Source organism: Rhizobium sp. BK176 (assembly GCF_024808055.1).
Window position 1 is genome coordinate 1 of the sequence record NZ_JANUBV010000009.1, and the last position, 55,446, is coordinate 55,446.

General features: G+C 59.3%; 55 protein-coding genes, 1 tRNA gene and 2 pseudogenes. 32 read left to right on the forward strand and 26 right to left on the reverse strand.

The features are described from left to right. A pseudogene (locus tag FHT76_RS23925) lies at window positions 1-359 on the reverse strand (IS5 family transposase); the annotation flags it as partial. Between the two features lie 173 nt (window positions 360-532). Here FHT76_RS23925 and FHT76_RS23930 point away from each other — a divergent pair. Beyond that, window positions 533-1,696, forward strand: coding sequence for an alpha-D-ribose 1-methylphosphonate 5-triphosphate diphosphatase (locus tag FHT76_RS23930; RefSeq protein ID WP_183859356.1), 1,164 nt, complete (start codon window positions 533-535; stop codon window positions 1,694-1,696). 100 nt (window positions 1,697-1,796) lie between these two features. Here FHT76_RS23930 and purN read toward each other — a convergent pair whose 3' ends face one another. Together purN and purM are read right to left on the reverse strand one after the other, a co-directional pair. Continuing rightward, the gene (gene purN / locus FHT76_RS23935) at window positions 1,797-2,471 is read right to left on the reverse strand and encodes a phosphoribosylglycinamide formyltransferase (protein ID WP_183859354.1); all 675 of its coding nucleotides are present in this window, start codon (window positions 2,469-2,471) and stop codon (window positions 1,797-1,799) included. Continuing rightward, window positions 2,468-3,541: a phosphoribosylformylglycinamidine cyclo-ligase gene (gene purM / locus FHT76_RS23940; RefSeq protein ID WP_183859352.1), complete on the reverse strand. Its 1,074-nt coding sequence runs from the start codon at window positions 3,539-3,541 to the stop codon at window positions 2,468-2,470. The genes purN and purM overlap by 4 nt, the downstream gene beginning before the upstream one ends. A gap of 246 nt (window positions 3,542-3,787) precedes the next feature. On the opposite strand from purM, the gene FHT76_RS23945 reads away from it, so the two are divergent. The 4 genes from FHT76_RS23945 (at window position 3,788) to ppx (ending at window position 9,425) form a co-directional block, all read left to right on the forward strand. Then, complete coding sequence (locus FHT76_RS23945; RefSeq protein ID WP_183751507.1) at window positions 3,788-4,909, forward strand: AI-2E family transporter; 1,122 nt, start codon at window positions 3,788-3,790, stop codon at window positions 4,907-4,909. After that, complete coding sequence (hdaA, locus tag FHT76_RS23950; RefSeq protein ID WP_259129342.1) at window positions 4,906-5,619, forward strand: DnaA regulatory inactivator HdaA; 714 nt, start codon at window positions 4,906-4,908, stop codon at window positions 5,617-5,619. Before FHT76_RS23945 ends, hdaA begins: the two co-directional genes overlap by 4 nt. 65 nt (window positions 5,620-5,684) lie before the next feature. Next, complete coding sequence (locus FHT76_RS23955; RefSeq protein WP_183859348.1) at window positions 5,685-7,889, forward strand: RNA degradosome polyphosphate kinase; 2,205 nt, start codon at window positions 5,685-5,687, stop codon at window positions 7,887-7,889. A 12-nt stretch (window positions 7,890-7,901) separates the two neighbouring features. Then, a complete protein-coding gene (gene ppx, locus FHT76_RS23960) occupies window positions 7,902-9,425 on the forward strand; it encodes an exopolyphosphatase (protein ID WP_183859346.1) in 1,524 nt (507 codons plus the stop codon). Between the two features lie 118 nt (window positions 9,426-9,543). Here ppx and FHT76_RS23965 read toward each other — a convergent pair whose 3' ends face one another. Further along, the gene (locus FHT76_RS23965) at window positions 9,544-9,711 is read right to left on the reverse strand and encodes a hypothetical protein (RefSeq protein WP_259129344.1); all 168 of its coding nucleotides are present in this window, start codon (window positions 9,709-9,711) and stop codon (window positions 9,544-9,546) included. Between the two features lie 176 nt (window positions 9,712-9,887). Between FHT76_RS23965 and FHT76_RS23970 the strand changes: the two genes are divergently transcribed. Then, window positions 9,888-10,853, forward strand: a complete 966-nt coding sequence (locus FHT76_RS23970) for a DMT family transporter (protein ID WP_259129346.1) — start codon at window positions 9,888-9,890, stop codon at window positions 10,851-10,853. Between the two features lie 186 nt (window positions 10,854-11,039). Beyond that, complete coding sequence (locus FHT76_RS23975) at window positions 11,040-11,660, forward strand: YdeI family protein (RefSeq protein ID WP_183859340.1); 621 nt, start codon at window positions 11,040-11,042, stop codon at window positions 11,658-11,660. A gap of 92 nt (window positions 11,661-11,752) precedes the next feature. On the opposite strand, the gene FHT76_RS23980 is transcribed toward FHT76_RS23975, so the two are convergent. From FHT76_RS23980 to FHT76_RS23995, 4 genes are all read right to left on the reverse strand, one after another. Beyond that, the gene (locus FHT76_RS23980) at window positions 11,753-13,111 is read right to left on the reverse strand and encodes an esterase-like activity of phytase family protein (protein WP_259129348.1); all 1,359 of its coding nucleotides are present in this window, start codon (window positions 13,109-13,111) and stop codon (window positions 11,753-11,755) included. A 45-nt stretch (window positions 13,112-13,156) separates the two neighbouring features. Beyond that, a complete protein-coding gene (locus FHT76_RS23985) occupies window positions 13,157-14,224 on the reverse strand; it encodes an adenylate/guanylate cyclase domain-containing protein (protein ID WP_259129350.1) in 1,068 nt (355 codons plus the stop codon). Window positions 14,225-14,368: 144 nt separating this feature from the next. Further along, window positions 14,369-15,514, reverse strand: coding sequence for a ribonuclease D (gene rnd / locus FHT76_RS23990; RefSeq protein ID WP_183859335.1), 1,146 nt, complete (start codon window positions 15,512-15,514; stop codon window positions 14,369-14,371). An 83-nt stretch (window positions 15,515-15,597) separates the two neighbouring features. Next, window positions 15,598-16,989: a multicopper oxidase family protein gene (locus FHT76_RS23995; RefSeq protein WP_259129352.1), complete on the reverse strand. Its 1,392-nt coding sequence runs from the start codon at window positions 16,987-16,989 to the stop codon at window positions 15,598-15,600. A 269-nt stretch (window positions 16,990-17,258) separates the two neighbouring features. Here FHT76_RS23995 and aspS point away from each other — a divergent pair, with 269 nt between their 5' ends. Continuing rightward, entirely contained in the window at window positions 17,259-19,049 is a 1,791-nt protein-coding gene (aspS, locus tag FHT76_RS24000) for an aspartate--tRNA ligase (protein ID WP_259129354.1), read from the forward strand. A 48-nt stretch (window positions 19,050-19,097) separates the two neighbouring features. Here aspS and FHT76_RS24005 read toward each other — a convergent pair whose 3' ends face one another. Continuing rightward, window positions 19,098-20,264, reverse strand: a complete 1,167-nt coding sequence (locus FHT76_RS24005) for a serine hydrolase (protein ID WP_259129356.1) — start codon at window positions 20,262-20,264, stop codon at window positions 19,098-19,100. 66 nt (window positions 20,265-20,330) lie between these two features. On the opposite strand from FHT76_RS24005, the gene FHT76_RS24010 reads away from it, so the two are divergent. Continuing rightward, window positions 20,331-20,975, forward strand: a complete 645-nt coding sequence (locus FHT76_RS24010; RefSeq protein WP_183859327.1) for a TetR/AcrR family transcriptional regulator — start codon at window positions 20,331-20,333, stop codon at window positions 20,973-20,975. 62 nt (window positions 20,976-21,037) lie between these two features. On the opposite strand, the gene FHT76_RS24015 is transcribed toward FHT76_RS24010, so the two are convergent. Beyond that, entirely contained in the window at window positions 21,038-22,225 is a 1,188-nt protein-coding gene (locus tag FHT76_RS24015) for a hypothetical protein (RefSeq protein ID WP_183859325.1), read from the reverse strand. A gap of 236 nt (window positions 22,226-22,461) precedes the next feature. On the opposite strand from FHT76_RS24015, the gene parC reads away from it, so the two are divergent. Together parC and FHT76_RS24025 are read left to right on the forward strand one after the other, a co-directional pair. Next, window positions 22,462-24,717, forward strand: coding sequence for a DNA topoisomerase IV subunit A (gene parC, locus FHT76_RS24020; RefSeq protein WP_183751480.1), 2,256 nt, complete (start codon window positions 22,462-22,464; stop codon window positions 24,715-24,717). 155 nt (window positions 24,718-24,872) lie between these two features. Then, complete coding sequence (locus tag FHT76_RS24025) at window positions 24,873-25,382, forward strand: SRPBCC domain-containing protein (protein WP_183751478.1); 510 nt, start codon at window positions 24,873-24,875, stop codon at window positions 25,380-25,382. Here the strand turns inward: FHT76_RS24025 and FHT76_RS24030 are convergent. The 4 genes from FHT76_RS24030 to hemB all read right to left on the reverse strand — a co-directional run bounded on the left by FHT76_RS24030 (window position 25,321) and on the right by hemB (window position 28,711). Continuing rightward, window positions 25,321-26,208, reverse strand: coding sequence for a DMT family transporter (locus tag FHT76_RS24030; protein ID WP_183751476.1), 888 nt, complete (start codon window positions 26,206-26,208; stop codon window positions 25,321-25,323). The two genes, FHT76_RS24025 and FHT76_RS24030, sit on opposite strands and share 62 nt — an antisense overlap. After that, complete coding sequence (locus FHT76_RS24035; RefSeq protein ID WP_183751474.1) at window positions 26,209-26,985, reverse strand: arginyltransferase; 777 nt, start codon at window positions 26,983-26,985, stop codon at window positions 26,209-26,211. 178 nt (window positions 26,986-27,163) lie between these two features. Continuing rightward, the gene (locus FHT76_RS24040; protein ID WP_183859323.1) at window positions 27,164-27,622 is read right to left on the reverse strand and encodes an RDD family protein; all 459 of its coding nucleotides are present in this window, start codon (window positions 27,620-27,622) and stop codon (window positions 27,164-27,166) included. Between the two features lie 75 nt (window positions 27,623-27,697). Beyond that, window positions 27,698-28,711 carry a porphobilinogen synthase gene (gene hemB, locus FHT76_RS24045; RefSeq protein ID WP_183859321.1) on the reverse strand — a complete coding sequence of 338 codons (1,014 nt, stop codon included), beginning with the start codon at window positions 28,709-28,711 and terminating at the stop codon, window positions 27,698-27,700. 134 nt (window positions 28,712-28,845) lie between these two features. Between hemB and FHT76_RS24050 the strand changes: the two genes are divergently transcribed. The 8 genes from FHT76_RS24050 to FHT76_RS24085 all read left to right on the forward strand — a co-directional run bounded on the left by FHT76_RS24050 (window position 28,846) and on the right by FHT76_RS24085 (window position 36,346). Then, window positions 28,846-29,283, forward strand: a complete 438-nt coding sequence (locus FHT76_RS24050; RefSeq protein ID WP_183751454.1) for a DUF6163 family protein — start codon at window positions 28,846-28,848, stop codon at window positions 29,281-29,283. A gap of 129 nt (window positions 29,284-29,412) precedes the next feature. Then, complete coding sequence (gene ldtR / locus FHT76_RS24055; protein ID WP_183751452.1) at window positions 29,413-29,928, forward strand: transcriptional regulator LdtR; 516 nt, start codon at window positions 29,413-29,415, stop codon at window positions 29,926-29,928. A 186-nt stretch (window positions 29,929-30,114) separates the two neighbouring features. Continuing rightward, window positions 30,115-30,960: a glycosyl transferase gene (locus FHT76_RS24060; RefSeq protein ID WP_183859319.1), complete on the forward strand. Its 846-nt coding sequence runs from the start codon at window positions 30,115-30,117 to the stop codon at window positions 30,958-30,960. Between the two features lie 386 nt (window positions 30,961-31,346). After that, window positions 31,347-32,651: a murein L,D-transpeptidase gene (locus FHT76_RS24065; RefSeq protein WP_114712245.1), complete on the forward strand. Its 1,305-nt coding sequence runs from the start codon at window positions 31,347-31,349 to the stop codon at window positions 32,649-32,651. 177 nt (window positions 32,652-32,828) lie between these two features. Continuing rightward, a complete protein-coding gene (gene glyA / locus FHT76_RS24070) occupies window positions 32,829-34,127 on the forward strand; it encodes a serine hydroxymethyltransferase (RefSeq protein ID WP_183751450.1) in 1,299 nt (432 codons plus the stop codon). Window positions 34,128-34,136: 9 nt separating this feature from the next. Further along, window positions 34,137-34,613 (forward strand): transcriptional regulator NrdR, encoded by a 477-nt coding sequence (gene nrdR, locus FHT76_RS24075; protein WP_007531462.1) that lies wholly within the window; start codon window positions 34,137-34,139, stop codon window positions 34,611-34,613. A 3-nt stretch (window positions 34,614-34,616) separates the two neighbouring features. Then, on the forward strand, window positions 34,617-35,726 hold the full coding sequence (gene ribD, locus FHT76_RS24080) for a bifunctional diaminohydroxyphosphoribosylaminopyrimidine deaminase/5-amino-6-(5-phosphoribosylamino)uracil reductase RibD (protein WP_183859317.1): 1,110 nt from the start codon (window positions 34,617-34,619) through the stop codon (window positions 35,724-35,726). Beyond that, entirely contained in the window at window positions 35,726-36,346 is a 621-nt protein-coding gene (locus tag FHT76_RS24085) for a riboflavin synthase (RefSeq protein ID WP_183751446.1), read from the forward strand. The genes ribD and FHT76_RS24085 overlap by 1 nt, the downstream gene beginning before the upstream one ends. On the opposite strand, the pseudogene FHT76_RS24090 reads toward FHT76_RS24085, so the two are convergent. The 3 genes and pseudogenes from FHT76_RS24090 to FHT76_RS24100 all read right to left on the reverse strand — a co-directional run. Continuing rightward, a pseudogene (locus FHT76_RS24090) lies at window positions 36,335-36,844 on the reverse strand (GNAT family N-acetyltransferase); the annotation flags it as partial. The gene FHT76_RS24085 and the pseudogene FHT76_RS24090 overlap by 12 nt on opposite strands. Window positions 36,845-36,870: 26 nt before the next feature. Next, entirely contained in the window at window positions 36,871-37,368 is a 498-nt protein-coding gene (locus tag FHT76_RS24095; RefSeq protein ID WP_259129361.1) for a cupin domain-containing protein, read from the reverse strand. Between the two features lie 98 nt (window positions 37,369-37,466). Continuing rightward, window positions 37,467-37,817 carry a hypothetical protein gene (locus tag FHT76_RS24100; protein WP_259129364.1) on the reverse strand — a complete coding sequence of 117 codons (351 nt, stop codon included), beginning with the start codon at window positions 37,815-37,817 and terminating at the stop codon, window positions 37,467-37,469. Window positions 37,818-38,150: 333 nt separating this feature from the next. On the opposite strand from FHT76_RS24100, the gene FHT76_RS24105 reads away from it, so the two are divergent. The 3 genes from FHT76_RS24105 to FHT76_RS24115 all read left to right on the forward strand — a co-directional run bounded on the left by FHT76_RS24105 (window position 38,151) and on the right by FHT76_RS24115 (window position 41,436). Then, window positions 38,151-38,606 (forward strand): 6,7-dimethyl-8-ribityllumazine synthase, encoded by a 456-nt coding sequence (locus FHT76_RS24105; protein WP_016553506.1) that lies wholly within the window; start codon window positions 38,151-38,153, stop codon window positions 38,604-38,606. Between the two features lie 3 nt (window positions 38,607-38,609). Further along, window positions 38,610-39,092 (forward strand): transcription antitermination factor NusB, encoded by a 483-nt coding sequence (nusB, locus tag FHT76_RS24110; RefSeq protein WP_183751440.1) that lies wholly within the window; start codon window positions 38,610-38,612, stop codon window positions 39,090-39,092. A 208-nt stretch (window positions 39,093-39,300) separates the two neighbouring features. Then, complete coding sequence (locus FHT76_RS24115; RefSeq protein WP_183859309.1) at window positions 39,301-41,436, forward strand: sodium-translocating pyrophosphatase; 2,136 nt, start codon at window positions 39,301-39,303, stop codon at window positions 41,434-41,436. 69 nt (window positions 41,437-41,505) lie between these two features. Here FHT76_RS24115 and FHT76_RS24120 read toward each other — a convergent pair whose 3' ends face one another. After that, complete coding sequence (locus FHT76_RS24120; protein ID WP_114712253.1) at window positions 41,506-42,042, reverse strand: outer membrane protein assembly factor BamE; 537 nt, start codon at window positions 42,040-42,042, stop codon at window positions 41,506-41,508. Between the two features lie 178 nt (window positions 42,043-42,220). On the opposite strand from FHT76_RS24120, the gene FHT76_RS24125 reads away from it, so the two are divergent. The 7 genes from FHT76_RS24125 to FHT76_RS24155 all read left to right on the forward strand — a co-directional run bounded on the left by FHT76_RS24125 (window position 42,221) and on the right by FHT76_RS24155 (window position 47,510). Continuing rightward, window positions 42,221-42,811 (forward strand): ubiquinol-cytochrome C chaperone family protein, encoded by a 591-nt coding sequence (locus FHT76_RS24125; RefSeq protein WP_183751433.1) that lies wholly within the window; start codon window positions 42,221-42,223, stop codon window positions 42,809-42,811. A gap of 11 nt (window positions 42,812-42,822) precedes the next feature. Further along, on the forward strand, window positions 42,823-43,377 hold the full coding sequence (locus FHT76_RS24130) for a DUF177 domain-containing protein (protein ID WP_114712255.1): 555 nt from the start codon (window positions 42,823-42,825) through the stop codon (window positions 43,375-43,377). Between the two features lie 103 nt (window positions 43,378-43,480). Continuing rightward, window positions 43,481-44,527, forward strand: a complete 1,047-nt coding sequence (gene plsX, locus FHT76_RS24135; protein WP_259129367.1) for a phosphate acyltransferase PlsX — start codon at window positions 43,481-43,483, stop codon at window positions 44,525-44,527. A 19-nt stretch (window positions 44,528-44,546) separates the two neighbouring features. Further along, window positions 44,547-45,518: a beta-ketoacyl-ACP synthase III gene (locus FHT76_RS24140; protein WP_016553512.1), complete on the forward strand. Its 972-nt coding sequence runs from the start codon at window positions 44,547-44,549 to the stop codon at window positions 45,516-45,518. Window positions 45,519-45,625: 107 nt separating this feature from the next. Next, window positions 45,626-45,964: an integration host factor subunit alpha gene (locus FHT76_RS24145; protein ID WP_007531489.1), complete on the forward strand. Its 339-nt coding sequence runs from the start codon at window positions 45,626-45,628 to the stop codon at window positions 45,962-45,964. A 215-nt stretch (window positions 45,965-46,179) separates the two neighbouring features. Beyond that, window positions 46,180-46,722, forward strand: coding sequence for a MerR family transcriptional regulator (locus FHT76_RS24150; protein WP_183859305.1), 543 nt, complete (start codon window positions 46,180-46,182; stop codon window positions 46,720-46,722). 122 nt (window positions 46,723-46,844) lie between these two features. Beyond that, window positions 46,845-47,510: an HAD family hydrolase gene (locus FHT76_RS24155; protein WP_405049511.1), complete on the forward strand. Its 666-nt coding sequence runs from the start codon at window positions 46,845-46,847 to the stop codon at window positions 47,508-47,510. Between the two features lie 6 nt (window positions 47,511-47,516). Here FHT76_RS24155 and FHT76_RS24160 read toward each other — a convergent pair whose 3' ends face one another. From FHT76_RS24160 to FHT76_RS24170, 3 genes are all read right to left on the reverse strand, one after another. Beyond that, window positions 47,517-47,666, reverse strand: coding sequence for a hypothetical protein (locus FHT76_RS24160; RefSeq protein WP_183751429.1), 150 nt, complete (start codon window positions 47,664-47,666; stop codon window positions 47,517-47,519). 170 nt (window positions 47,667-47,836) lie between these two features. Beyond that, the gene (locus tag FHT76_RS24165) at window positions 47,837-48,271 is read right to left on the reverse strand and encodes a CAP domain-containing protein (protein ID WP_183859304.1); all 435 of its coding nucleotides are present in this window, start codon (window positions 48,269-48,271) and stop codon (window positions 47,837-47,839) included. 178 nt (window positions 48,272-48,449) lie between these two features. Next, a complete protein-coding gene (locus FHT76_RS24170) occupies window positions 48,450-48,833 on the reverse strand; it encodes a hypothetical protein (protein WP_246712543.1) in 384 nt (127 codons plus the stop codon). 616 nt (window positions 48,834-49,449) lie between these two features. On the opposite strand from FHT76_RS24170, the gene FHT76_RS24175 reads away from it, so the two are divergent. The 3 genes from FHT76_RS24175 (at window position 49,450) to FHT76_RS24185 (ending at window position 50,349) form a co-directional block, all read left to right on the forward strand. Next, a tRNA-Pro gene (locus FHT76_RS24175) sits at window positions 49,450-49,526 on the forward strand. Between the two features lie 217 nt (window positions 49,527-49,743). Then, a complete protein-coding gene (locus tag FHT76_RS24180; protein WP_183751425.1) occupies window positions 49,744-49,959 on the forward strand; it encodes a hypothetical protein in 216 nt (71 codons plus the stop codon). A gap of 177 nt (window positions 49,960-50,136) precedes the next feature. Beyond that, window positions 50,137-50,349, forward strand: coding sequence for a hypothetical protein (locus FHT76_RS24185; RefSeq protein ID WP_183751423.1), 213 nt, complete (start codon window positions 50,137-50,139; stop codon window positions 50,347-50,349). Between the two features lie 25 nt (window positions 50,350-50,374). Here FHT76_RS24185 and FHT76_RS24190 read toward each other — a convergent pair whose 3' ends face one another. From FHT76_RS24190 to FHT76_RS24210, 5 genes are read right to left on the reverse strand one after another with little or no spacing between them, the layout of a single operon-like run. Beyond that, window positions 50,375-50,668: a helix-turn-helix transcriptional regulator gene (locus FHT76_RS24190; RefSeq protein WP_183859302.1), complete on the reverse strand. Its 294-nt coding sequence runs from the start codon at window positions 50,666-50,668 to the stop codon at window positions 50,375-50,377. After that, complete coding sequence (locus tag FHT76_RS24195) at window positions 50,665-51,951, reverse strand: O-antigen ligase (RefSeq protein ID WP_183859300.1); 1,287 nt, start codon at window positions 51,949-51,951, stop codon at window positions 50,665-50,667. The genes FHT76_RS24190 and FHT76_RS24195 overlap by 4 nt, the downstream gene beginning before the upstream one ends. Beyond that, a complete protein-coding gene (locus FHT76_RS24200; protein WP_259129368.1) occupies window positions 51,948-53,507 on the reverse strand; it encodes an undecaprenyl-phosphate glucose phosphotransferase in 1,560 nt (519 codons plus the stop codon). The genes FHT76_RS24195 and FHT76_RS24200 overlap by 4 nt, the downstream gene beginning before the upstream one ends. A gap of 56 nt (window positions 53,508-53,563) precedes the next feature. After that, complete coding sequence (locus FHT76_RS24205) at window positions 53,564-54,733, reverse strand: glycosyltransferase family 4 protein (RefSeq protein WP_183859296.1); 1,170 nt, start codon at window positions 54,731-54,733, stop codon at window positions 53,564-53,566. 6 nt (window positions 54,734-54,739) lie between these two features. After that, window positions 54,740-55,315, reverse strand: coding sequence for a polysaccharide biosynthesis/export family protein (locus tag FHT76_RS24210; RefSeq protein ID WP_183859295.1), 576 nt, complete (start codon window positions 55,313-55,315; stop codon window positions 54,740-54,742). Window positions 55,316-55,446: the final 131 nt, after the last annotated feature.

A 55,446-nucleotide genomic window follows, 5' to 3' on the forward strand; every position in this document is an offset into this window, starting at 1 on the left:
GGAACGTCCCATGCAACCATCGTCTCGATCCCCTTTTTTCCCGTGGCCGCGTGTTGATGAACGCGAACACAGGTCGAGTCGATCATGACGATGTCGCCGTCATAAGCCTCTGAAACGGCTTTAAGAAGACGATCCCAGACACCGGCCTTACGCCAACGGACGAAGCGGTTATAGCAGGTGGTTGGCGGCCCATAACGTTCTGGAACTTCCGCCCACGGCGAGCCGGTTCGGAAGCGCCAAAGGATGCCGTTCAGGACCCGTCGGTCATCGACACGAGGAACGCCGCGAGGCTTGTTCGGCAGTAGGGACGAAATGATTGACCACTCGTGGTCGGTGAGTTCGTAGCGGCGGCGTGTCATCATAGCTCCTAATTCGGAAGCCTTGAATCACGCCGAACGCAATACGCCAAGAGAATTTATGAGTTTACGGCCTAGGGCATGGGCCAATTTGCGAGGCTTATCCTTCACACCGATGTCATGAATCAGCGCTAAGCGCTCCGCCTTGTCATAAATCCCTGCCTGGAGAAAAACCGATGTGGCTCAGCAATTTTACTCTTGTCCTTCCAGATGAGATCGTGAGCCACGGCTCGGTCCGCGTCGAGGATGGCGTCATTGCCGAAATCAGGCCCGAACCGGTCGCCAACGGTGCGATCGATGGCGGTGGGCGCCTATTGATGCCGGGCTTCGTGGACCTTCATGGCGACATGGTCGAACGGGAGATCGCGCCGCGCCCGAATGCACCGATGCCGATCGATTTCAGCATCCACGAACTGGACAAGAAGCTCGCAGCCGCAGGCGTCACGACCGCATTCGCGGCCGTCTCCTTCGCAACGGAAAGCGTCTACGGCCACGTCCGCTCGCTTGAGACAACATCGGCCGTGATCGAAAGCATCAGCCGATTGAAGAACAACCTGCTCATCGATCATCGTGTCCATGCGCGCTACGAGATCACCAATCTCGGCGCCGCGCCGACGCTCGAAAAGCTGCTCGATGCCGGCCATGTCGACATGGTCTCGCTGACGGATCACACGCCGGGGCAGGGGCAGTATAACAACATCGAGAGCTACATCCTGAGCATCGCCGAGCGCCGTGCCATTTCCGAGGAGATGGCCGCCGAGATGGTCGCCAAGCGTATCGAGATGCGCAACAATCCCGACATCGAGATCAAGCTGAAGCAGGTTGTCGATCTCGCGCTGAAGCACAACCTGTCGCTCGCCTCCCACGATGACGATAGCGCCGAGAAGGTCGCGCAGATGCACGATCTCGGCGTAACGATCAGCGAATTTCCGGTGACGCTCCCGGCAGCGGAAGAAGCGCGGCGTCGCGGCCTCTGGACGCTGATGGGCGCACCGAACGCGCTGCGTGGCCAATCGATGTCCGGCAATCTCAGCGCATTGGATGCCGCTGCCGCCGGCCTTCTGACGGTCATTGCTGCCGACTATCATCCTGCGGCCTTCGTGCCCGGCATCTTCAAGATCGCCGATCGCACGAGCCTGCCTTACGCCGTCGCAATGGCGACCCGCAATGCGGCGCGCTCCGCCGGTCTTCTCGATCGTGGTGAAATTGCCGTCGGTCAGCAGGCCGACCTGGTTGTCATCGAAGCCGGTGACGTGCATCGCATCCGCGCCACCTTCCGCAAGGGCCTATTTGTCTACAGCGACGGCACGCTTCATCAGCCTCGGGCGCTTGCCGCCTGAGGGCACGGAATATGTCCCGAAAGCGGAGCCTTTCGGGACATGGATATGCGTAGAAACAGAGAATTAGAGCAGGGGGGGATCCAAAGGATCGCGCCGTGCTTCAGGCGCCTTCGCCGATCAGCGAGATAACGCTGCTACGTTCCGCCGGCGCTGCTGCAGCGTCGGTGCTGACGGCCTTGCCGCCCTCCATCTTCACCTTGCCCTGAGCAAAGAGCCGCAGCGCCTGCGGGTAAAGCTGATGCTCGACTGTGAGCACGCGCGCGGCAAGGCTGTCGGCATTGTCGCTGGAAAGGACAGGAACTGCGGCCTGGCCGATAACCGGTCCCTCATCCATGCCTTCGGTGACGAAATGCACGGTGCAGCCGGCGATCCGCATCCCGGCGTCGATCGCGCGCTGATGCGTGTGCAGGCCGGGAAACAGCGGCAGCAGGGAAGGGTGGATGTTGATCATCCGTCCCTCGTAGCGCTGGATGAAGATGCCGCTCAGCAGCCGCATGTAGCCGGCAAGGCAAAGAATGTCGGGCGAAAGCTGATCGAGCGCGGCAAAGATTGCCTCCTCGTGGGCTTCCTTGCTCGCATAGTCCTTGCGGACGAAAGCGAAGGTGGGGATGCCTTCGGCTGCCGCCTTGGCGAGCCCGCCGGCGTCGGCCTTGTCGGAGATGACGCCGACGATTTCCGCCGGAAAGTCGCCAGCCCTGGCGGCTGCGACCAGCGCCATCATGTTGGAACCGCCGCCGGAGATGAAGACGACGACGCGTTTGCGCGGCGATGTCATATGGCGAGCGTGCCCTTGTAAACCGTACCGCCGGCACCTTCGGCGCGGGCAATCATCCGACCGAGCGTTACGACCGTCTCGCCTTCAGCTTCGAGAGCCGCAGTGACGGTCGCGACGTTCTCAGCCGAAACGACCGCGATCATGCCGACGCCGCAGTTGAAGGTGCGCAGCATTTCGTTGGCTTCAACGCCGCCCGTCTTGGAAAGCCAGGAGAAAACCGCCGGTACCCTGACGGCAGCAAGATCAATCTCGGCTGCGAGGTGCTTCGGCAGAACGCGCGGAATGTTCTCCGGGAAGCCACCACCGGTGATGTGCGCCAATGCCTTGATAGCCTTGGTTGCGCGGATCGCCTTCAGGAGCGGCTTTACATAGATGCGGGTCGGCGTCAGCAGGGCTTCGCCGAGGCTCTTGCCGTCAGCGAACGGAGCCGGGGCATCCCAGGCGAGGCCCGAAATGCCGACGATCTTGCGAACCAGAGAGAAGCCGTTGGAGTGGACGCCCGACGAGGCAAGGCCGAGGATCACGTCGCCTTCGGCGATGTCGCCCGACGGCAGCAGCTGGCCGCGCTCGGCCGCACCGACGGCAAAGCCGGCCAAGTCGTAGTCTCCGGAAGAGTACATACCCGGCATCTCGGCGGTCTCGCCGCCGATCAGCGCGCAGCCCGCGTCACGGCAGCCGGCGGCAATGCCCTCGACGATCGCCGCACCCTGGTCAGGATCGAGCTTGCCCGTCGCGAAGTAATCGAGGAAGAAAAGTGGCTCAGCACCCTGGACGACCAGATCGTTGACGCACATGGCGACGAGATCGATACCGACAGTGTCATGATAATCGGCATCGATGGCGATCTTCAGCTTGGTGCCGACGCCGTCATTGGCGGCAACGAGAACCGGATCGGTGAAACCCGCAGCCCTGAGGTCGAACAGGCCGCCGAAGCCGCCGATCTCGCCGTCCGCACCCGGGCGGCGCGTCGAGCGCACGGCGGGCTTGATCTTCTCCACCAGAAGGTTTCCGGCATCGATGTCGACGCCTGCGTCGCTATAGGTCAGGCCGTTTTTTCCAGACTGGCTCATGCTGCTCTCCGATGGCTGTGCGCGGGCGGGAAATGTCACCGCCTCGATATGCGGGTCGCCATTGCATGACACGGGCCTACATGCAAGGGATTGCATGGAAAAAGCCCCAATTTCCCGCTCAATTGACGCGGGCTCTCTCGATTTTTAGCGCCGGGGTTGACCATTCTCTCGGCCACATCCTATGTGCTCGAAAGGTTGCATCGCTATGATGCAAAAAATCGAGACAGTCGATCAGCGGGGAATGTGATGCCACAGCAGGTTAGCGGGGCAGGTCTGAAGCGCCAGGTGATCTTCTGGCTGATCGTGCTCGCCTTCTTTATTGGCTTCCTTTTCCTCTTCAGCTCGATCCTGCTGCCGTTCCTGGCGGGGATGGCATTGGCCTACTTCCTTGACCCGATTGCCGACCGGCTCGAGCGCCTCGGTCTCAGCCGCCTGATGGCGACGGTCGTCATCCTGATTGCGTTCGTCGTCATTATCGTACTCGCATTGATGATACTGATTCCGGTTTTGGCGAGCCAGTTCAGCGATTTTGCTGGCCGTCTACCGGGTTACATCGATCAGTTGCAGACCTTCATCATACAGTCCCAGAATTCCCTCATGCCGGATTGGGTGAGGAGCCAGCTCGGCACGATCAAGAACAACTTCTCGGAAATCCTGTCACAGGGGTTTGGATTGCTCACCGGTCTGTTCGGTCAGGTCTGGAGTTCCGGCCTTGCCGTGGTCAATGTCATCTCGCTGATGATCGTCACGCCCGTTGTGGCCTTCTATATGCTGCTGGATTGGGATCGCATGATCGCCAAGGTCGATCAGTATATTCCGCGTGACTATGTGGCCAACGTCCATCAGATCATGCGTGAGATCGACCAGGCGATTGCCGGGTTCATCCGCGGCCAAGGGTCGCTCTGCCTTATCCTCGGGATCTGGTACGCCGTCGGCTTGTCGCTGATCGGGTTGAACTTCGGCCTGTTGATCGGCCTCTTCGCGGGAATGATCAGCTTCATCCCCTATGTCGGTTCGCTGGTCGGCCTCGTTCTTGCCGTCGGCGTTGCCATCGTCCAGTTCTGGCCCGACTATCTCTGGGTTGGCGCCGTGCTTGCGGTCTTCTTCAGCGGCCAGTTCATGGAAGGCAATATCCTGCAGCCGAAGCTTGTTGGCCACAGCGTCGGCCTGCACCCCGTATGGCTGATGTTTGCGCTGTTTGCCTTCGGCGCACTCTTTGGTTTCGTCGGGCTCCTGGTCGCGGTGCCCGCCGCCGCCGCGGTTGGTGTGCTTGTTCGTTTTGCGCTTTCGCGTTACCTTCAAAGCGATCTTTATGCTGGCACGGCAAAGACCGGCCAGATCAGGAAGACAAAAGCTGATCCCAAATGACTGATGTGAAAAATGCTGGTCCAAGGCGCAATGCCGTCGAGCAGCTTCCCTTGGCCTTTTCGCACGATGCCGCAACGGGGCGTGATGATCTGTTGATCTCCGAACGGCTGGCGGCAGCCGTGTCGATCGTCGATGCGTGGCCGAACTGGCCTTCGCCCGTCGTGATCCTCGCAGGCCCCGTGGGTTCCGGAAAGTCGCACCTCGCGAACATCTGGAAGGATCACAGCGGTGCTATTGAGATTCATCCGAAGGCGGGCGCCAACGCGGCCGTCGATGCAGCCAATGGGCCGGTCCTGTTCGAGGATGTCGATCGGCTTGGCTTCGACGACAACGAACTCTTTCACGTCATCAACAGTGTGCGCGAAAACGGTCACAGCCTTCTCATGACGAGCCGCCTTTGGCCGATGTCGTGGCCCGTCGAACTGGCGGATTTGCGCTCGCGTCTGAAGGCGGCGACGGTCGTCGAGATCGGTGAGCCGGATGAGGAACTGCTGTCCCAGGTGATTGTAAAGCTGTTCGCCGACCGACAGCTTTATATTGATGACAAACTGGTCCTCTATATCGTTAACCGGATGGAGCGATCCCTGAATGCGGCCCAGACGATCGTCGACAGGCTTGATCGACTTGCCCTTTCCAGAGGCACTAAGATTACCCGAGCTCTTGCCGCTGAGGTATTGAATGAATTGGGTAATTCGGAGTCGGCGGATTGACCGTCACAGTTCTGTCGTGAAACTGATATAATTCGCTTGACCGAAGAAAACGGGACAATCAGACCATGGATAGCGCAGTAACGGAGCATCACGAACCTACTCCGGAAACCAACGAGGCTGTGCCTTCTCTAGAAGAATTGCTGACCAGTCCCGAGCGCTTCATCAACCGCGAATTCTCCTGGTTACAGTTCAATCGCCGTGTTCTCGAGGAAACGCTGAATACCGAGCATCCGCTGCTAGAGCGCGTTCGGTTCCTGTCGATCTCGGCCGCAAACCTCGACGAATTCTTCATGGTCCGCGTAGCCGGTCTCGAAGGTCAGGTGCGTCAGAATATCGTCGTGCGTACGCCTGATGGCAAGACACCAGCCGAGCAACTCGACGCCATCCTCCAGGAGATTGACAATCTGCAGATGGAGCAACAGGCATCGCTTGCCGTGCTTCAGCAGTATCTCGCCAAGGAAGATATCCTGATCGTGCGCCCCGGAGCGCTTAGTGAAACTGACCGCGCGTGGCTCGCGACGGAGTTCGAGCAGGCCATTTTCCCCGTACTGACGCCGCTGTCGATCGACCCCGCGCACCCATTCCCCTTCATCCCGAATCTCGGATTCTCGATTGGCCTGCAGTTGATCAGCAAGAACGGTCGTGAACCGATGACGGCGCTGCTGCGCCTGCCGCCGGCACTCGACCGCTTCGTGCGGCTGCCGGATGACCGTAACACGATCCGCTACATCACCCTTGAAGACGTCACCAACGTCTTCATTCACCGGCTCTATCCCGGATATGAGGTGCAGGGCTCGGGTACATTCCGGATCATCCGCGATAGCGATATCGAAGTTGAGGAAGAGGCCGAAGATCTGGTGCGCTTCTTCGAAACCGCGCTGAAGCGTCGCCGCCGCGGATCGGTGATCCGTATTGAGACCGATTCAGAAATGCCGGCGTCGCTGCGCCAGTTCGTCGTACAGGCGCTGAGTGTTCCGGAAAACCGGGTTGCCGTTCTGCCGGGACTTCTCGCGTTGAATACGCTGTCCGAGATCACCAAGGCGCCGCGCGAAGACCTTCGATTTCCGCCCTACAATGCGCGATTTCCCGAACGAGTCCGAGAGCACGCCGGCGACTGCTTCGCCGCAATCCGGGAAAAGGACATGGTGGTTCACCACCCCTACGAGTCTTTCGACGTGGTGGTCCAGTTTCTGCTCCAGGCTGCACGCGACCCTGACGTTTTGGCGATAAAGCAGACGCTTTACCGCACGTCGAACGACAGTCCGATCGTCCGTGCGCTGATCGATGCAGCCGAGTCGGGCAAATCGGTTACAGCTCTCGTCGAACTGAAGGCCCGCTTCGACGAAGAGGCGAATATTCGCTGGGCGCGCGACCTGGAGCGCGCCGGCGTGCAGGTCGTCTTCGGCTTCATCGAACTGAAGACCCACGCCAAGATGTCGCTGGTCGTCCGCCGCGAAGAAGGCAAGCTGCGCAGCTACTGCCATCTCGGCACCGGCAACTATCATCCGGTCACCGCGAAAATCTATACCGACCTGTCGTTCTTCACCTGCAACCCGGTGATTGCCCACGACATGGCGAATATCTTCAACTTCATCACCGGTTACGGCGAGCCGGAACAGAGCATGAAGTTGGCGGTGTCTCCGTATACGCTGCGCTCGCGCATCGTTCGCCACATCGAGGAAGAGATCAAGCATGCCCAGAACGGCGCGCCAGCGGCGATCTGGATGAAGATGAATTCGCTTGTCGACCCCGAGATCATCGATGCGCTCTATACCGCAAGCCGCGCCGGCGTCGAGATCGACCTTGTGATCCGAGGCATCTGCTGCCTGCGCCCGCAAGTGCCCGGCCTCTCTGAAAATATCCGGGTGAAGTCGATTGTTGGGCGCTTTTTGGAGCACAGCCGTATCTTCTGCTTCGGCAATGGTCATGGGCTGCCGTCCGACAAGGCCCTGGTCTATATCGGCTCGGCCGACATGATGCCGCGGAACCTCGATCGCCGTGTCGAAACGCTCGTACCGCTGACCAATCCGACCGTGCACGAGCAGGTTCTCTCACAGATTATGCTGGGCAATATTATTGACAATCAGCAAAGCTACGAGATATTGCCCGACGGAACGTCAAGGCGCATGGAAGTGCGCAAGGGCGAAGAGCCGTTCAACGCGCAGCAGTATTTCATGACAAACCCAAGCCTGTCCGGCCGTGGTGAAGCTTTGAAGTCCAGTGCACCCAAGCTGATTGCCGGGCTCCTCTCCGGTCGAAACAACAAGTAAAATTGGACCTGCATGGTTGAATCAGAAGCCCAGGGGCGCCTTCCAGGGATTGCCCCGGTCTCCGTCGTCGACATCGGGTCGAACTCGATCCGTGTGGTCATCTATGAAGGCATGTCCCGCTCGCCGACGATCCTTTTCAATGAGAAGGTGTTGTGCGGCCTGGGCCGCGGTATTGCGCTGACCGGCAAGATGGATGAGGCGAGCGTAGAGCGCGCTCTGGCCGCCCTCCATCGCTTCAAGGCTTTGTCCGACCAGGCGCGCGCTTCCACGATGTATGTGCTCGCAACGGCGGCGGCGCGCGAAGCATCGAACGGTCCAGACTTCATCCATCAGGCAGAAACGATCCTTCAGCGCAGAGTTCGTGTTCTCTCCGGCGAGGAGGAGGCGAAGTTCTCCGCACTCGGCATCGTCAGCGGCTTTTATGAGCCTGACGGCATTGCCGGCGACCTTGGTGGCGGCTCACTCGAATTGATCGACATCAAGGGTAAGGAAATCGGCAAGGGGGTAACCTTGCCGCTCGGTGGCCTTCGCCTCTCGGAATATGCAGGCGGCTCGCTGGAGAAGGCTCGAACCTTTGCCCGCAAGCATGTGAAAACCAGTTCCAAGCTGCTCGCTAAGGGCGCCGGGCGAACGTTCTACGCGGTCGGCGGCACTTGGCGAAACATCGCCAAGCTGCACATGGAGATGACGCAGTATCCGCTGCACATGATGCAGGGCTACGAAGTTTCGCTCGAGGCGATGATGCACTTCCTCGATCAGGTGGAGATTGCACGGGATTCAAAGGATCCTGCGTGGATGGCTGTTTCGAAGCATCGCCGCGCGTTGCTTCCCTTCGGCGCCGTGGCCATGAAAGAGGTTCTAAGCGCAATGAAGCCCTCTGTTATCTCGTTTTCGGGGCAGGGCGTGCGCGAAGGCTATCTCTATTCACTGCTCTCGGACGGTGAGCGTCGCACCGATCCGCTGCTGGCGGCCGCCGGCGAACTCGCCATTCTGCGTGCACGTTCGCCAGAGCACGCCAGAGAGCTGGCGGGATGGACCGGCCGCATGATGCCCTATTTCGGCATCACTGAGACGGAGGAGGAGGCGCGCTATCGTCAGGCAGCCTGCCTGCTTGCCGACATCAGTTGGCGCGCGCACCCTGATTACCGTGGACTACAGGCGCTGAATATCATTGCGCACTCGTCCTTTGTTGGCATCAGTCATCCTGGCCGCGCCTTCATTGCGCTAACGAATTACTACCGGTTCGAAGGACCGTACGATGACGGTGCCACAGGCCCGCTTGCGGCGATCGCGACTCCGCGCTTCATCGAGCGCGCCAAGCTGCTCGGCGGTTTGTTGCGGGTGGTCTATCTCTTTTCGGCATCCATGCCGGGAATCGTGCGAAACCTGACCTTCCAGAAGTCGTCCCAACCAGATCTCGACCTGGAGTTCGTGGTTCCGGCGGAATATCATGACTTCGCCGGCGAGCGCCTTGAAGGCCGGCTGCAACAACTTGCCAAGCTGACCAACCACCGTTTGGCTTTCCGCTTCGAATAGCGATTGGGGACGCACGACCGAGGTGCGAGGCGAAAAGCATCTTCCGCTGGCTAATCTTGGCTCGATGTGGATGCTTCATGCCAGAACGGAGGAACCCCGCTCTTGGCGGGGTTCCGTTTTAGCCATCGTTGGCTCTTGCTTTCGGCCCTTCCTTGCTGGAAACCGATGCAGTCTTGCCGTCAGGTTGTTGCCCAAAATAGGTTCCGCCGAGATGGCCGCCACCGCTGGTGTTTTCGACCTGACGCTCGGTGCGCTTTTGGATTTCTTTCACGTCTGTCTTGCTCATAAGTGTCTCCATTGTTGAGGTGGTGACCTTGGAACAACCAATCCACGCCCATTTCGTTCAAATTTTTCGAGGAATGGTGGTTGGAGCGAGCCGCAAAACAACCTCGACGAGCCAAGACCAATCATGGTGGCGGAGCGCCTGTGCAGAGGCGGGGAACTGTGGCATAACTTTGACCCATGGCGATACATGGCGTGACGGTCCATCGCGACACGGTTGGAACGGGAGAGGCAGCGGGCGGTTCGCTTGCGACCGCCTATTCCGTGGGCATCCTCTGCTGGCTGCTATCGGCGGGCGTCTATATTGCCGCGAAATGGGTCTCGACTGAGATGCCGCCCTGGACGCTCTGCTTTTGGCGCGTGTTGATTGCCTGGGCGATTTTGATGCCCATCGTGCGCCGGCATTTCGGCGACATGGTCGCTCTTATCCGAGCCCGCGGCCTGGAACTGCTTGTCGTCGGTGGCATGGGACTTGCGATCTGCCAAGGCTTGATTTTTGTCGGCCTGGAGCATGCCGAGGCCACGACTGCGGGCATCATTATCGCACTGATCCCGATCATCACCATGATCCTCGCCCGTTTGTTTCTCGCCGAACCGATGGGAAGCTGGCAGGTGATCGGATCGATCCTGGCCTTTTTCGGGATTGTGGTCATCATCATCAAAGGCAGCCCGGCTGCGTTGATGCGTCTCGATCTCAATCCGGGCGAACTGTGGATCGTCGCCGGCGCGTTCTGTTTCAGCCTCTATACGGTGTTGCTTCGCCGGGCGAAATTCGATTTGAACCGCCTAGCGCTGCTTGTGCTGCTTCTTGGCGCCGCGGTGCTGACGGCGCTGCCCTTCTACCTCTATGAGCTTGCCTCGGACGAACGCTCGACGCTCAATACCAGCGGGCTCATTGCGCTCGCATACGTCGCGATCCCCGGCGGGGCGATCATGTATTATCTGTTCAATCGTAGCATCGAGGCCCTGGGTGCGGCGCGGGCTGGCGTGCTTCTCTACATCCAGACGATTTTCATCGCGATCCTCGCCTATCTGATCCTCGGGGAACAGTTGCAACGCTATCATCTCGAGGGCGCGGCTCTCATCGTCGCCGGTCTGCTTCTGATCATCTTCCTGAAGCCGAAGACACAGGCCGCAAAAGCCTGAGGGTGCGGGCCACCGTCGACAGTCGAACCTGCCCGCGACAAGCCGGCCGTCTCTCTTTGCCCCTCACCGGGGAGGCGTTAATCGCCTGCGTCGCATTCGTAAAGATTTCGGCCCTAAGTTGACGTATTGCTTTGGGATGCTTCAAGTGAGCAGCCAACCACTGCGAAAGGAGCTTGGGCGAGAGTGATGATCACCGACATTGAGGACTTTTTCACGAAAGGATGCGGACGCTGCGAGCGCTTTGCGACGCCGGACTGTTCGACGCGGCAATGGATTGACGGCCTGAACGAGCTCCGCCGCATCTGTCGTGAGGTGGGTCTCGTCGAGACGGTGAAATGGGCGCATCCCTGCTACATGCATGAAGGCCGCAACATCGCCATAATGGGCGCCTTTCGCGGCGATTATCGCCTGACTTTCTTTAACGCCGCATTGCTGAGAGATTCCGAGGGCGTCCTCGAGAAGCAGGGGCCGAACACTCAACATCCCGACATGCTCCGCTTTGTGGAGAACGCACAGGTCGTAAAGATGGAACCTGTCATCCGGTCCTACCTGAAGGAAGCGATGGGCTACGCCGAGGCGGGCATCAAGCCATCGAAAAGGCAAGGCGAAGTCGATCTGCCCGATGAGCTGGTTGAGGCTCTCGATTCCGATCCTGAACTTGCCGAGGCGTTTTACGATCTGACACCTGGCCGACAGAAGAGCTACGTGATCAATCTCAACGGGGTGAAGAAGTCGGAAACGCGAACGACGCGGATCGCTAAATTCCGAGATCACATTCTCGCTGGAAAGGGTGCTACGGAGCGATAGTTCGAGGTTCCTAAAGGCTTGCCGCTCAGGCGTCGTTCATTTCTGGAAAGCCCCGCGCTTTTCAAGCGGGACCTTCCTTGTGAGACTTAAGCTTATTTCGCGTTCAGGAGTTCACCGACTTCGAGCAGGCTGAACTCGTTGTTGTCAGCCTTGTCGATGGCGCGGCCCGCAGAGAAGGGCAGGTTGTTGTCGTTGCCGACGATGATGTGGGTGGCATCGACGCGGTCGACGTTTTCGATCGTCACGAAAGGCATGTCATAGATGCCATCCTTGTTGCCGGCCTTCTTCTTGTTGTCGGGGTCCTTGATATTCAGCAGGTCGATGTAGCCGATCTTGCGGACAGCCTTGCCGACGTTGGCGTCGTTGAACTCGATCTTGTAGATGCGCTTGAGTTCAGCCGGAGCCTCAAAGCAATCGGGCTTCGGCTGCTTGGGATCGGCACAAGCCTTGTCCTTCGTGCCGGCGCCGTTGTCACGTTCGATGACGAGGGCGGTCGCATCGTCGAGCATGTTGAAGTCACCGATCGAAACGCCCTTGTCCTCGAACGGATAGAACCAGGTGCGCCCAGTCCATTTCTTGGAAGCCGTGTCGAACTCGATGACGCGGATGGCAGTATGGCCGTCAACGGATTCCATCTTGCCGTCGTCTTGATAGAGGGCGCCCTCCAGAAGGCCGTAGAGCTTGCTACCGTCCTTCGACATGGCAAGACCCTCAAAGCCGCCCGAACGCTTCAGGTTGAAGACCGGCATCTTGGCGGTCGGGTTCGCCGGAACGGAGAGGACCGGATTGTCGGGCGACATGACAGGCTTGTTGTCAACAGTGGTCGCGACCACGTCGGTCAGGCGGCCCTCGGTGTCGAACTTCAGGAGATAGGGTCCGAATTCCTCGCCGATCCAGAAGCCGTCGGCGACAGGCTGTACAGATTCGATATCGAAGTCAGCACCCGTCAGATAGGGCTTGTCCGCGCCTTCGAGCACGATCGGGAAGGGGGCCTTCTTGTCGGGATCGGACAGGAACAGGTTCTTGACGACATCGACCTTGCCGGTCTGCCAGTCGAATTTCACCTGATGCAGGAAGAGCATCGCGTCGCTGGAGTTTGCCTTGGAGCCGAAGCCGTTGTCGGAGAGCGTCCAGAAGCTGCCGTCAGCCATCGTCTTGATGCCGGAGAAGCCCTGGATCGGCTGGCCGTCGAACGGCAGCTTCAGATCAGTGACGCGAACGCCGTCCTTGCCGGGAACGCTACCGAGCGCTTCGGTGCGCTTGCGGTCGGCGGTGGTGAACTTGCCGGAGTGCTTGAGGAACTCAGGCGCATCGGCCGGAGCCGCAACCAGCGTGTTGGCCGGCAGGATCGCCTGGCCCGCGAGCTTGGCGGGAAATTCCTGTTGGTCAGCAGCGGCCGAACCGGCGATCAAAAGAACAAATGAAACGGAAGCAAGAAGAGCATTTTTCATTGAAACCCCCAAAGGATGGAATGCGGGTTTCGATTAGCAATGCTTTCATGTCGGCGCGTTGACGCTTGCGTGAAGCTTTGGTGACGCCAGCCGGTTGTCCGCCTTGACGAGCGAGATGACGCCGAGGCTCTGGCCGCGACCCTTGACGGCATGGTTTCCCAGGTCCTGCGCCGAGACCGTCTCCGGCATCTTGATGCGCTGAGCGAGGTCGGAGGAGATCAGGACCGAGCGGTTCAACGTCTTGCAAAGCGATTCCAGTCGGGACGTGGTGTTCACGGTGTCGCCGAAATAGGTGATCTTGTGATGGTCGACACCGATTTCAGCCGTGATGACTGTGCCACCGTGCAAGGCGGCGCGCAGGCGAGGGACCTGACCAAATGCCGTCAGCCAGTGCTCGGCGTCCGCCTCGATCGCGCCGACGATATCGAATATGCAGTTCACGCATCGGGCGAACTTGATCCCGCGTTCCAATGGCCAGCTGATGATCGCGGCATCGCCCACATAGTCATCGATGGTACCCTTGTACTTTCTCACCGGCTCGGCGAACGAGGCGAACAGGGAACTCAGCATCTGCTGCGCTTTGAGATCGCCGTGTTTCTCGGCAAAAGAGGTCGAGTCCACCAGATCGATAAACAGGAAGACGCGTTCCTCGCTGATCGGTTTGCGGTAGCGGCTGAACAGCATGTTCAGGAAGATATCCCGCCCCAGTAGTTCACGTATCCGAAGCACGAAGATGATCAGCGCGCACACCGCGAGCGCATAGAGAAATGCGTTGAACGGCAGGACGACGGCATCGACCCACGATTCCGGATGAAAGAAGCCGAGCCACCACATGGATAGGCCGGCAACTGCAAATCCGGCGCTCATCAGTATTTCGTAGACGAAGATCTCCGCGAGGAAGAACGTCAGCGTCGGAAGCGCCTGCATGCGACGGTAGAGGGAGCGCAAGATGACTTTGCGCTCGAACGCAATGATCGGCAGGCCGATGGCGAGCGCGAACGTCGCACCGAGGAAGGGATGCCCCCCATAAAACCGCATATCGTAAAGCACGCCGCTCGCGGCGATGACAAGTGCGATCAATAGCCAGTTCTGGACTGGTGATATTTCCCTCATGGAGTCCTTTTCGCGGTGACGCGTCGCCGGGATACCCAAGGCATATAGGAAGCATCGGGTGCCTCCAAAAGACACGCCAGGTTCGTTCCGCGATCAATACAATCTCGAAATGACTATACGCGCAAAAACGTCCGCTTGATGGCGCTAGAGCGCCACCGTCTCGACCTTCTTACCGACGAAGCGAAGGGCGACCTGGCCCTGGATAAGCTGCAGCGCAGGCTCGCCGAAGAGCTCCCGCCGCCAGCCGTGAAGCGCAGCGACCTCGGCCTTCTCGCCCTCAGATGCGATCTTGTCGAGATCTTCGCTGTTGGCGATCACCTTTGGTGCGACGCCGTGCTTTTCCGAGATCAGCTTCAACAGGACCTTCAGCAATTCGGCGGCGGCGGCGGCGCCCTCTGGTGGCTGTGCCTGCCGTGGGGCGTGCGGCATTTCGGTCTTCGGCAAGGCAAGCGCGGCATTGACGGCTTCGACCACGGCAGCGCCGGCGGCCGACCGTTCCCAACCCTTGGGGATCGTGCGCAAGCGGCCAAGCGCTTCGGCGTCCTTCGGCTGCTGCTGGGCGATCTCATAGATCGCGTCGTCCTTCAGCACGCGCGAGCGCGGCACGTTGCGGCTTCGGGCCTCACGCTCGCGCCAGGCGGCGACATATTTGAGGATGGCGAGTTCCTGCGGCTTGCGCAGGCGCATTTTCAACCGCTGCCATGCATCGTCCGGATGCAGGTCGTAGGTCTCGCGGGCCTCAAGGATATCCATCTCCTCCCGCAGCCAGGAGGAGCGGCCTTCGCGTTCGAGTTCGGCCTTGAGGTAGAGGTAGACGTCACGGAGGTGCGTGACATCGGCCAGCGCGTAGTCGAGCTGCTTTTCCGAGAGCGGCCGGCGGCTCCAGTCCGTGAAGCGCGACGACTTGTCGATTTGGACGCCCTTGGTGCGGCTGACGAGCTGGTCGTAGGAGACCGAGTCCCCGAATCCGCACACCATCGCGGCAACCTGAGTGTCGAAAATCGGATGCGGAATGAGCCCGCCGCGGTTGTAAATGATTTCGATGTCTTGGCGGGCGGCGTGGAAGACCTTGAGCACGGCAGGATTGGCCATCAGCTCGAAAAACGGCTTGAGGTCGAGGCCCTTCGCCAACGGATCGACCAGCACTTCCGTCGTTGGGCTTGCCATCTGTATTAAGCAGAGTTCCGGCCAGAACGTCGTCTCTCGGAGAAACTCGGTGTCGATGGTAATGAATTCTGACTTGGCCAGCTCTTTGCAGGCCGCCTCCAAATCGGCGGTTGTTTCGATCATCTCAATTCATTCGCAGGATAGACATAGTTGAACCTTCCTTCTCCTTTCGGCCGGATATGTCAACTAGAACCCGCAAAGAGCCGTCAAACAACTCTAACATAACTGGTCATGCCGGTCTTTTGATGCTCGATGATGTGGCAATGCAGCAACCAATCGCCGGGATTGTCGGCCACAAAGGCGAGTTGCACTTTCTCATCGGGTTGGACGAGATAGGTGTCGCTAACGAGCGGCTCGACCTTCCGTGTCGAGGACGAGAGCACGGTAAAGCTCATGCCGTGCAGGTGGATCGGATGCGTGTGCGGCGTCACGTTCTCGAGCTGCAGGATGTAGCTCTTACCCAGCTTCAATTCCGCCAGCGGCGCGGTCGGATCCGGCGTGTCGCCGGGCCACGGTACCTTGTTGATGGCCCAGAAGCTGTAGCCCAGCGTACCACAGATGCTGTCGACAGGCGCACTCTCGGCCGTAGCGCTGAGAATGAGCGGGATCTTCTGTGCCGCAGACAGATCGGGCTTAGCGACCGGGTTCTCGCCAAGCGCCGTGAGATCGCCGACATTGCGCTTCAACGAGGTTCCGACGGCGCGAAGCTTGGCGATCGTCTTCGGCATTGTGCCCCTGATGTCTTCGAGTGTGGCGACGGCACCCTCGCTGTCTGGCATCCTGACGGCGAGATCGAGGCGCTGACCGGGCCCGATCAACAGCAGATCGAGCGGAAAGCGTTTCGAGACAGGATTGCCGTCGAGCGCGATGACGGTCGCCTCGGCGCCCTCCATCTTCAGGGAAAAGATGCGGGTGACGTCAGTCACCGCAATGCGGAGCCGGATGAGGCCGCCGGCCGGCGCATCATATTGCGGCTCCTGGTTCCAGTTGGCCGTCCTGACTGTTCCGTAGGTGCCGGTCTTTGCCGCATCACGCGGACGGAAGGCCGCGATGAACTGCCCGTCGCCACCGAGCCGCCAGTCGCGCAGATTGAGCACGACCTCGGCGTCGAATACCGGATCGTCTGGATCCTCCACCACGAGAACGCCAGTCATGCCGTGACCCATCTGTGTCAGCGTGTTGCAATGTGGGTGATACCAGAAAGTGCCGGCATCCGGCGGCGTGAAGGCATAGTCGAAGCTGTCACCGGTATAGACATAGGGCTGCGTCATGAACGGCACGCCGTCCATCTTGTTCGCTATTCTCAGGCCGTGCCAGTGGATCGTCGTCGGCTCGTCGAGCGTGTTCGTCAGCCTTGCCGCAAAAGGTTTGCCCTTCGTCATTCGCAATACCGGAGGCATGCCGGCGTCGCCCCAAGTCATGATGTCTTTCGTCATGCCGGAGTCGGCGAGGCTGGCCGTCGTCTTTAACGCTTTCAGCACTTGTGGCTCCGGCGCCGCTTCCGCCAACCCGAATTTCCCCGCTATTCCGACACCGACGCCATAAGCACCCGCAACGGCCGAGGCTTTCAGCAGGTTGCGGCGAGTGAAAAGGGGCATGTAGAGGCTCCGCGCGAGGATATTGCTCTTCTTTAAAGTTGACTGCGAGCTTCAGCAATATGGTAGGGAGTTGCCAAACTGCCGCATGGGTATTCGCGGTCGCATGGTTGCGGGCCTGTCATAAAGCTGGCGCAAAGCGCATGCTTAGCGTGCCAACCCTTGACAAATCAGACCGTCCATGCGCTTTTCCGCCCGATTTTCTTGTCGGTGCGGGAGAGCCATCAGAGCCCCTTGCCGCCGTCTTAAGCCAGATACCGGGAATTGAGATTATGCATCGCTATCGCAGCCACACATGTGCAGCCCTCCGCAAGTCGGATGTCGGCGCCAATGTCCGGATTTCCGGCTGGGTCCACCGTGTTCGTGACCATGGCGGCGTTTTGTTCATCGACCTCCGTGACCATTACGGCATCACCCAGGTCGTTGCCGATCCGGATTCGCCCGCGTTCAAGCAGGCTGAACTGGTCCGCGGCGAGTGGGTGATCCGCATTGACGGCCTCGTCAAGGCGCGCACGGAAGACACCGTCAACAAGAACATGGCGACCGGCGAGATCGAACTCTACGCGCAGGAGATCGAAGTTCTCTCCGCTGCCAAGGAATTGCCGCTGCCGGTCTTCGGCGAGCCTGATTATCCGGAAGACGTTCGCCTGAAGTATCGCTTCCTCGATCTGCGCCGCGAGACCCTGCACAAGAACATCGTCAAGCGCACGCAGGTTATCTCCGCCATGCGTCGCGAAATGGGCAATGTCGGCTTCACCGAATACACGACGCCGATTCTGACGGCCTCCTCGCCGGAAGGCGCGCGCGACTTCCTCGTGCCGTCACGCATCCACCCCGGCACCTTCTACGCGCTGCCGCAGGCGCCGCAGCAATACAAGCAGCTGTTGATGGTTGCCGGTTTCGACCGCTACTTCCAGATCGCGCCGTGTTTCCGCGACGAAGACCCGCGCGCCGACCGTCTGCCGGGCGAATTCTACCAGCTCGACCTCGAAATGAGCTTCGTCACCCAGGAAGACGTCTGGAACACGATGGAGCCGGTCATTCGCGACATCTACGTCGAGTTTGCCGAAGGCAAGCCGGTGACCGAGAAGTTCCCGCGCATTCCGTATGAGACGGCGATCCGTAAGTACGGCTCCGATAAGCCCGACCTGCGCAACCCGATCGAGATGCAGGCCGTCACCGAGCATTTTGCCGGCTCCGGTTTCAAGGTTTTCGCGAACATGATCGCCTCGAACCCGAAGGTCGAGGTCTGGGCTATTCCCGCCAGGACTGGCGGTAGCCGTGCGTTCTGCGACCGCATGAACGCCTGGGCGCAGAGCCAGGGGCAGCCGGGCCTCGGCTATATCTTCTGGCGCAAGGAGGGCGAGAAGCTCGAAGGCGCCGGCCCGCTCGCCAAGAACATCGGCGAGGAGCGCACCGACGCGATCCGTACCCAACTCGGCCTCGATGATGGCGATGCCTGCTTCTTCGTCGCCGGTGATCCGTCGAAGTTCTACAAGTTTGCCGGCGAAGCCCGCACGAGGGCCGGCGAGGAGTTGAACCTCGTAGACCGTGATCGCTTCGAATTCTGCTGGATCGTCGACTTCCCGTTCTTCGAATGGCTGGAAGACGAGAAGAAGATCGACTTCGCCCACAACCCGTTCTCGATGCCGCAGGGAGGCCTCGAGGCGCTCAATGGCAGCGATCCGCTGTCGATCAAGGCCTTCCAATACGACATGGTTTGCAACGGCTTCGAGATCGCCTCGGGCTCGATCCGTAACCAGCTGCCGGAAGTCATGGTCAAGGCTTTTGAATTGACCGGCAAGTCGCAGGCCGAGGTCGAGGAGCAGTTCGGCGGCCTCTACCGCGCATTCCAGTACGGTGCGCCGCCGCATGGCGGCATGGCCTTCGGCATCGACCGCATCGTCATGCTGCTCGTCGGCGCCAAGAACCTGCGCGAGATCTCGCTGTTCCCGATGAACCAGCAGGCGCAGGATCTGCTGATGGGCGCACCGACCCCGGCAACGCCGACGCAGCTGCGCGAACTGTCGATCCGTCCGATCCCGCCGGTCAAGAAGGACTGAGAAAGCTGGCATAGAAAGCCCGGCCTGAGCCGGGCTTTTTCTTGGCACTCAAATCGCCGAGTAGAGCGCGTCGCGCAGATCCACCGTGAATTGCCCCCACATCCCCTCCAGCGCCGTATTCGTCAGCGCCACGGCGGTCAGTTTCTTTGCGGGATCGACAAACCAGCTATGGCCGTAGGCGCCGCCCCAGCGAAACGTCCCCTTCGACCACGGCACCTGCGCGGAGACCGGGTCGGTCACCACCGCCCAGCCGAAACCGAAGCCGACGCCCGGATCAAGAAGCTGGCGCACGCCGTTCGCCTGATCTGCCGTCATGGTCTTAACTGTTTCGGAAGAGAGAAGCGGCGAGCCGCCCTTGCGGATCGTCTCCAGGATCGCCAGCACGTTGCCCGCTGTTCCCGCCATGCCGGCGCCGCCGGAATGATAGGAGGCCGGATCGAAGATGCGGTCCGGCGTGAAGCGCACAGAGCCGTTCAGAGCCCGCACGGAGGCTTCTTTGCCCATCAGCGCGGGCTCCGGTGCGGTGTTCATATAGGCGGCAGCGAGCCGACTGTGATCACGCACGGCAAAGGCGATGTCAGCAAGGCCGAGTGGCTCCGTCACCAGCTTTGCCACGGCTTCGCCGAGCGGGGCACCTGTCTCCTTTTCGATGACGCCACCGATCACGTCCATTGCGAGCGAATATTGCCATTGTGAGCCAGGTGCGAAGAGGAGAGGGACGCTCGCCAGCCGCTTCAGGTTTTCGGCCAGCGGCAGGCCAGGTTGATCGAGGCCGTCGGAAATGCCTGCTTTGGCATAAGGACCATCCTCTTCGGCAAAGCCATAGCTGAGTCCGGAGGTATGAGTGAGCAGATGGCGGATAGCGATGACCGGCTCCGTCCCGTCCGCAAGTCGCGGGCGGAAATCCGGCAGCCATTTGGTCACGGGATCGTCGAGGTTGATGCGGCTCTGTTCGACGAGCCGCATCGCTGCGATCGTCACGATCGGCTTTGTGATCGAGGCGAGCCGGAAAATCGTGTCCTCGGCCATGGCCCGTCCTTTTTCGCGATCGGCAAGGCCTGCTGCACGACGATAGACGACGACGCCTTCGCGGGCAACGAGGACCACCGCGCCGACGAGACGTTTTGCTGCGATCGTGCGATCGATCACCGTGTCGAGTGCCCTTGCGAGGTCCGCAGTCTGCTGTGTGTGCTGGGTTTCGAGGGGAAGACTCATTGGATCAAGCCTCCTATAATCACAATGATCGTTCCTGAATAAACTGGATCGAATGATATTTCTAGAGTGATCACTATGAAAAATAACGACGACGGGAAAAATAGCGGTCAGAAGAAGCGCGGCCGCCCGCCGGCCTTCGATCGCGAGACGGTGCTTTCCGCCGCACGCGACGTCTTCTGGCAGCACGGCTATGACGGCAGCTCGATCGCCGATCTTACTGCCTCGATGGGGATTACGCCCCAGAGCCTCTACGCGGCCTTCCGCTCCAAGGCGGAGCTTTATCGCGAGGCGCTCGCGCAATATCGCCGCATGCCGCGCCCCGAACCCGGCAATCCTTTCCAGGCAGAGATCGACACCGTCACTGCCTTCGAGCGGTTCCTGAACAACTCGGCCGCCATTTTCACCGCGCCAGACCATCCGAAGGGCTGTATGATTTCGACGGCTGTGTTGAATTGCGCGGCCGAGAATGAGGACATTGCCGAATATGTCTCCTCGCTGCGGACGCAGACGCTCGACATTTTCGTGGCGCGCATCGAACGCGGCATCAAGGAGGGGGATATAAGCAAGGACGCGAACGCCCGATCGCTTGCCCGCTTTATGGGGGCGATCGTCCAGGGCATGTCGGTCCAGGCACGTGACGGCGCCACGGCCTCAGAACTGGCTGAAATGACCAGCCACGCAATCCATGAGTTGCGCCGCTACATTGCGTGACCGTTGCCCAAACAGAAAGGAACCCAGCGGCAGAGCGGGTCGCCGGGTTCCAGAGGCTCAGATCAATCGTTTGCGGTCACCTTCACGCCGAGGACTTGCGGCAGTGTATTCGGTGCGCCCATCGCGGCACCCATGATCATTGGGAACGGAACGGGCTTTGCCGGAGCGGCAGCGAGCGTCAGGTTCTTCGGATTGTCGAGGAAGGTGCTGACAGCCGCCGATATGGCGTTCTGCAGCTCCGGGATGTTGAGTTGCGCCAGCATGATCGGCGTCATCGCCTTCAACGAATCCGCCATCTGTTGGCCGGAGATGTTCTGCTGGCTGCCGGCGTAGTCGAGGGCGCGTTTGGTGATGGAAGCGTCATCGAAGCGGATCTGGGCGCTTTCGAACGACAGCTGCTGCATCAGCCCGAGCATCGACAGACCGAGGGCCTGCTGCGCCTCTTCCTTGTTCTGGTTTGCTTCCGCCTGCTTGGCCGCCTCCTGCAGCGACTTTATGAAAGGCATCGTGTAGCCGGAGATCTTAAAGGCGAGGTTCAGCTTGCCGATGTTGTTGAAGTCGAAGGCGAATTCGGAGACGTCGATCGTGCCGGGTGTCAGCTCCCAGGCGCCCTTCATCGTGATGTCGCCCTGGACGTGCTGGAGCGCGAGCTTGTCGATCGCTTCCTTGCTCTGCGCGTCGGTTGTCTTGCTGAGATCGGCCTTGAGACCCTTGAAAGCGCCATCAAAATCGAAGCCGGATTCGTCTTCGCGAAGCGTCAGGTTCATGTCGCTTTCAGCGAGCGAGAACAGCTCTGCCCCGTTCTGGACAACCTTCACCGGACCGCTGTGGGCGCTCTCGTAGAGCAGCATCGAGTCGAGCCCTTCACCCTTCGGATCGGCAGGGATCGAAATACCGCTCAGCGTCAGGTCGGTTGCTGTGAAAGTGGAGCCCTCGTTCGTAGCGCTGATGTTCGGGAAGGATGCTTCCTCGACATAGTAGCCGCCGTCTTCGTCTTCCTCGACGCCTTTCATCGTGATGTCGCCAATCTGCACCGCTTCGCCGCTGTTGGCCTTGAAGCTCGCCTGCTTCAGCGTCACCGTCGTGCCGTCGACATCGACGCCATCGGCAACGATCGTGCCTCCCTGCTGGCTGTAAGCGGCGTTGATCTTCGTCAGCAGAGCCTGGCCATCGAGGGCAAAGGCCGAGCCGGCGAGAGAAAGAAAAGCGGCGCCCGAAAGCATCAGCCGTGTCGTCCGGTAAAAAGTCATCTTGGGTCCCTTAGTGGCGGTGCGTAGCGGTGGCTCTGTTCGTAGCCGATCTACTGCGGTTCGATCGCGGTTTATATTTGTGTATTTCTAAATTTGTGTTGAAGGGAAAACGAAAGAACGACCAAATTCGGGCAAAGCAGCTACTGTCATTCTTTTCTCATCGTTCCAAGACTTCATCCACAGCCCGAATGCTTGGATTCCTTGCTCAAATAGGACATCTCGGCTAGTCAGGACATATGGGACAACAGATTTTGCCGCCCTCCGGCGGAGACGACGACAGTATCCTTCCGGTCGATCTGAAGGCGGCGCTTGAAGAGCGCTATCTCGCCTATGCGCTATCGACTATCATGCACCGCGCGCTGCCCGACGTGCGCGACGGCTTGAAGCCGGTGCACCGCCGTATCATTCACGCCATGAGCGAGATGGGCATCCGGCCCAATTCCGCCTTCAAGAAATGTGCCCGTATCGTCGGCGATGTCATCGGTAAGTTTCACCCGCATGGCGATCAGTCGGTCTATGATGCGCTGGTGCGTCTGGCGCAGGATTTCTCGCAACGCTACCCTGTCGTCGACGGGCAGGGCAACTTCGGCAACATCGACGGCGACAGTGCTGCTGCCTATCGATACACCGAAGCCCGCATGACCGAGGTCGCCGGTCTCCTGCTCGATGGCATCGAACAGGATGCAGTTGATTTCCGCCCGACCTACAACGAGGAAGACGAAGAGCCGGTCGTCCTGCCGGGCGCCTTTCCGAACCTACTGGCGAATGGCTCGTCTGGTATTGCCGTCGGTATGGCGACCTCCATTCCGTCGCATAACGTCCACGAGCTCTGCGACGCCGCACTTCACCTCATCAAGCATCCCGATGCTTCGGTCGAAAAGCTGGTGGAGTTCATCCCCGGCCCGGATTTCCCGACGGGCGGCATCATCATCGACAGCCGCGAAAGCATCATCGAGGCTTACAAGACCGGCCGCGGCGGATTTCGCACACGCGCCAAGTGGGAGACCGAGGACCTCGGTCGTGGCGGTTATCAGATCGTCGTTACCGAAATCCCGTTCCAGGTCCAGAAGTCCCGATTGATCGAAAAGATCGCCGAACTCCTGTTGGCGCGAAAACTGCCCTTGCTCGAGGACATCCGCGACGAATCCGCCGAAGACGTCCGCGTCGTGCTGGTACCGAAGAACCGGACAGTCGATCCGACGATCCTTATGGAATCGATGTTCAAGCTGACGGAACTGGAAAGTCGCTTCCCGCTGAACATGAACGTTCTCTCCATGGGGCGCATCCCGCGCGTCATGGCGTTGAACGAGGTCCTGAAGGAGTGGCTCGACCACCGTCGTGAAGTGCTGCAGCGCCGCTCGCGCTTCCGTCTCGCCGCTATCGATCGTCGCTTGGAAATCCTCGGCGGCTTGCTGATCGCCTACCTCAATATCGACGAGGTCATTCGCATCATCCGCGAAGAGGATGAGCCGAAGCCCGTGATGATCGCGCGCTGGTCGCTGACCGACAACCAAGTCGAAGCGATCCTCAATATGCGCCTGCGGTCGTTGCGCAAGCTTGAGGAATTCGAGATCCGCACTGAATTCGACGCGCTCACCAAGGAGAAGGGCGAGATCGAGGCGCTGCTGGCATCCGAGGACAAGCAGTGGCAGACGGTCGCCTGGGAAATCGGCGAGGTGAAGAAGAAGTTCGCGAAGGCGACCGAGCTCGGCCGCCGCCGCACACAGTTTGCCGACGCGCCTGAAGCTGATGAGCAGGCAATCCAGCAGGCGATGATCGAGAAGGAGCCGATCACCGTCGTCGTCTCAGAAAAAGGCTGGATCCGCGCGCTGAAGGGACACATCTCCGACACCGCGACCCTGACCTTCAAGGAAGGCGACGCGTTGAAGGTTGCCTTCCCGGCACAGACGACCGACAAGATCCTGATCATCACCACGGGTGGCAAGGCCTACACGCTTGGTGGCGACAAGCTGCCCGGCGGTCGAGGTCATGGCGAGCCTCTGCGTATCATGATCGACATGGAAAATGATCAGGACGTGCTGACGGCGTTCGTGCACGATCCGGCCCGTAAGCAATTGATCGTCTCGACGGCGGGCAACGGTTTCGTTGTCGCCGAGACCGACATGGTCGCCAATACCCGCAAGGGCAAGCAGATCATGAACGTCTCCATGCCCGAGGAGACGAAGCTGATTGTTCCGGTCAGCGGCGATCATGTCGCTGTCGTTGGCGAGAACCGCAAGCTGCTCGCCTTCCCGCTGGCGCAGGTGCCTGAAATGGGGCGCGGCAAGGGCGTCCGCCTGCAGCGCTACAAGGACGGCGGCATTTCCGATGTGCGCTGCTTCGCCATTGCCGACGGCCTCGTCTGGGAAGATAGTGCCGGCCGCACCTTTACGAAAAACAAGGACGAGCTGGCCGAATGGCTCGCCGATCGCGCGACCGCCGGTCGCACCGTTCCGAAGGGTTTTCCGCGCAGCGGCAAGTTCGCAGGTTGAGGCAAAAATAAATCCGCGCGCCGCTCTTGGCGAGCGGTGCAATTCCTCTAATTCTGTCCTGTAATCACAACATGGACAGACATCATTCCGTAGGCGGACGGAATGATCGAATGTGGCGCTTTCGGGAGCATCATGTCGATCACGGAGGAATGTTGATGAGTGCTTGCAATACCATCACCTTGAATGTTGCGCATACTTTCAATGCCTCGCCCTGCGCTGTCTATGACGCATGGCTGAACCCTCAGATTGCAAAACGCTTTCTCTTCGCGAGCGATGAAGGCCGCGTGATCCGCGCCGATATCGATCCGAAGGTTGGCGGGCATTTTCTCGTCATCGATCGGCGTCCGACTGGTGATGCGGTTCATTACGGCGTGTTTCTGGAACTGCGTCGTCCGCGACGGATGGTCTTCTGCTTCTCTGCAGCCGAGCATGATCACAATGCGGACCGAATCCAGATAGACATCGAACCCCTTGCAGAAGGCACACGGCTGACGCTCTCACACGAAATGTGCTCTGAATGGGGGCAGTTCGAGGAGCAGACGCGGCAGGGTTGGGTTCACGTCATGCAAGGGCTCGAGCGCGAACTCGATGCCATGCAGGTGGTCAATGTGCCAGAGATTGTCGCGAAGGTTTCCGCCGAACCATCCAAAGCGAGTGCGCCATAATCGCGCAGACCAGGATCGTGCCGCCGATGAGAGTCATCGTCGGCGGCGCTTCTGCGAAAATTAACCAGATCCAGATCGGAGCCAGGATGGTTTCGAGCAGGTAGAACATGCCGACTTCCGGCGCCGACAGGTAACGCGGCCCCGTGGCAAGGCACCAAAACGCAACCGGCATCAGCAGCGCGCCGTTGAGGACGATCCACGCCGGATGCTCTATGACGAGTCCAGCCGGCAAAGCGTTGGCAAAACCGAGGATGGCAGGCATGGCGGCCGCAAGCAACGGCACGAAGCCCATGTCTCGGCGCGATGCACGACCGACTGTGATCGCCGACGCGAGGATGAAAGCGCTGAGCAGCGCCATGGCATCGCCGAAGACATGGCCGCCGGCCAATCCGTCACGGACGATCAAGCCAACACCGAACACCATGACGGCCATGGTAACGAGCGTGGAGAGCGAAGGGCGCTCCTTGAGGAATATCCAGGAGAGGAGGGCCCCGAACATCGGATTGAACGCGACGATGAAGACCACATTCGCCGTTGCCGTATTGAAGACGGCGAGCAGGAAGGTCAGCGTCGAGCAGCCGTAGAGCAATCCCGTTGCAAGGCCATGTTTGCCGGGCACAAGCACTGGCCATGTTCCCTTGACGTATCGGATGAGGCAGATCAGGACCACGGTCACGGCGACGGTCGTGATGCTGCGTGCGCCGAGGATCGACCACATGTCTCCATGAGCAAGGCGCACGAGGGGAATGTCCATGGAAAGAGCCAGGCCGCCGATTGCTGTCAGCAGCAGACCCTTCCGATGATCGGAAAGGGAGGGGAGGAGCATTTAGTAGCGTGTACTTTCGGGCAATGCGGAGGGATCGAAACGTTCCCAACCGCGCGAAGTCAGGTGCTCCTGCGGCTGGAAGCGAGTCTTGTAGTCCATTTTCCGCGATCCTTGAACCCAGTAGCCCAAGTAAACGTGCGGAAGACCCAAAGCCTTTGTCCGCCTGATGTGATCAAGGATCATGAAGGTCCCGAGCGAGCGCCGATCCATATCAGGGTTGAAGTAGGAATAGACCATCGACAAGCCGTCGCTCATGGTATCGGTGAGGGCGGCTGCCACCAGTTCGCCCGTCGGCCGCTCTTCGATCCCGGCCCCTTCCTTTCGAAGCCGATACTCGATGATCTTGGTGTTCACATGCGTATCCTCGACCATGATGGCGTAGTCGAGCACAGTCATGTCGGACATTCCGCCCTGTTGGTGGCGAAAATCAAGATAGCGTCGGAACAGCGAATACTGCTCGCTGGAGGGCTGGGCAGGAAACTCCGTGGAGATGATATCGTCGTTTGTCGCCAGAACCCGTTTCATCGACTTTGTCGGCAAGAACTCCTGCGGGAGGATGCGCACCGAGATGCAGGCACGGCAGGCTTCGCACGCTGGCCGATAGGCAATGTTCTGCGATCGGCGAAAGCCGCCCTGTGTCAGGATATCGTTCATCTCCGCTGCACGCGGCCCGACGAGATGTGTGAAGACCTTGCGTTCCATCTCGTGGGCCAGATAAGGGCACGCAGCCGGAGCAGTCAGGTAAAACTGCGGTGAGGGCGTCGTCTGCGTATTCATCTGTTCCGGAGATTTCCTTCGGTTCGCTGCTTATCTACAGGATGACTTAAGAATAAAAAACGTCAACAGCGCGGCCATTCTGTTGTCCGATGTTGCCCGTTATACTTTTGGATATGGCGCCCAAAGGCTGCCAGCAAAGGCCAGCAGCCGCGTTTATTTTAGCGTGTAAGGACCCGATCTAGGCGGTGCGTACGGTGACCGTGCCGACCAGAAAATCGTGGATAAGCCGGCTGCGCTCGGTAAACAGGCCGACCAGCAGAATCAGCGGCGTCAGAACGGAGTTCAAGATCCAGAAAAGCGCCAGGTGAACGATGGCGGTCAGAAAATCCATCCGCTGCCCGTCGACTCGGATGATTGCGATTCCCATTGCGCGCATCCCAAGCGAGGCCTGACTGGAACCGCCAACGGTGAAGCCGAAATAGAGGCCGGCAACGATCACGAACAAGGCCGGATAGAGAAAGAATCCGAGCCCCAGTGTGACGATCGACAGGAAGAAAAGCACGACGGCTGCCGGGATGCAAAGCAGCAGAACGATCACGTAATCGAGGATGAATGCGAAGACACGACGGCTCAGCGTGCCGCTGTAGGCGCGCCACTCGTCCGGTGCGGCATAAAGCGGGTTGGGAGTGAGCGTCATTGTTGCGGTCTCCTTTCGAGAAAGTGATGCCGCTGATATGGTATCGCTTCCCGCAAATGCAATATTTGCGCGCAGTCAGCGCTTGGCTAAAATCCTGGCCACCTCGACCGCAAAATAGGTGAGGACGCCATCACACCCGGCGCGCTTGAATGAAAGCAGGGTTTCCAGCATCGCCCGTTCACCGTCGATCCAGCCGTTCATCGCGGCCGCCTTGATCTGTGTGTATTCGCCCGAAACTTGGTAGGCGAAGGTGGGTAGTCCGAAAGCCTCCTTCATGCGCCAACAGATGTCGAGATAGGGCAGTCCCGGCTTGACCATCAGCATGTCGGCGCCTTCCTCGACGTCGAGCGCCGCGTCCCGGATCGCTTCGGTCCCGTTTGCCGGATCGATGTAATAGGTCTTCTTGTCGCCCTTGAGCAGCCCGCCGGTCGAGATCGCCTCGCGGTAGGGGCCATAGAATGCCGAGGCGAATTTGGTGGCGTAGCTCATGATACCAACATTCTGGTGCCCGGCAGCGTCAAGGGCGCGGCGGATGGCGCCGATTCTACCGTCCATCATCTCCGACGGCGAAATGATGTCAGAGCCGGCATTGGCCTGCATGACGGCCGCGCGCGCAACCTGATCGACCGTCTGGTCGTTGACGATCTCGCCATGTCGCAGGATCCCGTCGTGGCCATGGCTGGTGAAAGGATCGAGCGCCACATCCGTGATGACCCCGATATTGGGCACTGCCTTCTTGATAGCGATCGTCGCCTGGTTGATCAGGTTGTTGGCCTCAAGACTGTTCGATCCGGTTTCGTCGCGGAGTTCCATCTCGATGTTCGGAAAGGTCGCGATCGCCGGGATGCCGAGATCGGCCGCCTCCCTGGTGGCTTCGACGAGCTTATCCACACTCATCCGGTTGACGCCGGGCATTGCCGGTATCGGTTCGATGATGCCGGAGCCGGGAACGACGAAAACCGGCCAGATCAGATCGTCCACCGTCAGCCGGTTTTCCTGTACCAGGCGCCGCGTCCAGTCGGCCTTGCGGTTGCGGCGCATGCGCCGATGGCCGGTGATGTCGTCGACGAGATGCGTCTTGTCCTGCATGGTCGTTCCAGCTTTCTGCCATTCCAATTGTCGATGCGCTCATTATCATGGCACGGCCGAAAACCAAACCGGACGATTGGCCGCAATAATCGAGCCGCTGGCGAAGTCCCAACTGCAACCCTATTGTTTTAGATATGGACGCTGATTCTCCGACGATACCGAAGCCGACGCTAACCAGCGTTCTGTTCATCCTGTTCTTGCGCCTGGTCGCGATGTCCTGCTTCTGGTTTGGATTGCAGTATTGGGCGATGCTTGTCGGCTACTCGCTGGTGGGGGCAGGGCGCTTCGACCTGCTCAGCCTTCCCTGGAAGGTCGCAAGCACCTGCCTTGCCGTTCTCTTTCCTGTTGCGTCCCTCGGCCTTTGGCTGGCCGTCTCCTGGGGCCCGGTAATCTGGGTGCTAGCGGCAGGCGGACAGGTCATCATGCACGGCTTCATGCCGGACGTTTTCGGGTCCAACCGGCTGATCGTTCTCCTGCATATTGCGGTCGCTCTGGTCTACGTGGGATTCCGCGCCGTGCTCTGGTACGAGAAGCGAAAGCGGCGCCAGCAGGTAAGCGTTGATTTACCCTGATACATCTAGGAGATTCGGTAAGGCACTGTTAAGCCTGCGGTTTAAGTAGAATTTTATTTGTATTCGATAGGGTCTGTCTCAAGGCGGGAAGAAAACCAACACCGCCAAACAAACAGTGAGGCAGTCATCATGAACACGAAAATCAAGCCGCAGGCAGTATCGAACTTCCGTGACCAGCAGGAACAGGGCATCCGTGATCTTTACATGGAATCCCTTCATCTTGTTGAACGTCTTCACCGCCGTCTGCTCGACGTCATCAAGGATGAGTTCGACCGTCAGGGTCGCAGCGATGTGAACGCTGTCCAGGCACTTCTCCTCTTCAACATCGGCAACTCCGAGCTGACCGCCGGCGAACTTCGCTCTCGCGGTTACTACCTGGGCTCCAACGTTTCCTACAACGTCAAGAAGCTCGTCGACCTCGGCTTCATCAACCACCAGCGCTCGCGCATCGACCGTCGCTCGGTCCGCATCAGCCTGACGGAAACCGGCCAGGACATCGCGGAAACCGTCGCCAAGCTCTACGAGCGCCACGTAGGCTCGATCGACAAGGTCGGCGGCATCGGTACCGACGAATTCACGCAGATGAACAAGCTGCTGACCCGTCTGGACCGCTTCTGGAACGACCAGATCCTCTACCGCCTGTAATCTCGTAAGCCAACTTCCCTGCTGGCTTATCAGACCTCCAAGGCACGAAAGGGCGCAACGGTATTCCGTAGCGCCCTTTTCGCGTTTCCTCGCTCCGTTGCGGGGGACTACATATTCGGCCGACAACTTGCTAATGACTTCGCACGAACCTTTGGGGGTTCTAGCGTGAATCAGGAGTTGCAGGTCATGGTGTCAGCTGTCTTGGCGGCGAGCGGTGGGGTGAAGCAGGTCATCTGCATCAGTTGGGGGACGAAATATGGTGCCCCCTTCATCAACCGTCTTTATGCCATGGTGAAGCGCAATATCACGCCTCCCTTCACCTTCACTTGCTTCACCGACAATCGCAGCGATCTAAATCCTGAGATCCTTTGCGAGGACCTGCCGCCGCTGGATGTCGAAAACATGCCGGTGAGAACGAAGGGTATTTGGCCCAAGGGGCGACTTTGGGGGCCGAAGCTTGGAAGTTTGAGTGGTCCAGTGCTGTTCCTCGACCTCGATCTGGTCATCGTCGGTTCCCTCGACTCATTCTTCGAGGTCGGCGGTCCTGACGACGTCATCCTGTCGCGCAACCAGACGACGCCGTTTGAACGCCTCGGACAGACATCTCTCTTCCGCTTTCCTGTCGGCAAGCTGGTTTCCTTGCAAGAAAAATTCCGTGCCGATCCCCAAGGGGTTGCTGACGAATATGAATTCGAGCAGCGCTTTGTGACGAGAAATGCGCCCGGCGGCGCGAAGTTCTTTCCGCGTCGGTGGGTGCTCCATTTCAGGCAGGATTGCCGCTGGCCATTCCCGCTCAATTATTTCCTGACGCCACGCCTGCCGGGTGATGCGCGGGTGATCCTGTTTCCACGCGACTTCCATCCGCAGTTCGCGGTCGAAGGACGGTTCGGGTTGAAGGGCCGCGCGGCGCCGCCGCTGGATCATATCCGACACATGTTCGACCCCGAACGAAGACGCAACAGGCCGCTGTTTCGTTATCTGCGCCACTACATCCGACCAACGCCTTGGGTGGCCGACCACTGGCGCGAGTAGGCACCTTCCGTCAACGCTGTCGTGACATCTTTGCAACGCATGGCAGGCAAGCATAATCGCCTGTATTCAAGCCGTTTTTTAGCCGCTATTAACCGCCACATTCTGTGGATCGATATGGTTTTTCCGCGTTGTCTGCGACCGACGGTTGAGTGTGGTGCGAGGCGACACGAATTGGCCATATTAGCATGTCAGCGGAAATGCACGGCAAAATGGCGCTTCCCCAATTGAGGTCCGATAACCTCGTGCTCCCTGCTCGCAATCCTGTGATTGCCGGCAGAGAGATTGTGTAATGCGCCGTGGCGACGGGTTGGTAGGGATTTGCGCTCTCGCAGGGATAGCGAAGGTCGTCGGTCTCTCAAGCAGCGGCAATTTAGTGGTTGGGATGAATGTCGAAGAAAATCGGAACTGAAGCTCTTTCTCGTCGGGCGTTTCTGACGTCTGCGGCAATGGTGGGAGCGGGCGCATTGGCTACCCCCGCACTCGCGCAGTCGGCGATCGATTCGCTCATTAATGCTCCGCAGCGCGGCGATTGGGATGACCAATTCGATGCAAAGGCGGCATCCCGTACGGCGACGGCCGTCGTTTCGAACACGCCGATTCTCGGACCGCAGTCGGTGCCCAGTATCCAGCAGGCGATCATGCAGTATCAGCAGATCGCCTCCGCGGGCGGTTGGCCTCAAGTGAGCCCAAGCCAGCAGCGCCTGCAGATCGGCGTGACGGACCCGGCCGTCCAGGGGCTTCGCCAGCGTTTGGCCATTACCGGCGACCTGCCGCGCGAGGCGGGCATGTCTTCGGCGTTCGATTCCTATGTCGACGGCGCCGTCAAGCGCTTCCAGGCGCGTCACGGCCTTCCGGCTGACGGTGTTATCGGCGAGTTCACCTTGAAGGCGATGAACGTTCCGGCCGATGTTCGCCTGCAGCAACTGAACACCAACCTCATCCGGATTCAGACCTTCCCGGAAGAGCTGGGACGCCGCCATGTGATGGTCAACATTCCGGCGGCTTACGTCGAGGCGGTGGAAGACGGCAGCGTTGCGACGCGCCACGCCGCGGTTGTTGGCCGGCTTAGCCGTCCGACGCATCTCGTTAACTCGAAGATCTACGAAGTTATTCTCAATCCTTATTGGACGGCACCGCGCTCGATCGTCGAAAAAGACATCGTGCCGCTGATGCGCAAGGACCCGACCTACCTCGAGAAGAATGCCATTCGCCTGATCGATGGCAAGGGCAACGAGGTGGCGCCGGAAACGGTCGACTGGAATGCGGAGAAGGCGCCGAATTTCATGTTCCGCCAGGATCCGGGCAAGATCAACGCCATGGCGTCCACGAAGATCAACTTCTACAACAAGAACGGCGAGTACATGCACGACACGCCGCAGCAGGGTCTCTTCAACAAGCTGATGCGCTTTGAGTCCTCTGGCTGTGTCCGCGTCCAGAACGTTCGGGACCTGACGACCTGGCTGCTGCGCGAGACCCCGCCGTGGTCACGTCAGCAAATGGAGCAGGTCATCACGACCCGCGTCAACACACCGATCAAGCTTGCCGAAGAAGTGCCCGTTTACTTCGTCTACATTTCCGCTTGGGGCATGCCGGATGGCGTCGTGCAGTTCCGCGACGATATCTACCAGCTCGACGGCAATGCCGAGCTTGCGCTCGACACGACCGCCACCACGGAGCAGCCGGTTCAATGAGTCAGTTGGATCGCGTTTGATTTTCTCGAAACCGCGCCCCTCTGGCGCGGTTTTTTGTTGTCCTATCGAGCCTGGAACCCGCGGCGCGTAGATTGCCTAGCAAATGTCGTTCTCCGTATTGCCCTTGGCAGGGCAGGGCGCTAATACCTTCGCGCATTCCAGTTGAGGAGCCCGCCCATGACCAATGCTTCCACCCAGACCTTCTTCAATCGCTCGCTTGCCGATACCGATCCGGAAATCTTCGGCTCGATCCAAAAGGAACTCGGTCGCCAGCGTCATGAGATCGAGCTGATCGCTTCGGAAAACATTGTTTCCCGCGCGGTTCTGGAAGCCCAGGGCTCCATCATGACCAACAAGTACGCTGAAGGCTATCCGGGCAAGCGCTACTATGGCGGCTGCCAATTCGTCGATATCGCGGAAGAACTCGCGATCGAGCGCGCCAAGAAGCTCTTCGGCGTCAACTTCGCCAACGTTCAGCCGAACTCCGGTTCGCAGATGAACCAGGCTGTGTTCCTGGCGCTGCTGCAGCCGGGCGACACCTTCATGGGCCTTGATCTCAACTCGGGCGGTCACCTGACACACGGTTCGCCGGTCAACATGTCGGGCAAGTGGTTCAACGTTGTGTCCTACGGCGTGCGCGAAGGCGACAATCTGCTCGACATGGACGAAGTTGCTCGCAAGGCCGAAGAGCACAAGCCGAAGCTGATCATCGCCGGCGGCACCGCTTACTCCCGCATCTGGGACTGGAAGCGTTTCCGCGAGATCGCTGACTCGGTTGGCGCCTACCTGATGGTCGACATGGCCCACATCGCCGGTCTCGTTGCCGGTGGCCAGCATCCGTCGCCGTTCCCGCACTGCCATGTCGCGACTACCACGACCCACAAGTCGCTGCGCGGCCCGCGCGGTGGTGTCATCCTGACCAACGATGAAGATCTGGCGAAGAAGTTCAATTCGGCCGTATTCCCGGGTCTGCAGGGAGGTCCGTTGATGCACATCATCGCTGCCAAGGCCGTTGCCTTCGGCGAGGCGCTGCAGCCCGAGTTCAAGGACTACGCGGCCCAGATCGTCAAGAACGCCAAGGCGCTTGCCGAAACCCTGATCGCAGGCGGCCTCGACGTCGTTTCCGGCGGCACCGACAACCACTTGATGCTGGTTGACCTTCGCAAGAAGAACGCGACCGGCAAGCGTGCCGAAGCAGCGCTCGGGCGCGCCTACGTCACCTGCAACAAGAACGGCATCCCGTTTGACCCTGAAAAGCCTTTCGTCACGTCGGGTGTGCGCCTCGGCGCACCGGCCGGCACGACGCGCGGCTTCAAGGAAGCGGAATTCAAGGAAATCGGCAATCTCATCGTTGAGGTTCTCGACGGCCTGAAGGTCGCCAATTCCGACGAGGGGAACGCAGCCGTGGAAGCAGCCGTTCGCGGCAAGGTGGTCGACCTGACCAACCGCTTCCCAATGTACGATTACATCGGCTAAGGATAGCGCATGCGCTGCCCATTCTGCGGATCGGAAGACACACAAGTCAAGGATTCACGCCCGGCGGAGGACAATACGTCCATCCGCCGCAGGCGCATTTGTCCTGATTGCGGCGGTCGCTTCACGACCTTCGAGCGCGTGCAACTGCGCGAGCTGATGGTGTCGAAGAAGACCGGTCGCAAGGTGCCGTTCGACCGCGACAAGCTGGTGCGATCTTTCGAGATCGCACTGCGCAAGCGTCCGGTCGACCGCGACCGCATCGAGCGCGCGGTCTCCGGTATCGTTCGACGGCTTGAAAGCTCGGGCGAGGTCGAGATCAGCTCCGAGCAGATCGGCCTTCAGGTGTTGGAAGCGTTGAAGAGTCTGGATGACGTCGGCTTCGTTCGCTATGCCTCGGTCTATCGGGATTTCTCGCACGCCGAGGATTTCGAGAAGGTCATTTCCGAGATCAACGCCAAGATCGCCCGCGATCCCCTGGACAACTAGCTCATGAGCGCTTCGGAAGACGACGCGCGTTTCATGCAAGAGGCGATCCGCCTGGGTCTCCTGCATCTCGGCCAGACATCTACCAATCCTTCAGTCGGCTGCGTGATCGTGCGTGACGGTCAGATCGTCGGCCGTGCGGTGACGGCGGTCGGCGGGCGTCCCCATGCCGAACCGCAAGCCCTGGCCGAAGCCGGCGAACGGGCACGCGGCGCCACCGCCTATGTCACGCTCGAACCCTGCTCGCATTACGGCAAGACGCCGCCCTGCGCGGAGGCGCTGATTGCCTATGGTGTTGGTCGTGTCGTTATCAGCGTGACGGATCCGGATCCGCGCGTTTCGGGCAAGGGGATCTCCATGCTGCGCGACGCCGGGATTGAAGTCGAGTCCGGAATTCTCGAAGAGGAAGGCAGGCGTTCGCTCGCCGCGTACCTCACGCGCCAGACGAAGAACCGGCCCTATGTGACTCTCAAACTTGCTGTTTCTGCCGACGGTATGATCGGCAAGAGGGGTGAGGGGCAGGTTGCAATCACCGGTCCGGCCGCACGGGCCGAAGTCCAGAAGCTGCGTGCTGAAGCCGACGCGATTCTGGTCGGGATCGGTACTGCGGTCGCCGATGATCCTTTGCTCACGGTTCGCACGCCTGGCCTTGAGACGCGCTCGCCGGTTCGCGTCGTGCTCGATGAACATCTCTCTTTGCCGCTGGACAGCAAGCTGGTTGCAACTGCCAGGCAAGTGCCGTTGATCGTTGTCGCGACTGAGCCACCGCGCTTCGATAACAGCGAGGACAAGGCCTTTCTTGCGCGCCGCGACGCGCTGGATCAGGCGGGCGTCGAGGTGGTCCAATGCAATCCCAACCGTCTGGACGAGCTGCTGCCGGCGCTCGCGTCGCGCGGCATTTCCTCGCTTGTCGTTGAAGGCGGCGCGCGGACGGCGAAGCTTTTCCTCGATGCCGGCTATGTCGATCGCATCCTCCTCTATCAGGGCCCCGAGGTGATCGGGCAGGATGGTATTGAATCCCCGGTAACGAAGACCGATATGCCATCGGACCTCCTGCACAGGGGGACCTTCATATTTGGCGACGACCGCCTGGACGAATACGAAAGAGAGCTTTGATGTTTACCGGAATTGTCACCGACGTCGGCACGATCGAATCCGTTTCCGCGTTGAAGGAAGGCATCAAGCTGCGCGTCGCCACCGCCTATGATCCGGCGACGATCGACATGGGCGCCTCGATCTCGCATTCCGGTATCTGCCTGACGGTGACCGGCTTGCCTGGTGATGGTAGCAACGGCCGCTGGTTCGAGGTCGAAGCCTGGGAAGAGGCCCTGCGCCTGACGACCATCGGGACGTGGAAGGAAGGCAGCCATATCAACCTCGAGCGCTCGCTGAAGATCGGCGACGAACTCGGTGGCCACATCGTTTCCGGTCACGTTGACGGCAAGGCAGAGATCCTCTCCGTCACCGAAGAGGGCGATGCCACACGTTTTCGTCTGCGCGCGCCGCAGCATCTTGCCAAGTTCGTTGCGCCCAAGGGCTCGATCGCCCTGGATGGCACGTCGCTCACCGTCAACGCGGTCGACGGTACCGATTTCGATGTTCTGCTGATCCGTCACACGCTTGAGGTCACGACATGGGGTGAGCGCAAGGCCGGCGACTTCGTCAATTTCGAAGTCGACACCATGGCCCGCTATGCTGCTAGGCTGGCCGAGTTCCCGACCGCGAAAGCAGAATGATTCTCCATTGTAGTTGCATCGTTGGACCTCGCGAAAGCCGAGCTTTCGCGCGAGGCGCAGCGAGGGCTCGTTCCCCGGATCGATGATGCATGTCATCGGCTTGGAGGGAAACCGTTCTTCTGCCCAGGCGATCAGGGCGGTCAGCGCCTCGCTGGCGTAGCCCCGGCCTTGCGCGAATGGCATAAGCCCCCAGCCAGTTTCCAACGTGCCTTCGGTGGAAACCGGCTGCATGTCCCGCTTCATGTCGAGGAAGCCCGCTTCACCGACAAAACGCCGGGTCCGCTTTTCCTCGATCGCAAGAAATCCAAAGCCCATGTGATGCCACATGCCTGCAACGCGCAGCAGCCGGGCCCAGGCTTGCTCACGGGTAGACGGCACGCCTCCGATAAAGCGGACGACGGCCTCGTCGCTCCACATCGTCTGGTAGGCCTCAAAATCGTCGACGGTATGTGCCCGCAGCAGCAGCCGCTTCGTCTCGATGGTCGGAATGCTGGTCATCATGAAGACGCTCTCTCGAATGGACGTCATGCGCCGGGTTCGCCGTCCCAATAGTTCAGATTACCGCTGCCTCTGCCCATGAAACGAAAACGGTTCGCTTCGTCGCGATTGGTCTTGGCGAGAAATTTTCCTGAATCGGGATACTCGACGATCTCGGTCTTCGCCTTGGTCGAGATACCGAGGTAAATGAGAGGCGTCGAACCAGTGTTGATGATCTGATGCGCGGTCTCTTGTCCTCCGGACGGAGCGCCGAGCGTGTCGCCCTTCCGGATAGCGTAGCGATTGGGGCCGAAGCGATACTCGCCGGTGCCCTCGATAACGAAGAACAGCTCGTCCTCTACATGATGATTGTGGAACGGACAGCTGGATTTGCCGGGCGGCACCTCGTTGTAGCTGATGCCGAGGCCGGCGAGACCGAGAAGCGAGCCGAACGAGGCGTCCGTGCCCTCGTACAAGTCTCCTTGCTTCCAGTGCTCAAGCTTCAAATCGGCGATGTTGATCACGGGCCTCGATACGCTGGACATTGTCTCCCTCCTGTTTCCAGAGAAAAGGCACCATCCTGCGAGAAAATACAACCGCAAAGCATCATGCCGGGCGACAGCTTGTGCCGCCGCCCTCGCGTTTATCGATAGTAGACGGTGAGACCCCCATCTACAGCCTGATCAACGTTGACGATGTTTCCGAGCAGCACGCCTTTGGCGTTGAGTTGATGCAGGAGCGGCTTGTTAACAGCAATGGCGGCGCGGATCATTTGGAGGTCATTGACGCTGCGTGTGGCAAAGGATTTCGGGTCACCGATATTTCCTGATCCGCCGTGATCGTAAACCTGCCGAACGTCGAGATTTGCGCCGCTGAAGGTTCGGAGGGTGCGCTCGATGCCTGATGGGGCGTTCATGTCGAGACTTTCCGCACGGCTGGCGTCTGCGAAGGCAAGAGTAACGACTGCGGAGGCGATGGCGGCAACGCGATTCATGGAACTATCCTTTCATCTGCTCTGACGATCGGCCGTCGGCAATGGATCGTCAGCGTTACACAGCTGAAATTGGTAGCTGGATTGTCCGCCTTCAACCAATAACTATCTGGAATTTGGTTACAAATTGTTCATGCGGGTTGCCCTTCATTCGCCACTTTCGAGGCGCCGCACAACGGTGGCCTCGGGCCGATGTGTGCAGTGTCCATCATGTGCTTGTCGCGATTCCGGATTTCGCATCGGACCCGTGATCCGAATTTGCTTGCCATTCCGGTCGCGGCGTGTTTTGACCGCGGCCTGCCAAACAGTGAAGTCCTCTAGCTCCGAAGGTGAAGCATGGCGCGAGAAACCGCTCCCCACATTTTGATCGTTGAAGCACGCTTCTACGACGACATGGCCGATGCGCTGCTCGAAGGCGCGACTTTCGCCTTGAAAGAGGCCGGGGCAACCTATGAGGTGGTTACCGTCCCGGGTGCTCTCGAGATTCCAGCGGCAATTGCCATGGCGCTCGACGGAGCAGATAATGAAGGCACGCAGTACGATGGATATGTCGCTCTTGGCATGGTCATCCGCGGCGAGACCTATCATTTCGACATCGTGTCGAACGAATCTTCTCGCGCCCTGATGGATCTGGCCGTGAGCGAATCCCTTGCCATAGGCAACGGTATTCTGACTGTTGAGAATGACGATCAGGCTTGGGCTCGTGCCCGCCGTTCGGACAAGGACAAGGGCGGATTTGCCGCCCGTGCAGCTCTCACGATGATCGAGCTGAAGAAGAAATTGGGTGCATAACGAATGAACAACGAAAACTCGGAGCGTCCCGTCAAGACTGCGAACCAGCGAGGTGCTGCGCGCCTTGCTGCCGTTCAGGCGCTCTACCAGATGGATATTGGCGGCACCGGCGTGCTGGAGATCGTGGCCGAATACGAGGCGCATCGCCTCGGCCAGGAACTCGACGGCGAGACCTACCTGAAGGCCGACCCCTCCTGGTTCCGCTCCATCGTCTCAGGCGTCGTGCGAGAGCAGCGTCGTCTGGACCCGCTGATCGCGTCCGCGCTGCAGGACGACTGGGCGCTGTCGCGTCTCGATAGCACCGTCCGCGCGATCCTGCGTGCCGGCGTGTTCGAGATCCTGGATCGCAAGGACGTTCCGGTCGCAGTCATCGTGACGGAATACGTCGAGATCGCCCAGGCCTTCTTCAGCGACGACGAGCCAAAATTGGTCAACGCTGTGCTTGACCGGATCGCCAAACAGGTTCGCGGCGAAGCCAAGAAATAGCGTTCTGGCGGGGCTGTTGCCCCGACCTCCAAAAACTCCCGGTTCCCATTGTGCTGCAAGGGCTTTTGGCGTTTGCGGGGCTTGACGCGCCGTTTTCCTCCACGCAATCTCCGCGCGGCGTTGCAGCATTTCTGTGGGAGGAAATCGAGTCGGCGTATTCGCAGCCGGAGAGGGAGTGAGCTCCGGCTCTTTTGGAGGAAAGAGCGAAATGAGCATTCTTTTAGGGGTAATAGCGTGCGGTCTGCTCTCGGTGGTCTATGCCATCTGGGCAACCCGGTCGGTGCTCGCCGCCGATCAGGGTAACAAGCGCATGCAGGAAATTGCAGGCTATATTCGTGAAGGCGCGCAGGCTTATTTGACGCGCCAATACAAGACTATCGCAATCGTCGGCATCGTCGTTTTCATTGCAGCCTGGCTGCTGCTCTCCGGCACGGCTGCAATTGGTTTCCTCATCGGCGCGGTTCTGTCCGGCGCCGCTGGTTTCATCGGCATGCACGTCTCGGTTCGCGCCAACGTCCGCACCGCGCAGGCAGCATCCCAGAGCCTGTCTGCCGGACTTGAGATTGCTTTCAAGTCGGGCGCTATCACCGGGCTTCTGGTGGCTGGTCTGGCGCTTCTTGGCGTGTCGATCTACTACTATGTGCTGACCGTCGTGCTTGGACACGATGGCAGCTCCCGCGAAGTGATCGATTCCCTTGTCGCGCTTGGCTTCGGCGCGTCGCTGATTTCGATCTTCGCCCGTCTCGGCGGCGGTATCTTCACCAAGGGCGCTGACGTCGGCGGCGACCTCGTCGGCAAGGTCGAAGCAGGTATTCCGGAAGATGATCCGCGCAATCCCGCAACGATTGCTGACAACGTCGGCGACAACGTCGGCGATTGCGCCGGCATGGCGGCCGACCTTTTCGAAACCTATGCCGTATCCGTCGTCGCGACCATGGTTCTCGCCGCGATCTTCTTTGCCGGAGCGCCCCTCCTGCAATCGGCGATGCTGTATCCGCTCGCGATCTGCGGCGCTTGTATCATCACCTCGATCGTCGGCACCTTCTTCGTCAAGCTCGGCAGCAACGGCTCTATCATGGGTGCTCTCTACAAGGGCCTCATCGTAACAGGTCTGCTGTCGATCATCGGTCTTGGCGCCGCGACGTCGCTGACGATTGGCTGGGGTCCCGTTGGCACCGTCAACGGTGCGGAAATCACCGGCACGCACCTCTTTGTCTGCGGTCTGGTCGGTCTGATTGTGACGGCGCTAATCGTAGTCATCACCGAATACTACACCGGCACCAACAAGCGCCCGGTCAATTCCATCGCTCAGGCGTCGGTGACCGGCCACGGCACCAACGTCATCCAGGGGCTTGCCGTTTCGCTTGAATCGACGGCTCTACCGGCGATCGTCATCGTTGGCGGCATCCTGGCGACCTATCAGCTCGGCGGACTTTTCGGCACTGGCATTGCTGTTACCGCCATGCTCGGCATTGCCGGCATGATCGTCGCCCTCGATGCCTTCGGTCCGGTGACGGACAACGCGGGTGGCATTGCGGAAATGTCCCATCTGCCGCCTGAGGTGCGCAAGTCGACCGACGCGCTCGACGCTGTCGGCAACACGACGAAGGCTGTCACCAAGGGGTATGCGATCGGCTCGGCGGGTCTCGGCGCCCTGGTTCTGTTTGCCGCCTATTCCTACGACCTCAAGTACTTTGCCGCCAATGGCGACAAGTATCCATATTTTGCAGGCATCGGCGATATCTCATTCGACCTTTCCAATCCTTATGTCGTCGCCGGATTGATCTTCGGCGGCCTCATTCCCTACCTCTTCGGCGGCATCGCAATGACAGCCGTCGGTCGCGCGGCCGGCGCTATCGTCGAGGAGGTTCGCCTCCAGTTCAAGCAGAAGCCCGGCATCATGCAAGGAACGGAGAAGCCGGATTACGGCCGTGCCGTTGATCTACTGACCAAGGCGGCGATCCGTGAAATGATTATCCCGTCGCTGCTGCCGGTACTGGCGCCGATCGTCGTCTATTTCGGCGTGCTGCTCATTTCCGGTTCGAAGGCTTCGGCCTTTGCGGCGCTGGGTGCTTCGTTGCTTGGCGTGATCATCAACGGCTTGTTCGTTGCGATCTCGATGACCTCAGGCGGCGGCGCATGGGACAACGCCAAGAAGAGCTTCGAGGACGGCTTCGTCGACAAGGACGGGGTGCGTCACATGAAAGGCTCCGATGCCCACAAGGCCTCTGTGACCGGCGACACGGTCGGTGACCCCTACAAGGACACGGCCGGTCCGGCCGTCAACCCGGCGATCAAGATCACCAACATCGTCGCGCTGCTCCTTCTTGCCGTTCTGGCCTGAGGCTAACCGAGATCACTAAAAAACCCGCCGGAGCGATCCGGCGGGTTTTTCTTTGAGCATTCGCTCGCTCTAGCGCAAGCTGGCCGGGTTCTGAGGCGAAGCCGGCTGCGACGTGCCGCCACCGAAGAGGCCCTTGGCAGCGTTCGCGGCACTGCCGCCGGACAAAAGCTGCTGCAGGAAGGTGAAGTCCTTGCCGCCAGTCGGGGTGACACGCGTGATCGTATCAAAGACCTTGCCATCCTTGAGCGTGTAGTTCGCGCGACGCGTAACGATGCCGTCCTTGTCGAAATAGATCGCCAGAACGCTCTGGTCGACGACCTTCAGCTTTTGGAACGCCATGGAACGTTCGCGGCGCTGCGAGATGTAGTAGAAAACTTCGCCATCGAACGTTGCTGTTGTCGATGGTGTACCCAGGGACAGGAGAACCTGCTCGCGGCTCGATCCTTCCGGGACAAGATTCAACGACTGTTCGTCGGCCACATATCCGCCATTGAGGACAGTTCCTGTCTGGCAGCCTGAAAGTCCGGTGGAGGCAATCATGATGGCAATGGCGGCACTGCTGAGGAATTTTTTGTCAGACTTGAAATACCGTTTCGTCAACGACATCTACTCCTAAAATTATGAATGGCAGCCACAGGCCTCAGATCGCTGATGCAAAACCATTGTGGCCATTCCGGGGTGAGACATCCCGTTGGCTCGTGCGGACAGATGGGGTGCTGTCCCGAAAGTGGCCACCTTCGGCATTGCAATTCGCGCCTGCTTCGGTAAACCAGCTTTCAAAATCATGCAACAAGGCCGGACGCCGCTTGGCGTCCAGAATGAGGCCTTTCCGGAAAAAACGATGATCTTCGGGCTCTTTGGCAAGAAAAACAGCAACCAGGCAATCGTAGATCGGCAATATCAGGCACTGACATCCGCCGCCCGCATGCCGGAACTCTACGAGCGCCTGAATGTCCCGGATACGGTCATGGGGCGTTTCGAAATGCTCTCGGCGGTGATGATCCTCTTCTTCCGGCGCACACGAGCGTCCGGAACCAGCGGTCAGGAGATTGCCCAGGAAATCGTCGACGCCTTCTTCCAAGATATCGATTACTCCATCCGAGAGTTGGGAATTGGTGACAACAGCGTTCCCAAGCGCATGAAGAAACTGGCCGGTATGTTCTATGGCCGGCTGGAGTCCTACGCCCAGGCGATGGACAGCAGAGATGCCGAAGGACTTGCGACGGCGCTTGTTCGGAACATCCATCCCAAGGCCAAGGAGGCGGTTGATATGCGCGGCCTCGCAGATTGGATGTTTGCCGCCGAGGACTATCTTTTGTCCCAGTCGGAGGATGTCATTGCGACAGGTTCGGCGACGCTTCCGAAGGTTGCGTGAAGGAGGAGATGATGAGAAGCAAAAGAGATGATGTGCCGTTCTCCTACCTGGTAAATGTCGGCCACATATCAACCAATCCCGTCGAGGTGCGCCTGGAAGCGGACAAGCGGGAATTGGAGGATATTGCCAAGAGCTGGAATGTGCTTTCAGTCGACAGTTTCAAGGCCGAGCTCCAGATCGCGCGGTGGAAGCGCGACGGAATCCGCATCAAGGGCAGGGTTCAGGCGAACATTGTCCAATCCTGCGTCGTCACCCTTGATCCTGTGCCATCCGCAATCGACGAGACGTTCGAGCAGATCTTCGTGCCCGAGAATTCGAAGCTTGCGCGTCGCCCGGCCAATGATGCCGGTGAGATGGTGCTTGACCCCGATGGTCCGGACCTTCCCGAGAGCTTTACCGGCGATACAATCGATGCAGGTGAGGTGGTGACGGAATTCGCCGCCCTTGCGATTGATCCTTATCCGCGCAAACCCGGCGTTGAGTTCTCGGGTCACATCGAAGACACCGGCGAAAACGACAAAAAGCCCTCTGCTTTCGCCGTGCTCAAGGATTGGAAAAAGGACTGAACCCCGTTGGCTATTTGACACAATTCAGTTGTAAGCGACGGGAAAACCGGTATTTTGGCCGAAATTTCGCCCGCCGGAGGCGAAAAATAAGGATCAGGGACGCGTGATCAGAATTTCTATCGACCTCATGGGTGGCGACTTTGGTCCCCAGGTTGTCATCCCCGGCGCCGCTAAGGCACTGGAAAGACATCCCGATATTTCATTCGTGATGTATGGTTTGAAGGAACAGTGCGAGCCGGTTCTCGACAGGTTTCCGAAGCTCAAGGAAACGACCGTTTTCCACGACTGCGAGCTGGCAGTCCGCATGGATGAGAAGCCGAGCCAGGCGCTTCGCCGCGGTCGCTATGTCTCCACCATGTGGCGGACGATCGAAGCGGTGAAGACGAAGGAAGCGGACGTTGCCGTCTCGGCCGGCAATACCGGCGCCCTCATGGCAATGGCCAAGTTCTGTCTGCGTACGATGGCCAATATCGAGCGCCCGGCGATCGCCGCCATCTGGCCGACGCTGAAGGGAGAGAGCATCGTTCTCGACGTCGGCGCGACCATCGGCGCGGATTCGCAGCAATTGATGGATTTCGCCCTGATGGGTGGGGCAATGGCCCGTGCGTTGTTCGAGATCGAACGCCCGACGGTCGGCTTGCTGAATGTCGGCGTCGAAGAGATCAAGGGGCAGGAAGAAGTCAAGGAAGCCGGGCGCTTGCTGCGCGAGGCGAACATCGACTCGCTCGAGTATTATGGCTTTGTCGAAGGAAACGACCTTGGCAAGGGAACCGTCGACGTCGTCGTGACCGAAGGCTTTTCGGGCAACATCGCGTTGAAGGCGGCCGAGGGAACGGCACGACAAATCGCTGAATATCTGCGCTCTGCCATGTCGCGCACGCTGCTCGCCAAGATCGGCTACTTCTTCGCCAAAGGCGCCTTCGATATGCTTCGCGAGAAGATGGATCCGAGTCGCGTGAATGGCGGCGTCTTCCTGGGCCTCAACGGCGTGGTCATCAAGAGTCACGGCGGCGCCAACGCCGAAGGCATCGCAGCCGCCATCGAAGTCGGCTACGACATGGCCAAGAATGGCCTCAATCAGAAAATAGAAAACGATCTTCAAAAGTATCATGCCAAGCGGCTGCCCCCGATCGGGCCGGAAGCCGCATGAGCGACGGGGTTTAAGCATTATGATCCGTTCAGTTGTTCGCGGGTTCGGAGCCGCACTTCCGAAACGCGTTATGACCAATCGCGACATGGAAGATGTCGTGGACACATCAGACGAATGGATTGTCCAGCGCACGGGCATCCGCCAGCGTTACATAGCCGGTGAGGGCGAAACAACATCGTCGCTCGGCGAAGCTGCTGCGCGCGCGGCGCTCGATAGAGCCGGTCTGACACCAGCCGACATCGATGTCATCATCTGTGCCACCTCGACGCCAGACAACACGTTCCCGGCGACCGCCGTCAACATTCAGAACCGGCTGGGCATGCACCATGGCTTTGCGTTCGACGTGCAGGCCGTTTGCACGGGCTTCGTCTATGCCGTGACGACGGCTGATGCCTACATCCGCGGTGGCCTTGCCAAGCGCGTGTTGGTGATCGGTGCCGAGACCTTCTCGCGCATTCTCGACTGGAACGACCGAACCACCTGCGTCCTGTTCGGCGACGGCGCTGGCGCGATCGTCCTCGAGGCGGCGGAAGGCGAGGGAACTACAGCCGATCGCGGCGTGCTGACGGCGCACCTGCGTTCCGATGGCTCCCACAAGGAGAAACTCTACGTGGATGGCGGCCCTTCGACGACGGGCACGGTCGGCAAGCTTCGCATGGAGGGCCGGGAGGTCTTCAAGTATGCGGTCGGCATGATCACAGACGTCATTGAGGCCGCGTTTGAGGCTACGGGCACGACTGCCGACGATCTCGACTGGCTGGTGCCGCACCAGGCCAACCGCCGTATTATCGACGGCTCCGCCAAGAAGTTGCATATCGCCCCCGAGAAGGTAGTCATTACGGTTGATCTTCACGGCAACACCTCTGCCGCGTCAATTCCGCTCGCGCTGGCAACGGCTGCTGGGGATGGCCGGATCAAGGAAGGCGATCTGGTCATGCTGGAAGCGATGGGCGGCGGCTTCACCTGGGGCGCAGCACTCCTGCGCTGGTAAGCCAAAAATCCAAAAAACTACCGACGAACAAGAGCTTGACCGTGAGGCGCAAGACAAATACTCTTTGTTCGCTTTCATAATATAATTGGCAAATGGGCGGGGAAACCATGACCGGAAAGACAGTGACGCGAGCAGACCTGGCGGAATCAGTTTTTCGTAAGGTCGGTCTTTCGAGAACCGAATCTGCTGAGCTCGTGGAAACTGTCATTGACGAGATTTGTAACGCGATCGTCCGCGGCGAAACCGTCAAGCTCTCGTCCTTTGCAACTTTCCAGGTGCGCGACAAGAACGAGCGCATCGGCCGTAATCCGAAGACCGGCGAGGAAGTACCGATCTCTCCCCGCCGCGTCATGACCTTCAAGGCGTCCAATGTCTTGAAGACGCGGATTCTGAAGGCGCATACGCTGCGCAAGACCAAGCAGAAAGCTGCCAATCCGGCTTCTTGATCGAGCGCAGCACGGGGGCACTCCTCTCGTTAAGCGGCGACGAGTTCCAATATTTCCTGAACGATCTGTGCGGTATTCAAGACGTGACTTGAATTCGTGGCGTCAAACCGTTGAAATATGATGAGTCGCGGCTCGGTTCTGACGTTCGTGAGACATCAGCTGCGCTTATCAGCCGAACGGACGCGCGGCGCCCCAAGACCGCGTAGGGAGTAAGGATGTTGGATAAGAGCCCCGATGCTTTCCGCACCATCAGCGAGGTGGCGGACGACCTAGACCTTCCACAGCATGTCCTGCGCTTCTGGGAAACGCGGTTTCCGCAGATCAAGCCAATGAAGCGTGGTGGCGGTCGACGCTACTACAGGCCCGAGGATATCGATCTCCTGAAGGGCATCCGCCACTTGCTCTATGATCATGGCTACACCATCAAGGGCGTGCAGAAGCTTCTGAAGACCAATGGCAACAAGTTCGTCATTGCGATCGGCCATGGAGACCTTGCAAGCGTTCAGGCGCTGACAGGCGGTCAGCAGGACGGTGGCGATTCTGGCGAGCCACGGGTTGGAATGTCGGATGAGGATCAGGTTGTCGGTCGCGCGAAGCCGCCGATCACACGTCGCTTCTTCAATTTCGGCGCTGGCGATGAGGATTCGCCCGAAGTTTCGATCGGCAAGTCGAGCGTCGGCAAGGAGGACCGTGCTTTGCTGCAGGAGGCACTCTACGATCTTCTAGAATGCAAGCGCCTGTTGGATCAGGTTCGCTGATCGATTCGCCGCTACGCGTCAGCCACCCTACATGGGTTCGCAGCCCATTCTTTCGCGAGCAGTCCCGTATCGGAACCGCAGCGCCTCGTTCGATATTCAGTCAGCCTCAAGGAAAATCTCTCGTGACCGCGTCTCATTCAGTTCCCGGCAAGTACTATGACGCCTTCCTGTTCGATATGGATGGCACCCTCCTGAACTCTATTGCCGTAGTCGAACGTGTCTGGAGTGAGTGGGCCGTGCGGCACGGCTTCGAGCCGGAGGTTTTTCTCAAGACGATCCACGGCATTCGGGCATCCGACGTCATCCGCCAGTTGGCGCTACCAGGCGTCGATCCGGAATATGAGGCAAGCCAATTGCTGAAAGAGGAAATGGACGATGTCGGAGGCATCGTCGCGATCCCAGGTGCCGTCGATTTCCTGAACAGCATTCCGCCGTCGAAGTGGGCGATCGTAACCTCAGCGCCGATCGAACTCGCGAAGCGCCGCATGACGGCGGCTGGCATTCCGACGCCGGTGGTAACGGTGAGCGGGGAAGAAGTGGCAGCCGGAAAGCCGAGCCCCGAATGCTATTTGCTGGGCGCCAAGCGCCTCGGCGTTGATCCGACAAAGTGCCTGGTGTTCGAAGATGCCGTTGCCGGAATTCTCGCCGGCGAAGCAGCCGGAGCCGACGTGACTGTCATTACCGAAACGCACACGACGCCGTTTGCAACCCCACACTTTTCAATCCCGGACTACCGCGGCTGGCGTGTGGACGTCGGTCCCGACGGCCGCGTTGCACTGCTCGAATAGACGCTGCTACTGCTTGCGCTGCGGCGCCTGCTTTACCATGCGCTCGTAGGCGGCAAGCATCTTTGCCTTCACCGAACCCAGTGTCCCGAGTTCGTGCCCGCAAGTGAAGCAGACAAGGACGTCGGTGTCGACCGGCTCGGGTCGTTCGAATTTCATTCGGGTGTTCCTGCACTTCGGGCAGGGGATCTCAATCTGCATGTTTTCGTCCAGAGTCTCGCGTTTTGCAGGTCTCTTATTCGGGCCTGCTTATTCGAGCAAGCCTTTTCGACCGACTGCTCACACTTGCAGCTTCTCGCCTTCGTGGACCGGTCAAGGTCGATGTAACGCTACTGGCAAGCGAAGAAGGTCGAGTAGCCTGCGACAACCGACACCCCCGCATATCGCAGGTTGGGTCGAAGCAGGTTTGTGTTGTGGCCCGGCGAACGCCTCCATCCGGAAAACAGCTGCTGCGGGGTCAGATATCCATGACCGACGTTCTCTGAACATACGATGCTGAGCCCAGCGGCCCTGGCTTGCGCCGATCGCTGTCGAAAGCCGTCGTGGCTGATGTGTCGCCGCGTTGCCTGATACTGGCTGTGCTGCCGCGCCAAGGCTTTCAACGTGCCATTCGCAGCCAAGGGAGATAGGCCACGGCTCGTCCTGTAGGAATTGATCAAAGCCAGTGTCTGAGCACCGAAATCGCCTGTAGCAGACGGCGGCTGCGCCGCACCTAGGCATGCCAAACTTAGAAGCGCAACTGCTAATGCCTGTAGCATTTTCATGGTCGGATTTCTCCTGGTGGCAACGACTCGCCTTTGGCGAGCCGCTGCAAAGGAGACACAACGAGAGCGATCCTGGCAACCCGCAACAACGAATTAGGTCACGCAATGGAATTCGATCGGACATATGCAGGCAGCTGGCCGAGATCGAATGCCGTCGGAGGTATTCGAAGGATGAGCTTCAGATGATGACGCCGTTCTGTCGGCACAAATCGTTGAAGTTTGTCTTTGCGTTGCCTTGGGCGGTGAGAGTAAACGAGAAGCCGGCTCTCCCCGCCGGGCTGGTGTTTCTCAAAACGCCAGCGAAGGGCTCCCCGCCGGTAAAGGCGCCAGCCTTGTTTTTGGAGTTTACTACACCGCAAACGGAGACGACCCCCGGCTGTGTCTGCGTTGCCATTATGCTGGCGAACGTCGCAGTGGTGGGATCTTTAAGAAACTTTCGAGTTCCGTCCTGAACGGCGGCCGTCTCACCCTCTGAGAGCGTGTAGGGGATTGGTTGGTCGCGCGGAGTGACCGCCGCGCAAGAACTAAGCAGCAGTACCCCAGCCATCACGATCTTCCTCATGTCGTCCCCCAAGTGAATCGCGGAAATTTAGTGGTTTCGCTCATGGAGGATTCTATTAAGTAATTGCTAAGGCAAGCCATGATTTCGATGTATAGAGATTGTGTCTCAGCTGGAATTCCAGACGCTGTTGCGTCATCGGAATTCGTGGTTCCCTCAGCGAAGTCCTCATCCCGAAAGCCATTCATCTACGAAGGAACCGCCTCGATCGCGGGATTGCTGCTCGAATCCCAAGCCACCTCTACGGTACCTGAGGTCTGAAACATCGTGAGACGAAGGTCCGATGTTCGTCCGCTTATTAGAATCTATATTTCTCCCCACTGGCGTCAGTTTTTCTGCTGCTGGAGAACTGGAGGGCTGGGGCATCCGGTTCGCATGATCGAAGGACGGAAAGCGGAGAGCGAGCAACAACGCTCTCCGCTAGTTTGTTTGTTTTCATCGGACGCCGCATCAAACCTCCGGCCCGCCCAAATCGATTTCACAGCGATCAGAAACGAATGGCGTCAAGCATGCCCGCCTTTTTTCCACACCGCTCTTCCCGTAATATTTCCTGACGATCGATTTTTCCCTTGCACCAGAAATCCCAAAAGACTAACAGGATCAGGCCGTTTCGGCAGGTCGGGGCGTAGCGCAGCCCGGTAGCGCACTTGACTGGGGGTCAAGGGGTCGCTGGTTCGAGTCCAGTCGCCCCGACCATTTACACTAACCTTCGGCACCCCCAGAAGCCGGAAGGTATCTCTCCAACTCATGACTAGTCTTGTAGAAGAATGATGCGTCGAGCGGCACAACCGTGCTCTTCTGACTGCCTACCAATCTTTGCCAGACCTATTGCTGTCAGAAATTTGTCTTGGTAGCTCGAAAAAATATTAGTTTTCGATAATATACATCCGGCAAAAACATTGGTGGGTGACGGATGGCCAACCGCGAGACGAGCGAAACATGCAGGGAAACCCTGTCTGAGCCCTTTGCGACACTTGTCGAGAAGGCTACATCCTCGGGCTGGCCAGAGCACGAAGTTGCGCTGGCACTGAGCGATTTGGCCGAAGCCTATGTCTTCAAAGTCACCGCCAGGGTCATCATTGAGGGCTCGATCCAGTCAGAGCTTGCCTCAGAGCGGCTGAAAAACTGAGGCTGCAGCTTTTGGGACAAGCGCGTTGGTTCGCGTCATCACATATATGTTTCAAGCCGAAATGTTCGGTTGATAAATCGCCGGTCGGCGCGCATAGTGACCGCATCGTCGGCTATGGATGGGCGCCCGACGACAACGTTCCTGGTATCGACAGCCCCTGACGGGACCCGTGGCTTCATGCTTAAATCCCCAGTTCTTCCACGTGACCTGCCGCTTTTCTCGGACGATCTCGATCTTCTGTCCGGGGTGCTTGACGATGTCTGCAAAGACCGGAGGCTCGAGCGAAATACCTCGGCTGCCGAGGCCATCGGTGCGCTTCTGATCCAACTCTACCGGCAGGGGGTCAAGGATCAACGCAAGCTTGCGGCGCTCGCCAAGGCCTATTTGTAATTTGGAGCTTTGAACTACCGACGAGCTAGTCGTCGTTTGCAGCGTTGAGGTTTTCCGGGCGGATACCCTCATCGACTCCGGTTCGCGCTCTCAGCCTGACGCCCGGTCCACCTTCGTCATGATTGCCACTGGCAATGAAGATGATGCCTGCTGCCTCCAGCGCTTGCTTGATCGCGAGCAGCGCATGCGGCTCGCCGCCCTGCTCGTCGCGCTCCATCGTTTCGACTGTAGCAACAGGCAGACCGGATGCGGCTGCCAGTTCCTCGATGCTCATTCCGGTCATGGCGCGGGCGCCGCGCATTTGAGTCGCTGTTATCATAGATGAGAGACTAGCGCGCCGTCGCTTGTTCGCAAGCCCGATATGCGGCGCGCACCCGCAGGATTGCGCTTATGGCGCTCCTCCAGCGCCGCGCAACCCCACACGATGCCGAAAAGCAGGTAGACATGCCGCCAGTGGTCAATGTCGATGACGTTACCGATCGCGGCATGGCCAAGCACCCCGATCCAGGCGATCATCAAATACGGCTGCCAGGGACGATCCCTGAGAAGGTTTTTGAATCCGAGATAGATCGTGCAGCAGAGCATGGCGACATAGCTGACAAATCCGAGCCAGCCATAGCTCGTTAGCGACTTCAGCCAGATGTTATGTTCGTCCTCCGGAAACATCGTACCGAAGACCAGCGGCCCGATGCCGAGGGGACGCTCCATCATCATCGTAAAGCCGATGCGGTGACGATCGAAGCGGCCGAGGTGCTCACCATCATATTGCTGTACCAGCTGGGCTCGCGACGAGAAGAGCGCATTGACCTTCGGGAACTGCAAAGCAACGACCAGCGACGCTACCAGCAACATGATTGCAGCGAGAGACAGGATCAGGATGCGCAGGCGGAACGCTCCGCTGCGCTCCTTGAGCAGCATACAGAAGACTAGAATGACAATGCCGAGAAGGAAGAGGCCCCAAGCCGCGCGCGAGAAAGACAGAAACACACCAAGCGCAAGGATCAGCAGCGCGAAGGCCTTGATCGGTGCCGTTCTCAACTTGCCAGCAAGAATGCCGTGGACGAGATAGAGCGACGGTGGGACCAAGAACGGACCAAAGACGTTCGGATCCTGGAAGGCGCCCTTGGCGCGATCGTAGAGCGTGAAAACCTCCGCCCCTGGAAAGGCGTGAAAGTAGCCGAGAATTCCAAGGAGTGACGTGAAAACGGCGGCGAATGCCCAGGCATTGAAGATCAGCGGCAGACGCCGATGGCTTTCCTCGACAATTGCCGCATAAAAGATAGCCGTCAGTGCGAGGAAACTCGAGACCGCGACATACATCGGTCCGGTCCCCAGATCCTTCATCTGCGTCAACGACAGCATGCCACCGACGTTGAAAGCAAGTAGCAGAGCCAGAAGCGGCGCTGTGAATCGCGAAATTCTGAGACCAAGGATGAACCATATGCCGAGAAGCGCAGCCATCCAAAGTTCGTAAGGCGCCGGCTCGTTGATAACGAAACCTGAGAGAAAGACCCCGAAGGCGACCATTGCGGAACCAATGAGGCGCAGGGTCGCCCGCTGTGGCTGAGCAACGCGCGAATGTGTCGCCTCGACCGCGCTCAATAGGCGTTTTCCGTGTTGAACAGCCGGAAAGGCGTGAGAAGGAGGATCTTCAGGTCGAACCACAGCGACCAGTTCTCGATGTAGTAGAGGTCATAGGCCGTGCGGAACTTGATCTTGTCGTCATGGTCGACCTCTCCCCGCCAGCCATTGATCTGCGCCCAGCCGGTGACGCCTGGCTTCACGCGATGGCGGGCGAAGTAGCCCTCCACGACCTCACCGAAAGGACGATCCTTCGCCTGGGCAAGCACGGCATGCGGACGCGGCCCGACAAGCGACAGATCGCCCGTCAGCACATTGAAAAGCTGGGGCAGCTCGTCGATCGAACTCTTGCGGATGAAGCGTCCGACTGGCGTGACGCGCGGATCGCCTTTGGTGACGGCGGCGCGGCCGGTGGGATCGCCCTTGTCGGCGTACATCGACCGGAATTTGAAGACGTTGATGATCTCGTTGTTGAAGCCGTGGCGCTTCTGTCTGAAAAAGACAGGCCCCTTGGACGTCAGCTTGATGGCAATTGCGGTTGCCAGCATGATTGGCCAGAGAAACGCCAACGCGAGCAGTGCAAAGAAAATGTCGAAACAGCGCTTGGCGACCGAGTCCCAGTCGCGGATCGGTTTGTTGAAGATGTCGAGCATCGGGACGGAGCCGATGCGTGAATAGGCGCGGGGACGGAAACGCAGTCGATTGGCGTGGGCGGCCAGCCGGATATCGACGGGTAGCACCCAGAGCTTTTTCAACAGTTGCAGGATACGGGCCTCCGCGCTCAGCGGAAGGGAAATGATCAGCATGTCGATGCGAGTGATGCGGACGAACTCGACGAGTTCCGCGACCGTTCCAAGCTTCGGATAGCCGGCGACCATGATCGGTGACCGTTTCTCACCGCGGTCGTCGAAGATGCCGCAGATTCGGATGTCGTTGTCGGCTTGCTGTTCGAGGACGCGGATCAACTCTTTTGCCGGTTCTCCGCCACCGACGATCACCGCCCGGCGCTCCATGACGCCGTTGCGCGACCAGTTGCGGATGCCGTAGGCAATCAGGAAGCGAGCGGCAAGCAGGAAGATTGCACCGGCAATGAACCAGGCGATGTAAGCCTGCACCTGTGGCCATCCGACATTTCCAAAGAGCACACTGGCCGCCGTGCCGATCATGAAGACCAACGTCCACACACCAAAGACGCGGGGGAGCAGTCGCATACGGGTGCGTAGCGCCGGGATGGAATAGGTATCGGCCGTCTGGAGTCCAAAGACAAGTAAAGCCGCAATAGCAGCGGCGGCGGTGGCTCGCGCTGAAAGGGTCTCCGCGCCGCTCCCGGGCCAGAGAAGATAGACAAGCAAGCCGATCAGAAACTGCGACACAAATTCGAACAGTCGGAACTGACCGATGATGATGGCCGGCGAGCGGTTTCCGGCGCTGAATTGCTCGGCGATCTGACGCGCATAGGTATTGATCGGCTCCGGCCGAACCTTCTCATCCGCGTCTTCGCCGCGCCGATTGATGTCAGAAACCTGCTTGCGCAGCGCCTCCAGATCAAACTGATCGCTCTTCTCTGCCTTGTTCATGAGGCTACCGCCGCTGGTTATCAAAACGGCATTAGCAGAAAGCCCCTAAGAAACTTTTACGAAGCAACCGCAACAGCTTGCTTGGATTCGGAATCGAGGAGGTCGTGGTACAGTTTCAGGACATCGTTGGCCATAACGGAGGCCGAAAAGACCGATTTGACTCGTTCCGTCGAGGGCATGGCCGCATCGTGCCAGCCGGGGATGCGAATTGCATCAGCCATGACGCGTGCAAGGTCGTCGGCATCCTCGGGGTTGACGAGGGCGAGGCTGTCTCTTCCCAAAGCCTCAGGAATACCGCCGACGCGCGTGGCAATGATCGTCTTGCCGGCACCCAAGCCCTCGAGGACGATGTAGGGCATGGCTTCCGCCCGAGACGGAACAACGAGATTTTGGGACATGGCGAAAGCCTGTTGAACGCGCATTGCCGGCAGCATGCTGATCCGCTTGCCCAAGCCACGCTCGATCATCATATCGCGGTACCTGTCGCGATCCGGTCCGTCGCCGATCATTACGGCCGACAGCGGACGACCGAGGATGCGCTCGGCTTTCGCGAAGGCTTCCACAAAGAGATCGGGACCCTTAAGGTCCCGAAGCATGCCGACATAGATGTAGTGGACAGCATCCGAACGGGTCGGGATGAGTTCGAAGTCCCGCTCGGCGATCCCATTGTAGATCAGTCGGGTTTCTGTTCGCGGTCGCCCGACCTTCTTCGTGTAGGAATCACGCTCGTATTCGCAGATGAAGACGAGGGCGTCGGTGAAATACTCCTGCAAGCGCTCCATGCGGAGCACGAATTGCCCGACGAACGATCTGCGGGAATAATGCAGGCTCCCGCCATGCGCAGTATAGAGGCGGGCTACGCGATACCTGTTCACCCGCAGGGCTGAGCCGGCAAGCCGCGCGAGCACACCGCCTTTGGCGCCGTGACCGTGCAGCACATCCGGCCGCAAACTTTTGATGTTCTTGTACGTATCCCAGATCACCCCGATGTCGGAGAAGCTGACGTGCCGCCGCATGGGCATGCGCGTCAATCCCATCGAAAGAAAGGGACGAATGTCATCGAACAGGCGATCTTCGTGCTCGCCGCCCGTCGAGCTGTCGCAAAGGATTCCAACCTCGTGTCCCGCTTTGCTGTGCTCCAGTACGAGGTCGCGGACATGCCGGAAAATTCCGCCGACCGGTGACCTGAAGCAATGGAGGATGCGGAGAGGGCGCTGTTCGGTCATTGAGGATCAGAACAGTCGTTCACGAACGTAGATCGTGTCACCGGCGATGATCGCCGACGAGATGTTGACGCGACCGGTGAGTACCTGCCCGTTAATCTTGCGGGTCACGTCGACGGCGCCTTGATTGGCACGCGAGCTGAAGCCGCCGGCAACGGCGACGGCGTTCTGCACCGTCATCCCGGGGACGTAGGCATATTGGCCGGACTGGCCGACTTCCCCCATAACGAAGATCGAGCGGTAGCGGTCGACATCGATCGTGACATCGGGATCACGCAGGTAGCCTTGCCGGAGTTTCTGGGCAATCTGGCCCGAAAGCTGCTGCAGCGTCCGCCCGCGGGCCGGAACCTGGCCAACAAGCGGGAAGGCGATGTAACCAGCCTGGTCGATCGTGTAGGTGTTGGTCATGCTCGGTTGATCGAACACGGTAATGCGCAGCCGGTCGCCGCTGTCCAGCGAATAGGGCTGGATCGTCGCCTGGTTGAAAGCCTGAGGCGCCGGCTTGTAGCTGTTGCAGCCGCTCAGGACCGCGGTCATGGCGGCGAGGCTCAGAGCCATCAGGAACTTGGGCTGTGCGAAAGGCATCGCGTCTGCTCGTAGAAAAACGAATTCGGTCTCAGCCGTTATCAATCCGTTAGGGTTAATGGTCGGTAAAAACCGGCGATCTTTTTTAGCATCGACGAGTGCGACGTGTCGCCGGAATGCGGGAGCAAGCA

Bases quoted from the DNA above. Each gene is read 5' to 3' on its own strand.
- FHT76_RS24025 (WP_183751478.1), top strand. From the start codon at position 24,873: ATGAGTGCTTGCAATACCATCACCTTGAATGTTGCGCATACTTTCAAT.
- nrdR (WP_007531462.1), top strand. From the start codon at position 34,137: ATGCGCTGCCCATTCTGCGGATCGGAAGACACACAAGTCAAGGATTCA.
- purM (WP_183859352.1), bottom strand. From the start codon at position 3,541: ATGAGCCAGTCTGGAAAAAACGGCCTGACCTATAGCGACGCAGGCGTC.
- FHT76_RS24205 (WP_183859296.1), bottom strand. From the start codon at position 54,733: ATGACCGAACAGCGCCCTCTCCGCATCCTCCATTGCTTCAGGTCACCG.
- FHT76_RS24160 (WP_183751429.1), bottom strand. From the start codon at position 47,666: ATGAAATTCGAACGACCCGAGCCGGTCGACACCGACGTCCTTGTCTGC.
- purN (WP_183859354.1), bottom strand. From the start codon at position 2,471: ATGACATCGCCGCGCAAACGCGTCGTCGTCTTCATCTCCGGCGGCGGT.
- FHT76_RS23965 (WP_259129344.1), bottom strand. From the start codon at position 9,711: ATGAGCAAGACAGACGTGAAAGAAATCCAAAAGCGCACCGAGCGTCAG.
- nusB (WP_183751440.1), top strand. From the start codon at position 38,610: ATGAACAACGAAAACTCGGAGCGTCCCGTCAAGACTGCGAACCAGCGA.
- FHT76_RS24065 (WP_114712245.1), top strand. From the start codon at position 31,347: ATGTCGAAGAAAATCGGAACTGAAGCTCTTTCTCGTCGGGCGTTTCTG.
- FHT76_RS24030 (WP_183751476.1), bottom strand. From the start codon at position 26,208: ATGCTCCTCCCCTCCCTTTCCGATCATCGGAAGGGTCTGCTGCTGACA.
- FHT76_RS23970 (WP_259129346.1), top strand. From the start codon at position 9,888: ATGGCGATACATGGCGTGACGGTCCATCGCGACACGGTTGGAACGGGA.
- ldtR (WP_183751452.1), top strand. From the start codon at position 29,413: ATGAACACGAAAATCAAGCCGCAGGCAGTATCGAACTTCCGTGACCAG.
- FHT76_RS24130 (WP_114712255.1), top strand. From the start codon at position 42,823: ATGAGAAGCAAAAGAGATGATGTGCCGTTCTCCTACCTGGTAAATGTC.
- FHT76_RS24085 (WP_183751446.1), top strand. From the start codon at position 35,726: ATGTTTACCGGAATTGTCACCGACGTCGGCACGATCGAATCCGTTTCC.
- aspS (WP_259129354.1), top strand. From the start codon at position 17,259: ATGCATCGCTATCGCAGCCACACATGTGCAGCCCTCCGCAAGTCGGAT.
- FHT76_RS24035 (WP_183751474.1), bottom strand. From the start codon at position 26,985: ATGAATACGCAGACGACGCCCTCACCGCAGTTTTACCTGACTGCTCCG.
- FHT76_RS23945 (WP_183751507.1), top strand. From the start codon at position 3,788: ATGCCACAGCAGGTTAGCGGGGCAGGTCTGAAGCGCCAGGTGATCTTC.
- FHT76_RS24165 (WP_183859304.1), bottom strand. From the start codon at position 48,271: ATGAAAATGCTACAGGCATTAGCAGTTGCGCTTCTAAGTTTGGCATGC.
- FHT76_RS24120 (WP_114712253.1), bottom strand. From the start codon at position 42,042: ATGTCGTTGACGAAACGGTATTTCAAGTCTGACAAAAAATTCCTCAGC.
- FHT76_RS23985 (WP_259129350.1), bottom strand. From the start codon at position 14,224: ATGAGGGAAATATCACCAGTCCAGAACTGGCTATTGATCGCACTTGTC.
- FHT76_RS24150 (WP_183859305.1), top strand. From the start codon at position 46,180: ATGTTGGATAAGAGCCCCGATGCTTTCCGCACCATCAGCGAGGTGGCG.
- FHT76_RS24190 (WP_183859302.1), bottom strand. From the start codon at position 50,668: ATGATAACAGCGACTCAAATGCGCGGCGCCCGCGCCATGACCGGAATG.
- FHT76_RS24210 (WP_183859295.1), bottom strand. From the start codon at position 55,315: ATGCCTTTCGCACAGCCCAAGTTCCTGATGGCTCTGAGCCTCGCCGCC.
- FHT76_RS24015 (WP_183859325.1), bottom strand. From the start codon at position 22,225: ATGACTTTTTACCGGACGACACGGCTGATGCTTTCGGGCGCCGCTTTT.
- ribD (WP_183859317.1), top strand. From the start codon at position 34,617: ATGAGCGCTTCGGAAGACGACGCGCGTTTCATGCAAGAGGCGATCCGC.
- FHT76_RS23930 (WP_183859356.1), top strand. From the start codon at position 533: ATGTGGCTCAGCAATTTTACTCTTGTCCTTCCAGATGAGATCGTGAGC.
- FHT76_RS24145 (WP_007531489.1), top strand. From the start codon at position 45,626: ATGACCGGAAAGACAGTGACGCGAGCAGACCTGGCGGAATCAGTTTTT.
- rnd (WP_183859335.1), bottom strand. From the start codon at position 15,514: ATGATCGAAACAACCGCCGATTTGGAGGCGGCCTGCAAAGAGCTGGCC.
- hemB (WP_183859321.1), bottom strand. From the start codon at position 28,711: ATGCAGGACAAGACGCATCTCGTCGACGACATCACCGGCCATCGGCGC.
- FHT76_RS24100 (WP_259129364.1), bottom strand. From the start codon at position 37,817: ATGAATCGCGTTGCCGCCATCGCCTCCGCAGTCGTTACTCTTGCCTTC.
- ppx (WP_183859346.1), top strand. From the start codon at position 7,902: ATGGTTGAATCAGAAGCCCAGGGGCGCCTTCCAGGGATTGCCCCGGTC.
- FHT76_RS24115 (WP_183859309.1), top strand. From the start codon at position 39,301: ATGAGCATTCTTTTAGGGGTAATAGCGTGCGGTCTGCTCTCGGTGGTC.
- FHT76_RS24125 (WP_183751433.1), top strand. From the start codon at position 42,221: ATGCAACAAGGCCGGACGCCGCTTGGCGTCCAGAATGAGGCCTTTCCG.
- parC (WP_183751480.1), top strand. From the start codon at position 22,462: ATGGGACAACAGATTTTGCCGCCCTCCGGCGGAGACGACGACAGTATC.
- hdaA (WP_259129342.1), top strand. From the start codon at position 4,906: ATGACTGATGTGAAAAATGCTGGTCCAAGGCGCAATGCCGTCGAGCAG.
- FHT76_RS23980 (WP_259129348.1), bottom strand. From the start codon at position 13,111: ATGAAAAATGCTCTTCTTGCTTCCGTTTCATTTGTTCTTTTGATCGCC.
- FHT76_RS24180 (WP_183751425.1), top strand. From the start codon at position 49,744: ATGGCCAACCGCGAGACGAGCGAAACATGCAGGGAAACCCTGTCTGAG.
- FHT76_RS24005 (WP_259129356.1), bottom strand. From the start codon at position 20,264: ATGAGTCTTCCCCTCGAAACCCAGCACACACAGCAGACTGCGGACCTC.
- FHT76_RS24040 (WP_183859323.1), bottom strand. From the start codon at position 27,622: ATGACGCTCACTCCCAACCCGCTTTATGCCGCACCGGACGAGTGGCGC.
- FHT76_RS23955 (WP_183859348.1), top strand. From the start codon at position 5,685: ATGGATAGCGCAGTAACGGAGCATCACGAACCTACTCCGGAAACCAAC.
- FHT76_RS24200 (WP_259129368.1), bottom strand. From the start codon at position 53,507: ATGAACAAGGCAGAGAAGAGCGATCAGTTTGATCTGGAGGCGCTGCGC.
- FHT76_RS24060 (WP_183859319.1), top strand. From the start codon at position 30,115: ATGGTGTCAGCTGTCTTGGCGGCGAGCGGTGGGGTGAAGCAGGTCATC.
- FHT76_RS24095 (WP_259129361.1), bottom strand. From the start codon at position 37,368: ATGTCCAGCGTATCGAGGCCCGTGATCAACATCGCCGATTTGAAGCTT.
- FHT76_RS24170 (WP_246712543.1), bottom strand. From the start codon at position 48,833: ATGAGGAAGATCGTGATGGCTGGGGTACTGCTGCTTAGTTCTTGCGCG.
- glyA (WP_183751450.1), top strand. From the start codon at position 32,829: ATGACCAATGCTTCCACCCAGACCTTCTTCAATCGCTCGCTTGCCGAT.
- FHT76_RS24105 (WP_016553506.1), top strand. From the start codon at position 38,151: ATGGCGCGAGAAACCGCTCCCCACATTTTGATCGTTGAAGCACGCTTC.
- FHT76_RS24185 (WP_183751423.1), top strand. From the start codon at position 50,137: ATGCTTAAATCCCCAGTTCTTCCACGTGACCTGCCGCTTTTCTCGGAC.
- FHT76_RS24050 (WP_183751454.1), top strand. From the start codon at position 28,846: ATGGACGCTGATTCTCCGACGATACCGAAGCCGACGCTAACCAGCGTT.
- FHT76_RS23995 (WP_259129352.1), bottom strand. From the start codon at position 16,989: ATGCCCCTTTTCACTCGCCGCAACCTGCTGAAAGCCTCGGCCGTTGCG.
- FHT76_RS24140 (WP_016553512.1), top strand. From the start codon at position 44,547: ATGATCCGTTCAGTTGTTCGCGGGTTCGGAGCCGCACTTCCGAAACGC.
- FHT76_RS23975 (WP_183859340.1), top strand. From the start codon at position 11,040: ATGATCACCGACATTGAGGACTTTTTCACGAAAGGATGCGGACGCTGC.